The organism is Arthrobacter sp. TJ-240, from assembly GCF_058269195.1.
In genome coordinates, this window is record NZ_JBZCNG010000002.1 from 55,544 (window position 1) to 113,214 (window position 57,671).

A 57,671-nucleotide genomic window follows, 5' to 3' on the forward strand; every position below is an offset into this window, starting at 1 on the left:
TCTCGATCATCATCCCGGTGGTCAAGGGCGGGTTCAACCTCGGCATCGACTTCCGGGGCGGATCCGAGTTCACCGTCTCCGCGACCGAGAACACCGATGCGGCCGTCGGCGAGAGGGCCGTCACCGACGTGGTGCCCGACGCCGTCCCGCGCGTCACCAACATCGCGGCCGACACAATGCGCATCCAGACCGAGCGGCTGTCGGACGACCAGACGCTCAGCGTCCGCGACAACCTCGTCAGCGGGTACGGTGTGGGCGAGGACCAGGTGACCTCGAGCTTCGTCGGTCCGACCTGGGGCGAGGACGTCAGCCGCCAGGCGCTGATCGGGTTCGGCGTGTTCGTCCTCCTCGCCGCGATCCTCATGGCGATCTACTTCCGCACCTGGAAGATGGCCCTCGCCGCGATGGCGGCCCTCGTGGTGGTCATGGTCGTCACCGCGGGCCTGTACTCGCTGAGCGACTTCGAGGTCACGCCGTCGGCGATCATCGGCTTCCTGACCATCCTCAGCTACGCCCTGTACGACACAGTGGTGGTCTTCGACAAGATCCGGGAGAACACCGCCGACATCACCATCTCGACGAAGCGCACATTCGCCGAGCAGGTGAACCTCGCCGTGAACCAGACCCTCGTGCGCTCGATCAACACCTCCGTGGTGGCGATCCTGCCGGTGGCGTCGATCCTCTTCATCGGCTCGTTCATACTCGGAGCGGGCACGCTCCAGGACCTCTCGCTGGCCCTGTTCATCGGCATCATCCTCGGCACCCTGGGCACCATCTTCATCGCGGCACCCCTGTACGCCGCGCTGCGGCTCAATGAGCCGGAGCTGAAGAAGCAGGAGAAGAAGGTCCTGAACCGCCGCTCGCTGGAGGCGGCCGCCGTCTGATCGCGAGCGGTGCCTCTGGCGGACGGGACGCCCCCCGACGCCCGGCACGCTCCTCAGCCGCAGCGGCCCCCACGGGTCCGCTGCGGCTGAGTCGGTTCGACCCCGGCTAGACTTGAAGGTGCCGCAGAACCGGCGGCACGATGGATCCTTGCCGGATTCCGGATGGAGATTGAGGAACTGGATATGGCTGAAGCGGTGAATCCCGGAGAGAACCAGGGTGCTCCGACGCCCGGGGTCCACGGACCGGTCGCCACCGATGCCTCGCGCCCCGGCCCCGCCCGCGGGCTCGTGCAGCCCGCGTCGCCGACGTCCGCGCCGTCCGCCACGAGCGCCGACCAGGTCGCTCCCGGACGCCGCGGCCGAACGCGAGCGCGCATCGCCCGCCTCGCCGGGCGCGGCTCCTCGGGGTACTCGCCCGTGCTCGAGCCCCTGCTCCGCACCGTCCGGGCCAACAACCCGCGCGAGGACCTCGACCTGATCCAGCGCGCCTACCTCGTGGCTGAACGGAGCCACGAGGGCCAGACACGCAAGAGCGGTGACCCGTACATCACCCACCCGGTCGCCGTCGCCACCATCCTGGCCGAACTCGGCATGACCGGCACCACCCTCGCCGCCGCCCTCCTGCACGACACCGTGGAGGACACCTCCTATACCCTGCAGGAGCTCAAGCGGGATTTCGGTCCCGAGGTGGCCATGCTCGTGGACGGCGTCACCAAGCTCGACAAGGTGTCCTTCGGCGACGCCGCGCAGGCGGAGACGGTGCGCAAGATGGTCGTGGCCATGGCGAAGGACATCCGTGTCCTCGTCATCAAGCTCGCCGACCGGCTGCACAACGCCCGCACCTGGCGCTTCGTCTCGCCCGCGTCCTCGGCGAAGAAGGCGAGGGAGACGCTCGAGATCTTCGCGCCCCTCGCGCACCGCCTCGGCATGAACACCATCAAGTGGGAGCTCGAGGACCTGTCGTTCGCCGCGCTGCATCCGAAGGTGTACGAGGAGATCGTCCGGATGGTGGGCGACAGGACGCCCGAGCGGGAGAAGCACCTGAGCCTCGTCCGCAACCAGATCGAGGAAGACCTCCGGGCCGTGAAGATCAAGGCGACGATCACGGGCCGTCCCAAGCACTACTACTCGATCTACCAGAAGATGATCGTCCGGGGTAAGGACTTCGACGACATCCACGACCTGATGGGCGTGCGTGTCCTGGTCGACAGTGTGCGGGACTGCTATGCCACCCTCGGATCGCTGCACTCACGATGGAACCCCCTGCCCGGGCGGTTCAAGGACTACATCGCGATGCCGAAGTTCAACATGTACCAGTCGCTGCACACCACGGTGATCGGCCCGGGCGGCAAGCCCGTCGAGGTGCAGATCCGCACGCACGACATGCACCGCCGGGCCGAGTACGGTGTGGCAGCGCACTGGAAGTACAAGAACGGCGGCAAGCAGCCCGAGGCGGCCGACAACGGTGACCTGGGCTGGCTGCGGAGCCTCGTGGACTGGCAGCAGGAGACGTCGGACCCCGACGAGTTCCTCGACTCCCTGCGCTTCGAGATCAACGCGCGCGAGGTCTTCGTCTTCACACCCAAGGGCGAGGTCATGGCGCTGCCCGCCGGCTCCACGCCCGTCGACTTCGCCTACGCCGTCCACACCGAGGTGGGCCACCGGACCATCGGTGCGCGCGTCAACGGCAAGCTCGTGCCCCTCAACAGCGAACTGAACCACGGCGACTGGGTGGAGATCTTCACTTCCAAGGCCGAGGGTGCCGGGCCCAGCCAGGACTGGCAGGGTTTCGTCAAGAGCCCGCGCGCCCGCAACAAGATCCGGCAGTGGTTCACGAAGGAACGCCGCGAGGAGGCGATCGACAAGGGCAAGGAGCTGCTGACCCGCGCCATGCGGAAGCAGAACCTCCCGCTGCAGCGCATGATGACGCACAGCGCCCTGCTGACGGTCGCCCAGGAGCTCCGGCACCAGGACATCTCGGCCCTCTACGCGGCGGTCGGGGACGGGCACACGTCGGCCCAGAACGTGATCGAGCACCTCGTGGCGCTCATGGGCGGCCACGAGGACGCCGAGGACAAGATCGCGGAGACGGCGGTCGCCACCCAGCCCCGCCGGCCCAAGTTCTCCGACTCGGGCGTCACCGTACGCGGGGTCGGCGACGTGTGGGTCAAGCTCGCTCGCTGCTGCACGCCCGTGCCGCCGGATCCGATCATCGGGTTCGTCACGCGCGGATCCGGGGTGTCCGTGCACCGCAGCGACTGCCGCAACGTGCAGGAACTGCGTGACCAGCCGGACCGGATCGTGCCGGTGGAGTGGGCGCCGACGCAGTCGAGTGTGTTCCTCGTCGAGATCCAGGTCGAGGCCCTCGACCGCAAGAGCCTCCTCTCCGACGTGACGAGCGTGCTTGCCGAGAACCACGTGAACATCCTCGCGGCGAACGTCAACACGTCATCCGACCGGGTGGCGATGTCCCGGTTCGCGTTCGAGATGGGTGACCCGAAGTACCTGAGCCACATCCTCAGCGCGGTGCGCCGGATCGACGGGGTCTTCGACGTGTACAGGACCACGGGCTCCCAGCGACGCCCCTGACGACCGACCGTCATGCCCGCACGTCCCGCGGGCGCCGGGCCGCGCGCAGCCGGGCGAGCGCCCGCGACTTGCCCGGCACCCGCGGAGCATTGACGAGCGCCGCCTCGACGAGCCGCAGGGGACAGTCGAGGACCGCGGCCCTGCCGATCGCCCGGAGGACGGGCACGGCGTCCCGATCCTCACCGTGGACGGCGATGTCCAGCGCCGTGCGGAGCGGCGTGGTGACGGACACCCCGCCGATCAGGTTGACGTCGAACGGGCCGAGCGCCACCTGATGCATGACGGCGGGAGTGAAGGGCGGCAGCGCCGTGGTGCGGCGCCGGTGGTCCGTCACCAGGCTGATCAGGGCGGGCGGCGGAGCGCACCCGTAGACCCAGGCCGCGGTGGAGCGGCCCAGGGCCACCCGTGGCCGCATCGGGGCGGGGACGCTGCGGACGGCCGACCGTGACCTCGTGGCCGGGTCCTCCCTGAAGTCGCTGCGGAGGTACGAGTCACCGATGACGAGGCGCACCAGGCCATCGAGCCGCATGGCCTGCAGCTCGGCCGACGTGAAGATCTCCCCGGCATGGAACAGCGCCCCGCCGGTGGACGTGACGGGCTGCCCCGGCCCCAGGACGCGCTCCGGAGGTGCGCCGGATGCGGTGCTGTCCAGGGGAGGCATTGCTCCAGCATCCCCACCGCGGGGAGCACGGAGAAGCCCTCCGGCACCGATGTGGACAACGGTGCCGGAGGGCCTGTTCGACGCCGGTAGCCTCCCGCTGGGAGGCCTGGGTCAGGAGAAGTCCTGGGCCGACCTCTGCAGCATCTCGAGCCACTGCTCGCGGGCTGCCAGCGCCTCCCGGGCGGACGCGATCTTCTTGGCGTTCCCTGCGCTCTCGGCGTCGGCGAGGTCGTCCCTGAGCTGCGCGATGGTGGCCTCGAGCTGGCTCAGCGCACTGTTGGTGCGGGCCTTCGTCTCGGGGTTCGTCTTCGTCCAGTTCTCGTCGTCGGCCGCCTTGACGGCGTCCTCGACCTTCCGGAGCCCGGCGTCGATGCGTCCCATGTCGGCGCGCGGGACCTTCCCCGCCTCGTCCCACCGGTCCCGCACGGACTGCAGCGCCTTCTTCGCGGCCGCAAGGTCCCGGATGGGCAGGATCTGCTGGGCCTCCCTGAGGAGCGCCTCCTTGACCGTGAGGTTGCCCGCGTACTCCTCGTCGACGGCTTCGTTCGCGGCCTTGCGGGCCTCGAAGAAGCGGTCCTGGGCGGCGCGGAAGCGGGCCCACAGGGCGTCGTCGTCCTTGCGGCTCGCGCGCTTGGACGACTTCCACTCGTCCATCAGGTGACGGTACTCGGCGGCGGTCTGGCCCCAGTCCGTGGAGTCCGAGAGCTGCTCGGCGCGCCGGATGAGCGCCTCCTTGGCCTGCTTCGCCTCCGCGTTGTCGCTGTCCAGCTGGGAGAAGTACGCGCGGCGGTGACGGTCGAACACGGTGCGTGCGGACCGGAAGCGCTTCCAGAGGGCGTCCTCCGTGCCCCGGCCGAGCCTCGGCCCGTTCTTCTGTGCGGCCTTCCACAGCTCGAAGAGCTCGTTCATGCGCGTGCTGCTGGCTTTCCACTGCACGGTGGAGGGGTCACGCTCCGCGAGCTCCTCGGCTTCGGCGACGATGGCCTCGCGCGCGGCGAGCTCCTTCGCCTTCAGCGCGTCCTGCGCCGCCCGCTCGGCCTTCTCGAGGCCGCCGATCTCGCCGAGCAGCGCGTCGATCCGCGCCTCCAGCGCGAGGACGTCGCCGACCATCTTGCGTTCGCCGACCTGCGCGCGCAGGTGCTTGGCGGTCTTGGCCATGTCCGACGACGGCGCCTTCGCCTGGACACGCTGCTCCAGCAGTGCGACCTGGGCCACGACGTCGTCGTACTTGCGCACGAAGTAGCCGAGCGCCTCCTCGCGCGTCGCATCGGGGTACTGGCCCACCGGGTGCTCGGCGCCGTCCACGAGGAGGAAGACGTGACCGTCATCCTCGACGCGGGCGAACCGGCCGGCCTCCTCGAGGGACGTGCTGTGGGCGGGAGGGGCCGCCAGGGGCTGCGCGGCCTTCTTCAGTGGGCGGGGCGCCATCGCTGTGGGCAGAGGCGCGCGCGGCGGGGCGACGCTGGGCGACGGCGTACTCAGCGGGGCGGGCTCGGGAGCGAGCGGGACCGACGGCTCGGTGGCGGCGTGTGCGGTCTCCACCGGCGCCACGGCGTCCGTGCCGCCGGCCGCGTCGGGCTCGGCCACAACGGGCTGGGCCTCGGGCTCGGCCGCCACGGGCTCGGGCTCGGCCACAACGGGCTCGGGCTCGGCCGCCACGGGCTCCACTGCCGCCGATGCTTCGGCTTCCGGCGTGCCTACGGCGTCTGCCACAGTGGCGTCGACGCCCTGCACGGGGTCGGCGGGAGCAGCGTCCTGCGTCTGGTCCGAGTCCCCGCCCGTGTCAGGGGCGGAGGGAGAGGCTGCGGGCATGGGGGCACCGTCGGCCCCCGCAGCGTCCTGCTGCGAGTGCTGGCCGATGGTCGTTTCGTCGGATTGCTGACTGTCTGTCACCGCTAGAAGTCTTTCGCTCGTCGGATGGCCGTGAGCAACGCCGGGGCCATTTCATGCAGGGTCTAGGAGTCTATCGGCCCGGCCGGTCGGGTAGCGGCGGAAGAGCCCGCCGAACGAGTCTCCTCAGCGCCCACCGATTGCCCGAGCAGCGCGCAACCTGCCCTGAGGTTACTTTACCCACTGGCCCCTGATCCGCGTCACGGCGGGGAGCGGGCATTGCCTTCGGCCGCTGTCGTCGCTCCTTTTTTCGCAGGCCACCGCCGGGACCTAGGATTGAGGCCGCAGAACCGGTCCGCTGCCCCGTGCGCGAGGGCCGGTCCCCATCGCAGGAGGAGAACCACCCCATGGCCCGCAAGGCATCACTGTCAGGCTTCCCCGAATGGCTTCCGGAGGAGCGCCTGATCGAGCTCCACGTCCTCGGGGTGCTGCAGCGGACGTTCGAGCTGCACGGCTTCTCGAGTATCGAGACACGCGCGGTCGAGACCGTCGAGCATCTCCTGCGCAAGGGCGAGATCGACAAGGAGGTCTACGCGGTCTCGCGACTGCAGGCCGACGAGGCGTCCGCCTCGGAGAGCGGACTCGCCCTCCACTACGACCTCACCGTCCCGTTCGCGCGCTACGTCGTGGAGAACGCCGGGCACTTGGCGTTCCCGTTCCGCCGGTACCAGATCCAGAAGTGCTGGCGCGGCGAACGGCCCCAGGAGGGCCGCGCGCGCGAGTTCACGCAGGCGGACATCGACGTCGTGGGCGACGGCGTCCTGCCGTTCCGGTACGACGTCGAACTCGCCCTCGCCGTGGTGGAGGCCCTCGGCGCCCTGCCGATCCCGGACTTCACGCTGCGCGTGAACAACCGCAAGCTCGCGGAGGGGTTCTACCGGGCCATCGGTCTCGACGACACGGCCGCCGTGCTGCGGAGCATCGACAAGCTGGAGAAGATCGGCCCCGAGAAGGTGGGCACTCTGCTCCGCGACGAGGTGGGCGCGGACGACGAACAGGTGCGCCTCGCCCTCGACCTCGCCTCGATCCGCACCGCCGACACCTCCTTCGTGGAGCAGGTCCGCGCCCTGGGCGTCACGAACGAGCTCCTCGAGGAAGGACTCGAGGAGCTGCGCCAGGTGGTCGGCGAGGCATCGCGCCGCGCGCCGGGCCGCGTGGTCGCCGACCTCAGCATCGCCCGCGGGCTCGACTACTACACGGGCACCGTCTACGAGACGGTCCTCGACGGGCACGAGGCGCTCGGCTCCATCTGTTCCGGCGGCCGCTACGACGCCCTGGCGCGCAAGGGCAACCGCACCTTCCCCGGCGTCGGGCTGTCCATCGGCGTCACCCGGATCGTCTCGCGCATCCTCAGCCAGGGCTTCGCCACGGTCTCCCGCTCGGTGCCGACGGCGGTGCTCGTGACGCTGGCCGACGACGACTCCTGGTCCGAGGCCCAGGACGTCGCCGCGGCGCTGCGCGGTCGCGGCATCCCGGCCGAGGTGGCGGCGAGCGCGGAGAAGTTCGGCAAGCAGATCAGGTTCGCCGATCGCCGCGGCATCCCCTTCGTCTGGTTCACGTCCTCCGACGGCGTCCACGAGGTCAAGGACATCCGGTCGGGAGAGCAGACCCCGGCGGACCCGGCGTCCTGGGCGCCGCCGGCGGAGGACCTCCGGCCGGTGGTCACCACGGCCTGACGGTCCGCCCCGCGCGGCGGTCAGTACGAGGCGCGGCGGTCCGCGAAGAAGCCGCCACGGTCAGGCCCGTCGGCGGCGTCGGGCGAGCACCACGGCCCGGACAGTGGCCCCCGCTGCCAGTACGCCGAGCATCGTGACGACCGACACCGCGGGAAGGGTGAAGGCGAGCAGGAGGCACCCTGCCGCGCCGAGCGCGTTCAGCCAGCGCGGGGCGTACCACTGCCGTTCGGTGAGCGTGAAGGCCGCGATGTTGGCGACCGCGTAGTACACCAGGACGCCGAAGCTGGAGAACCCGACCACCGTCAGCACGTCGGTGACGAGCAGGAGGCCGACGACGACGGCGGCCGTCGCGACGTCGGCGACCCAGGGCACGGAGTGGCGCGCGGAGATGCGCGAGAGCGCGCGCGGCAGGTCGCCCTGGCGCGCCATGGCGAGGCTCGTGCGGCCCACTCCCGCGACGAGCGCGAGCAGGGCCCCGAGACTGGCGAGCGCTGCAGCGATGGTGACCACGGCTCCACCCCGACCCATGGATCCCTCCCCGGGGACGGCGACGTCGATCACGTCCCGGAGCGGTGCCGTGGCGCCCGCGAGCGCCTCCGGTCCGAGCGCGTGCAGGAGCGAGAGCGCCAGGAGCAGGTACAGCAGCAGTGTGAAGCCGAGGGCGCCGAGGATGGCTGCGGGGATGTTCCGGCGTGGGTTCCGGACCTCTTCGCCCATCGTCGCGATCCGGGCGTAGCCGGCGAACGCGAAGAACATCAGCGCGGAGCCCTGCAGCACGCCCCCGATCCCGGCGGCCCCGCCCCCGGTCGTGGACGGGGCGGCGGGGGACGAGAAGCCGACGACGATCACGAAGGCCAGGACCGGGACCACGAGCGAGACGATCACGCGCGTGGCGAGGGCCGTGCGGGTCACGCCGAGGAGGTTGACGGCCGTGAGGCCCACGACGGCGGCCACCGCGACGGCCTTCCCGGCGCCCGGGGCCGCGTACAGGCCGAAGGCGAGGGCCATCGCGGCGCACGACGCCGCCTTGCCGGTGACGAAGCCCCAGCCGGCGAGGAAGCCCGGCCAGTGCCCGAGGCGTTCGCGTCCATAGACATAGGTGCCCCCGCTCGCGGGGTACTGCACGGCGAGGGAGGCCGTCGCCGAGGCGTTGCAGTAGGCGACGAACCCGGCGATCACGACGGCGAGGGGCAGGAGTGTCCCCGCGGCCGCGACGGCCGGCGCGAAGACGACGAAGGCGCCGGCGCCGATCATCGCGCCGACCCCGACCGTGGTGGCGTCGAAGCCGCCCAGAACGCGCCGCAGCGCCGGTTGCTCGGACATGGTCCTCCTCAGGGATCGGTGACAGCCGCCCGCACAGGAACCCCGGAGGACAGGACGACACCGCCCTCCGGGTTCCTGTCCGGGCAGCCAGAGCGGGACCGGTAAAGTTGGTCGGGCTTGAAGCAACTCTAGGCAGGTGCTTACGACGCCTGCGACTCATCTGACACATCTGTGGGAAGGAATGCTGTGCTCCGCACGCATGAACTCGGCTCCCTCCGGCCTGAGCACGTAGGACAAACCGTCACCCTGGCAGGATGGGTCGCGCGACGCCGCGACCACGGCGGTGTGGCGTTCCTCGATCTGCGCGACGCGTCCGGCGTCGCCCAGGTGGTGGTGCGCGAGGAGGACGTGTTCTCCAGCCTGCGCAACGAGTACGTCCTGCAGATCGTCGGCACGGTGCACCAGCGCCCCGAGGGCAACGAGAACCCCGCCCTCGCCACGGGCGCGATCGAGGTCATCGCGGACACCGTCACGATCCTCAACACCGCGGACCCGCTGCCCTTCCAGATCGACGAGCACGTCGAGGTGGGCGAGGAGGCGCGCCTGCGCCACCGCTACCTCGACCTCCGCCGGCCCGGCCCCCAGGCCAACCTGCGCCTGCGCTCCGAGGCGAGCCGGGTCGCCCGGGAGCTGCTCCACGCGGACGGCTTCGTGGAGATCGAGACGCCCACCCTGACCCGGTCGACGCCGGAGGGTGCGCGCGACTTCCTCGTGCCGGCCCGCCTGGCCCCGGGCTCCTGGTACGCCCTGCCGCAGTCGCCTCAGCTGTTCAAGCAGTTGCTGCAGGTCGGCGGGTTCGAGAAGTACTACCAGATCGCCCGCTGCTACCGTGACGAGGACTTCCGCGCCGACCGCCAGCCTGAATTCACGCAGCTCGACATCGAGGCGAGCTTCGTCGAGGAGGACGACATCATCGCCCTCGGCGAGCAGCTGGTCACGCGCCTGTGGAACCTGATCGACGTCGAGATCCCCACCCCGATCCGCCGGATGACCTACGCCGACGCCATGGCGAAGTACGGCTCCGACAAGCCGGACCTGCGCTTCGGACTCGAGCTCACCGAGCTCACCGAGTTCTTCAAGGACACCGGCTTCGGCGTCTTCAAGGCCCCCTACGTGGGCGCCGTCGTCATGCCCGGCGGAGCCTCCCAGCCCCGCCGCACGCTCGATGCCTGGCAGGAATTCGCCAAGCAGCGCGGGCATAAGGGCCTCGCCTACGTGCTCATCGACGACGACGGAAGCCTGCGTGGCCCCGTGGCGAAGAACCTCAACGACACCGAGCGTGAGGGCCTCGCCACCGCCGTCGGCGCGAACCCGGGCGACTGCATCTTCTTCGCCGCCGGCGAGAAGACCTCCTCCCGTGCCCTGCTGGGTGCGGCCCGCGTCGAGATCGGCCACCGCACCGGACTCATCAGGGAGGGCGACTGGGCCTTCGTGTGGGTGGTCGACGCCCCGATGTTCGAGCCCGCATCGGCCGCCGTCGCCGCCGGTGACGTCGCCGTCGGTGGCGGTGCCTGGACCGCCGTCCACCACGCCTTCACGTCCCCGAAGCCCGAGTTCCTCGACACCTTCGACACGGATCCCGAGAACGCACTGGCTTACGCCTACGACATCGTCTGCAACGGCAACGAGCTCGGTGGCGGATCCATCCGTATCCACCGGCGCGACGTGCAGGAGCGCGTGTTCGCCGTCATGGGCCTCGGCGCCGAGGAAGCCCAGGAGAAGTTCGGGTTCCTGCTCGAGGGCTTCAAGTACGGCGCGCCTCCCCACGGCGGGATCGCGCTCGGCTGGGACCGCGTGGTCTCCCTGCTCGCGGGCACCGACTCCATCCGCGACGTCATCGCCTTCCCGAAGTCCGGCGGCGGGTACGACCCGCTGACGGCCGCACCCGCGCCGATCACGGCGCAGCAGCGCAAGGAGGCCGGCGTCGACGCGAAGCCGAAGGCCGACGCGCAGCCGACGTCGGCCGGCTGACCTGCAGGTCTGCCGCCGACAGGAACGGGGTACTCCGGACGGGGTGCCCCGTTCCTGTCGTCGAACCCCGTCCTGATCGCTGTCGGACGAATTGTGACGGATCCTCCGCCCCGGCCCGCGCGCTGTGAAATAATCAGCCCTGTATGTGCTCCGGGGTCGGTGTAAGTCCGAACCGGCGGTTATAGTCCGCGACCCGTCCACCATCCGCGCACCCGCGCGGGCAGTGGACGGTTGAGCCGGTGGAATTCCGGGACCGACAGTCACAGTCTGGATGGGAGAAGCACGCACAGCAGGGGTTTGCCGCTGCCCGCATCCGGGCTGCGGTCCTGTCGTGGTACAGCCACGGCGGTGCGCCCCTTCTTCTGCCATTCCCGGAGCCGTTCTATCGGCGAAGGATCGGCATGGATTTTCTGCAGTGGCTCTTCGAAGCCCGCATCCCCGTAGGCAACGGTTCCCTCCTGCTGCGCGAAGTGGTGGGTAACATCTTCGGCCTGCTCAGCGCCCTCGGCGGCATGCGCCGCCGCGTGTGGGCGTGGCCGGTCGGCATCGTCGGCAACCTCCTGCTGCTCACGGTGTTCCTCGGCTCCCTCTTCGGCGCAGCGAGCGCGGCCAATCTCCTCGGCCAGGCCGGGCGGCAGGTGATGTTCATCGCCGTATCCGTCTACGGCTGGCGGCAGTGGCAGGCGAGCCGGCACCGCGGCGGCCAGGCCGTCGTCCCGCAGTGGGCCGGCACCAGGGCACGTCTCGGCATGGTCGCGTTCCTGCTCATCGGCACGCTCGCGCTGACTCCGCTCTTCCGTGTCCTCGGCTCCTACGAGCCGGTCTGGGCCGACGCCTGGACCTTCGTCGGATCCCTGCTCGCCACCTACGGCATGGCCAAGGGCTGGGTGGAGTTCTGGCTCGTCTGGGTCGCCGTGGACATCGTCGGCGTGCCGCTGCTCTTCAGCGCCGGCTACTACGCGAGCGCCTTCATGTACATGTTCTACGGCGCCTTCACGCTCGTCGGCTTCTTCGTCTGGGCGCGCGCCCAGCGCACCGCGAAGCCCGGCATCGAGATCCTCCTCCCGGATCCGACGCTGCGCTGATGGCCACGCCCGGCACACCCGGTACCACGCCGACCGAAGCGGCGGCCATGCTGCGCGCCCTCGACCTGGCCGCGCGCGGCGTGCGGGGCGCCAACCCCCTCGTGGGCGCCGTCCTGCTCGCGCCCGACGGCGCCGTCCTCGGCGAAGGCCACCACCGGGGTGCGGGCACGCCGCACGCCGAGCCCGCCGCCCTCGCCGACGCCCGTGACCGCGGCAACGACCCGCGGGGCGCCACCATGGTGGTGACCCTGGAACCATGCAGCCACACCGGCCGCACCGGTCCGTGCAGCGCGGCGCTGATCGACGCCGGCGTCGCCCGCGTCGTGTATGCGGCCGACGACATCAACGCGGCCGCGGCCGGCGGCGCTCAGCAGCTGCGCGCCGCGGGCATCGACTGCATCGGCGGGCTCGAGGCCGGCCGCGCGCAGGCCCTGAACGAGCGGTGGACCGACAGCCTCACCGAGCGGCGCCCGTTCGTCACCCTGAAATCCGCGCAGTCCCTCGACGGTCGCGTGGCCGCCCCGGACGGCACCAGCCAGTGGATCACCGGCGCCGAGGCTCGCGCTGACGGCCACAGGATCCGCGCCCTCGCCGACGCCGTCCTGGTGGGCACCGGCACCGTCCTCGCCGACGATCCGCGGCTCACCGCACGGCGCGACGTCCCGCTACCCGTCCCGGTACCTGCCGGGAGTGCCGGACTGCGGGTGGTCATGGGCGAGAGCCCCGTCCCCGACGGCGCCGCCGTCCGCGGTGAGGGATTCCTCCATCTGCCCACCCGGGACGTGCGCGAGGTGCTCGACACGCTGTACGGCAGGGGAGTCCGCCACCTCCTCGTCGAGGGAGGCCCCCGCATCGCCTCCGCCTTCCTCCGGGCGGGCGTGGTGGACGAACTGTTCAGCTACGTGGCCCCGCTGCTCCTCGGCGACGGGTCCCCGGCGTTCCCCGCACTCGGCGTCACGACCCTCGATGCCGCCTCCCGCTGGCAACTGGACGCCGCCGGGGGGCCCGCGGTCGGCCGGTTCGGCCCGGACGTGAGGCTGCACCTGCGGCCACCGTCCCGGACACCCGACCGACCCGCCTGACCTCCGCCCGCCACGACACCTCACACCCGCCCGCAACCCGAAGGAAGCACCAGTGTTCACAGGAATCGTCTCCGAGCAGGGGAGCGTCGTCTCCCTCGAGCTCACACCCGACGGCGAGAGCGGCCTCCTCGTCGTCGAGGCGCCCGAGACCGGCCAGGACCTCGCCCCCGGCGCCTCGATCGCCGTCAACGGCGTCTGCCTCACCGCCGTCACCCTCGACGGGGCACGCGTGGGCGTCGACGTGATGGGCGAGACCCTCCGCCGCACCACCACGGGGCGCCTCCAGCCGGGGGCCCCGGTGAACCTCGAGCGGTGCGTGACCGCGGGCGGACGCCTCGACGGGCACGTCGTCCAGGGACACGTGGACGGCATCGGGGTGCTGCTCGAGCGCGAGGACCTCGGCGCCTGGCACCGGCTCCGCTTCGGGCTCCCCGCGACGCTGGGCCGCTACGCCGCGGAGAAGGGGTCCGTGGCGATCGACGGCGTCTCCCTGACGGTCACGGCCGTCAGCCCGCCGCAGGACCCGGAGCAGTGGTTCGAGGTCGGGCTCATCCCGACCACGCTCCGCGCGACCGGCCTCGGCACCAAGGCGCTCGGCGACCCGGTGAACCTCGAGATGGACGTGCTCGCCAAGTACGCCGAGAGGCTCCTCGGCTTCGCCGCCGTCGACGCACAGCGGCAGGACGACCAGGACGACACGGGCCGGACCCTCCGGTGACGGGCGCCATCCGCTTCGACACCGTCGAGGACGCCATCCGGGCCCTCGCCGCGGGCCGCGCGGCCGTCGTCGTCGACGACGAGGACCGCGAGAACGAGGGGGACATCGTCTTCGCCGCCGAGGACGCGACGCCGGAACTGGTCGGCTGGACGGTGCGCTGGACCTCCGGCGTGCTGTGCGTGCCGCTGCGGGCCGACGACGCCGACCGCCTCCTCCTGCCGCCCATGACGGCGGTCAACGAGGATGCCAAGGGCACGGCCTACACCGTCTCGTGTGACGCGGCGGCGGGCGTCAGCACCGGCATCAGCGCCGCGGACCGCGCACGGACCGCCCGCGTCCTCGCCGACCCCGCCAGCGGCCCAAAGGACCTCACCCGCCCCGGTCACGTCTTCCCGCTGCGCGCGGCATCGGGCGGCGTCCGCGAACGCGCCGGACACACGGAGGCCGGCGTCGAGCTGAGCGTCCTCGCGGGCAAGCGGCCCGCCGCCGTCATCGCCGAACTCGTGCACGACCACGGCGGCATGATGCGCCTGCCCGCCCTGCGGGAGTTCGCCGACGAGCACGCCATCCCGCTCGTCTCCATCGAGGACCTCGTCGCCTACGTGGCGCGAACCGCCTCCGCACACCACGCCTGACCAACCCCACCGAAGGAGAACCATGAGCGGCCACGGAGCCCCGAGCATCGACATCAGCGCACTCACACCGGAGGGCGCACCCCTCCGCCTCGCGATCATCGCCGCGAGCTGGCACACCCAGATCATGGACGGCCTCCTCGACGGCGCGCGGCGCGCCGCAGCCGACGCCGGCGCGATCGTGACCGAGATCCGCGTCCCCGGCAGCTTCGAGCTGCCGGTCGCCGCCGCCCGCCTCGCACCGGGGTTCGACGCCGTCGCAGCCCTCGGCGTCGTCATCCGCGGCGGAACGCCGCACTTCGATTACGTGTGCCAGGCGGCGACGTCGGGACTCACGGACGTGAGTGTGCGCACCGGCGTGCCGGTCGGTTTCGGCGTGCTCACCTGCGACACCGAGCAGCAGGGACTCGACCGCGCGGGCCTGCCGGGCTCCTCCGAGGACAAGGGCTACGAGGCGGTGTCCGCCGCCCTCGCCACGGCCGCCGTCCTCCGCCCCTGGACCGAGTAGCGCGGTGCGCACGGAGCCGGCGCCGGAGGCGTCCGTCACACGACGGCGGCCGCGGGACGGAGGAGCCCGGCGAGCCGATAGCCTAGGGGATGTGAAAACCTTTGAATCCCTGTTCGAGGAACTCAGCGCGAAGGCCGCCGACCGTCCCGCCGGCTCCCGGACCGTCGCCGAGCTCGACTCCGGCGTGCACGGCATCGGCAAGAAGGTCGTCGAGGAGGCCGCCGAGGTCTGGATGGCCGCCGAGTACGAGTCCCTGGAGGACGCCGCCGAGGAGATCTCCCAGCTGCTCTACCACCTGCAGGTCCTTATGCTCGCGAAGGGGCTCACCCTGGAGGACGTCTACAAGCATCTGTAGCCGCGTCGGCAACCCGCCCGCGGCCCTGCTTGCCCCCGTCCCTCCTCCACCCAAGGATCCCCATGCTCCGTGTAGCAGTCCCCAACAAGGGCGCCCTCTCCGAGGCCGCCTCCGCCATGCTCGTCGAAGCCGGCTACCGCCAGCGCCGTGACCCGCGCGAGCTCGTGCTCGTCGATCCCGAGAACGAGATCGAGTTCTTCTTCCTCCGCCCCCGCGACATCGCGGTGTACGTCGGCTCGGGCACGCTCGACGTCGGCATCACCGGGCGCGATCTCTTCCTCGACGCCCAGGTGAAGGCCGAGGAGCTCATGCAGCTCGGTTTCGGCGCCTCCACCTTCCGGTTCGCCGGGCCCGTCGGCGACTTCTCCTCCGTGGACGAGCTCGAGGGCCGCAGGCTCGCCACGAGCTATGAGGGACTGCTCAACGACTACCTCGCCGCACGCGGCATCACCGCCTCCGTGGTCCGGCTCGACGGCGCCGTGGAGTCCTCCGTGCGCCTCGGCGTCGCGGACGCGATCGCGGACGTCGTGGAGACCGGCAGCACGCTGCGTGCGGCGGGCATGGAGATCTTCGGCGAGCCCATCCTGCAGAGTGAGGCAGTGCTCATCGGCCGGTCCGCCGCCCAGGCGCCCGCCGGGCTCGACGTGCTGCTGCGGCGCCTGCAGGGCGTCCTAGTGGCACGCCAGTACGTGATGATGGACTACGACATCCGCACGGACCTCGTGGACCGGGCCGCGGCCCTGACTCCGGGGCTCGAGTCGCCGACCATCTCCCCGCTGCGCGACTCCGACTGGGTGGCCGTCCGCGCGATGGTCAAGCGCAACCGGACCAACCGCATCATGGACGAGCTGTACGAGCTCGGCGCGCGCGCCATCCTCGTCAGCACCATTCACGCCTGCCGGATCTAGGACCGGCCATGACCGTCGCCATCCGCGTCATCCCCTGCCTCGACGTCGACGCCGGGCGCGTCGTCAAGGGCGTCAACTTCGCCGACCTCCGCGACGCCGGCGACCCGGTGGAGCTCGCGCACCGCTACGACCGCGCCGGCGCCGACGAACTGACGTTCCTCGACGTCACCGCCTCCTCCGGCAACCGGGAGACGACCTTCGACGTCGTCGCCCGCACCGCCGAGGAGGTCTTCATCCCCCTGACCGTGGGCGGGGGGGTCCGCGAGATCTCCGACGTCGACCGTCTCCTGCGCCACGGCGCCGACAAGGCGTCGATCAACACGGCCGCCGTCGCGCGCCCGTCGGTCATCGACGAGATCACCGCGCACTTCGGGGCCCAGGTCCTCGTGCTCTCCCTCGACGCGCGCCGCACGCGGGACGCCAGCACGCCGTCGGGCTTCGAGGTCACCACGTACGGGGGGCGCAAGGGCACCGGGATCGACGCCGTCGCGTGGGCGAAAGAGGCCGCGGACCGGGGCGTGGGCGAGATCCTGCTGAACTCGATCGATGCCGACGGCACGAAGGAGGGCTTCGACCTCGAGCTCATCCGGGCCGTCCGCGCCGCGGTGGGCGTGCCGCTGATCGCCTCGGGTGGTGCGGGCAGGCCGGAGCACTTCCCGCCGGCGGTGCAGGCCGGGGCCGACGCCGTCCTCGCGGCATCCGTCTTCCACTTCGGTCCGGTCGACGCGATCGCCCAGGTCAAGACGGCCATCCGCGAGGCGGGCTTCCCCGTCCGCTAGTCTCCGGCCGGCCGGGTGGACGGGGTCGACCCGGAACGGCTGCCCACAGGGGGAAGCAGGCTACAGGCCGACGTCGGCGCTCTCCAGCAGCGCGACGGCGTCCGGCTGGCCCTCGAACGTGACCAGCGCCTGTCGGCGCCGCCCGTGGGCATGCAGCAGCAGCTCGCCCGGATCGCCGACGATCGCCACCGAGACGGGGGCGCGCTTGGCCACGTGCCGCGGGCCGTCCGGCCTCACCAGCACCACGCCGAGGTCCACGCCGCGGTACAGGATGGCCGCCCGCTTGACGAGCTCCTCCCACAGGGCGTTCGCATAGTCCTCGTCGAGCGCCCGCGGCGCCCAGCGCGTGGTGGCCCGGCGGACGTCCTCCGTGTGGACGAAGTACTCGATGAGATTGGCGCTCTTGTCGATCGCATTGATGCGCATCGGCGACAGCGCCGGCGGGCCTGCCAGGAAGCGGTTGACCAGGGCCTCGTACCCGGCGGGCGAGGCCGCGCGCTCCGCGGTCTCGCTGATGGCGCGTTCGGTGACGGACGCCAGCCTCCGCACCACCATCCCGAGACCGAGCGCGGGCTTGTGCTCCCGCAGGTACAGGTGCGCGGCGAGGTCGCGCGTCTGCCACCCCTCGCACAGCGTGGGGGCGTCAGGACCGGCTGCCAGGAGCGTCTCGGCCAGGACCTCGCGGGACGGGGTTACGTAGTGCATCACTGCTGAAAATAGCATGCCGTGCGCAGGCCGGGGCAGGTGCGGGGGCGCGTGCCCGCGGCCGCACTAGAATCAGGGGTGATGTCACCCTCCACTCCGGCCCCGCCCGTGTCCGAAACGCCCTCCGCCCGGCCACCCCACGGGGAGCACGCCGCGCTCGATCCGGCCGTCGCCGCCGCGCTCAAGAAGGACGACGCCGGCCTCGTCGCCGCCGTCGTGCAGCAGTACGACACCCTCGAGGTGCTCATGCTCGGCTGGATGGACGAGGAGGCCCTCCGGCGCACCCTGACCACTGGCCGCGTGACGTTCTACTCGCGGTCCCGTGCCGAGTACTGGCGCAAGGGTGACACCTCCGGTCACCGCCAGTGGGTCAAGGGCGTCGCCCTCGACTGCGACGGCGACGCCCTGCTGGTCACGGTCGACCAGGAAGGCGCCGCATGCCACACCGGCACCAGGACCTGCTTCGACGGACGCGCGCTCGCCGCCGTGACCGCCGACCGCCCCGACCCCGAAGGATCCTGACCCCTATGCAGCAGCTGGGCACCATCAGCCCCACCCTCGAGGAGTTCCGCGCCCTGGCCGAGGCCCGCCGCGTGGTGCCCGTGCACCTGAAGGTCCTCGCGGACGCGCACACGCCCATCGGCGTCTACCGCAAGCTCGCGGCCGGGCAGCCCGGCACGTTCCTCATGGAGTCCGCGGCCGTGGGCGGCGTGTGGTCGCGCTACTCCTTCATCGGCTCCCACTCCCGCGCCACCCTCACCACGCGCGACGGCGAGGCGCACTGGCTGGGTGAACCGCCCGCCGGCGTCCCCGTGGGCGGCAACCCCGTGGAGGCCCTGCGCCGCACGGTCGAGGCGCTGCGCACCGAACGGTTCGAGGACCTCCCCCCGTTCACCTCCGGCATGGTCGGGTTCGTCGGTTGGGAGGCCGTGCGGCACTGGGAGAGACTGACGAGCCCGCCCGAGGACGATCTGCTGCTGCCCGAGCTCGCGATGTGCCTCGTCTCGGACCTCGCCATCCACGACAACTCGGAAGGCTCCCTCACCCTGGTCGCCAACGCGATCAACTTCGACGGCACGGACGAGCGCGTGGACGAGGCGTGGCACGACGCCGTCGCCCGCATCCGTGCGATGCTCGCGAAGCTCGTGGCCCCCACGGAACTCGCCGTGTCCGTGATGGCCGTCGGCGCGCCGACGGCCGAGCGGTCCATGGACCGGGTCCGCGAGTCCTGGTTCGAGCCCGAGTACCTGCAGGCCATCGAGCGCGGCAAGCGGGCCATCGTCGACGGCGACGTCTTCCAGGTGGTGATCAGCCGCCGCTTCGAGATCGAGTGCGACGCCTCGGCGCTCGACGTGTACAGGATCCTCCGTACCACCAACCCGAGCCCCTACATGTACCTCTTCAGCCTCGAGGACGCCGACGGACGCGGCTACTCGATCGTGGGCAGCTCGCCCGAGGCCCTGGTCACCGTCACGGGTGACGAGGTCATCACCCATCCGATCGCGGGATCGCGGCCGCGGGGGAGGACCACCGAGGAGGACCGCGACCTCGCCGTCGAACTCCGCGCGGACACGAAGGAGAAGGCAGAGCACCTCATGCTCGTGGACCTGGCCCGCAACGACCTCTCGAAGGTCTGCCTGCCGGGCAGCGTGGACGTCACGCAGTTCATGGAGGTGGAGAAGTTCAGCCACATCATGCACCTGGTGTCCACGGTGGTCGGCCGGCTCTCGCCCTCGAAGACCGCCTACGACGTCCTCGCCGCGACCTTCCCCGCCGGGACCCTGTCCGGTGCCCCCAAGCCCCGCGCCCTGCGCCTGATCGACGAGGTGGAGCCGCATCGCCGGGGCATCTACGGCGGGGTGGTCGGCTACCTCGACTTCGCGGGCGACATGGACATGGCGATCGCGATCCGGTCGGCCCTGCTGCGCGAGGGCAAGGCCTACGTGCAGGCCGGCGGCGGCATCGTCGCGGACTCCGTCCTCGAGGCGGAGGCCCTGGAGACGGTCAACAAGGCCGCGGCGCCCCTCCGCGCCGCCCTGACCGCGGCCGGGCTCCGGACCGCGACGGCGGACCTGCCGTGAGCGCCGAACGTCCCGCCGCCGAACGTCCCGCCGCCGGCCGTCCCGCCGCCGGCCGTCCCGCCGCCGGCCGTCTCACGCGGCGCGGCACCGTCGTGATGGCGATCGTGGTCCTGGCGCTGCTCGCGTTCGGGTCCACGACGCAGACCTGGCTCAGCGTGCGCCTGCCACAGGAGGCCGTGCAGACGCCCGACCTCAGCATCCCTGGGAGCGATGCGGCCACGCCCGTGACGGCGTTCGCGCTCGTGGCCCTCGCCGCGGCGCTCGCGGTCTCCATCGCGGGTCGGGTGGCCCGGTGGGTCATCGCGGTGATCCTGGTGCTGTCCGGTGTCGGCATCGCGTTCTCCAGCGCCGCTGTCGCCCTCGATCCGGCCACGGCGGCCGAACCCGCCATCGGGACGGCGATCGGGGTCAGCGGCTCCGCGGGCGCGGTCGTGACCGCGAGCGCGATGCCCTGGCTGGCAGCGGGAGCCGGTGTCCTGCTGGTCCTCGCGGCGGTCTGGGTGGTCCTGGCCGGCAAAACGTGGGGAGTGAACCGGCGGTACGACGCCGGTGCCGCCCGCGGCGTCCATCCCGCGGCGGGCAGCCTGCAGCCCGGCGCACCCGTGCCGTCGACCGGGGACGTCGCCCCCGGCGTCGTCCCCGAGGCCGCGGGCACGGGTGGGGAGGCCGGTGCCGACGAGGACGGCGGCGCGCCGGGCGCCCGTGCGATCACGCGCGAGCACGCCGACCCCGACCGCAGTGGCGCAGTCCCCGCGACCTCCGACGCCTCCGACGCCTCCGACGCCACCGACGCCACCGACGCCACCGACGCCACCGGCGCCACCGGTACCGCGGTCTCCGACGCCGGGCACGCCAAGGGGCGGGCCCCTCGACCCCGCGGCACGAGCGCCCATGCCGACGAGATCGACAGCTGGGANCCGACGCCACCGACGCCACCGACGCCACCGACGCCACCGGTACCGCGGTCTCCGACGCCGGGCACGCCAAGGGGCGGGCCCCTCGACCCCGCGGCACGAGCGCCCATGCCGACGAGATCGACAGCTGGGACGAGCTCTCCCGGGGGAACGACCCGACGGGCTGACCCACGGGCTGACCCACGGGCTGACCCACGGCCGCAGCGCATCCGGTCCCAGCACGCCAGGCGCCACGCCGCGACGGCCGCACGCGTGACCGCCTCCGTACCGCCGCGCCGACCCATCGATGGCAGAATGGGACCAGACCCGTTCGAAGGAGATTTCCCATGGCATCCGAGACCCGCGCCTCCGCTAACCGCAACACCCCCGCGAACCACGCCCAGATGGGCGACGAGACGATCGGTCACGGCAACAGCCCCGCCGCGTGGACCTGCGTCCTCATCATGCTGGCCGGCGCGGCCGTGGCTTCCTTCGCCTACATCCTGGCCAGCACCGAGGGCAACAAGGACTTCGGCACCCTGCTGTTCTGGGCCGGCATCGGTGTCATGTTCATCGGCCTGATCGTCGGCTTCATCCTGCGCAGGATCGGCTACGGCGTCGGCGGGTCGAAGCTCAAGAACAACGGCCACTAGATGACCGTCCTCGACGACATCATCGAGGGCGTCCGTGAGGACCTCGCGGACCGCCGCAGCGTGCGGCCCCTCGAGGACGTGCGCGCAGCAGCCCACGCGGCGGCCGCCCCCCGCGACGCCTTCGAGGCGCTCGGCGCCGGGCACGGCGGGAGCATCGCCGTCATCGCGGAGGTCAAGCGCAGCAGCCCCTCCAAGGGCGCCCTGGCGGACATCGCCGACCCCGCAGCCCTCGCCGCGTCCTACGAGCGCGGCGGTGCGGCGGTCATCTCGGTGCTCACGGAGGAACGACGCTTCGGCGGCTCGCTCGCCGACCTCGACTCCGTCCGCGCCGCGGTGGGCCTGCCCGTGCTCCGCAAGGACTTCACCGTTGACGAGTACCAGATCTGGGAGGCCCGCGCGCACGGCGCCGACGTCGTCCTGCTCATCGTCGCGGCCCTCACCGACGAGGAGCTCACCTCCTTCCTCGCCCTGACGCACCGGCTCGGCATGAACGCGATCGTCGAGACGCACACGGAGGAGGAGGTCCGCCGTGCCGTCGCCGCCGGGGCCTCCATCATCGGCGTCAACGTCCGCAACCTGAAGACCCTCGAGATCGACCGGGACGTCTTCGGCCGGCTGGCGCACCTCATTCCGGGCGGCACCGTAATCATCGCCGAATCGGGCGTGCGGGACGCCGACGACGTCGCCGGGTATGCCGCGAGTGGTGCGCACGCCGTCCTCGTGGGGGAGGCGCTCGTGCGCCACGAGGACCCCGCCACCACGATCGGCGCCTTCCGGCGGGCCGGCAGCGCCGCCTGGGATGCCGGCATGACAGCCCGCGGCTGACAGCCGCAGCCTCCGCGGCCCCGGCAAGGGTGCGCGGCGCACAGCAGGACAGGCCGGCAGCCACCGGCCCACGAGGGACACGGACGGCACCGCCGCCCGGACCAGGACCAACAGGACAGGAACGCTGAAGCCATGACCGAGATGCACCAGGACACGGGCCTGACCGGCGCGGACGCCGGAGCAGCGGACGCCATCGACGCCGGGACGGCCGAGGCGTTCCTCAGCCACGACGAGAGCCTCCGCCACGCCCCCGGACCGTACTTCGGCGCGTACGGCGGACGCTGGATGCCCGAATCGCTGATCGCCGCCCTCGACGAACTGCAGGACACGTTCGACAAGGCGAAGGCCGATCCAGCGTTCACCGCGCAGGTGGCCGAGCTGAACCGGAACTACGCCGGCAGGCCGTCCCTGCTCACCGAGGCGCAGCGCTTCGCCGAGCACTGCGGCGGGGTCCGGGTGTTCCTCAAGCGCGAGGACCTCAACCACACCGGTTCCCACAAGATCAACAACGTCCTCGGCCAGGCCCTCATCGCCAAGCGGATGGGCAAGACCCGCGTCATCGCCGAGACCGGCGCCGGCCAGCACGGCGTCGCCAGCGCGACGGCGGCGGCCCTCCTCGGGCTGGAATGCGTCGTGTACATGGGGGCGGAGGACACCCGCCGCCAGGCCCTGAACGTCGCGCGCATGCAGCTGCTCGGCGCCACCGTCATCCCCGTCACCAACGGCTCGCAGACCCTCAAGGACGCCATCAACGACGCCCTGCGCGACTGGGTGGCGAACGTCGACACCACGCACTACCTCCTCGGCACCGCCGCCGGCGCGCACCCCTTCCCGGCGATGGTGCGGTACTTCCACGAGGTCATCGGCGAGGAGGCACGCGAGCAGATCCTCGAGCAGGCCGGCAGGCTGCCCGACGCCGTCTGCGCCTGCGTGGGCGGCGGCTCCAACGCCATCGGCATGTTCCACGGCTTCCTCGACGACCGCGACGTGGCCCTCTACGGCTTCGAGGCCGGCGGTGACGGCGTCGAGTCCGGGCGGCACGCGGCCACCATCACCCTGGGCCGCCCCGGAGTGCTGCACGGCGCCCGGTCCTACCTCATGCAGGACGAGGACGGCCAGACGATGGAGTCGCACTCCATCTCCGCCGGACTCGACTACCCGGGCGTGGGCCCCGAGCACGCCTACCTCGCCGACATCGGGCGCGCCCACTACGAGCCCATCACCGACGCGGAGGCCATGGAGGCGTTCCAGCTCCTCAGCCGGACCGAGGGCATCATCCCCGCCATCGAGACGGCGCACGCCCTCGCAGGCGCCATGAAGGTGGGACAGCGCCTCGCCGCGGATCTCGCACCGGGGGAGAACCCCTCGGACCGGATCGTCGTCGTGAATCTCTCGGGCCGCGGCGACAAGGACGTGGCGACCGCCGCGGGCTACTTCGACCTGCTGCCGGATGACAGTGCCGAGCAGGAGATCGCGGAGGAGGGTGAGCAGCTGTGACCACGCAGTCCACGAACGGTCCTGCCGGAGGCCCCGCCACCGCCGGGCAGTCCAAGGCCGCCGCCGCCATCGAGAAGGCCCGGAGCGAGGGGCGCGCGGCGCTCATCGGCTACCTGCCCGCGGGCTTCCCCGACGTGCAGACCAGCATCGACGCCGGCATCGCCCTGGCGCGGAACGGCGTCGACCTCATCGAGATCGGCATCCCCTACTCGGACCCCGTGATGGACGGGCAGGTGATCCAGGAGGCGACCGTCGAGGCGCTGGCCAACGGCTTCACCGTGCCCCGCATCTTCGACGTCGTCGAGGGCATCACGCGTGAGACGGACGCCGCCGTCATGGTGATGACCTACTGGAACCCGGTGATGCGCATGGGCGTCCGCGCGTTCGCCGAGCGCCTCGCGGCCGCCGGCGGAGCGGGGCTCATCACGCCCGACCTCATCCCCGACGAGGCGGCCGAGTGGCTCGAGGCGTCGGACGAGTTCGGCCTGGACCGCGTGTTCCTCGTGGCGCCCTCGACGTCGCCGCAGCGCATGCAGGCCACCGTGGAGGCCAGCCGGGGCTTCGTCTACGCCGTCTCGGTCATGGGCGTCACGGGTGCCCGGACCTCCGTGGGGGCCGCGGCACGCGCCGTGGTCGACGCCGCCCACGCGGCGGGCGCGGACCGCGTCTGCGTGGGGCTCGGGGTCTCCTCCTCGGCCCAGGTGCGGGAGATCGGCGCCTACGCCGACGGCGTCATCGTCGGGACGGCCCTCGTGGCCGCCCTGCGCGACGGCGGCGTGGACGCGGTCGCCGACCTCACCCGCGAGCTGAGCACCGGGACGCCGAAGGCGCCGACGGGAGGGGCGGCATGAGCGCGGGCACGACCCTGACCATCGCGGCCTCGATCCCGAGCCCTCCGTCCGAGTGGGCGAGCTTCGACCTCGGCCCCCTGACCATCCACGCCTATGCACTGTGCATCCTGGCCGGGATCATCCTGGCCCTGATCCTGACGCAGAAGCGCTTCGTCTCCTTCGGCGGCCACGCGGACGCCGTCTGGGACATCGCCATCTGGGCCATCCCGTTCGGCATCATCGGCGGGCGGCTCTACCACGTGGTCTCCTCGCCCGACGCCTACTTCGGGCCCGAGGGAGACCTCGCGCGGATCCCGCAGATCTGGCAGGGCGGGCTCGGCATCTGGGGCGCCATCGCCCTGGGCGCCGTCGGTGCGTGGATCGGTGCCCGGCGCGCGGGCGTGAAGCTCTCCGCGTTCGCCGACGCCGCCGCGCCCGGTGTCCTCCTCGCGCAGGCCGTCGGCCGGCTCGGCAACTGGTTCAACCAGGAGCTCTTCGGCGCACCGACCACGCTGCCGTGGGGCCTCGAGATCGACGCCGACAACGCGAACTTCCCGCCCGACCAAGCGCCCGGCACGCTGTTCCACCCGACCTTCCTCTACGAACTCCTGTGGAACCTCGCCGGCGTGGCGCTCCTGCTGCTGCTCGCCCGGAGGTTCCGGCTCCGTGGCGGCCGCATGTTCTGGCTGTACGCCGCCTACTACACCCTCGGGCGCGTCTGGATCGAGGCGCTGCGCATCGACGACGCCGAGATGGTCACCCTCTTCGGCATCACGCAGCGCCTCAACGTGTGGACCAGCATCGCCGTCTTCCTCGTGTCGCTCGCCGTGCTCGTCTACCTGTCGGTCCGGCGCGGACCCGTCGACGACTCCTCCGTGTACCTGCCCGGGCGGGAGCCGAAGGGCGCCGTCGAGGGTGACGCGGACCGGAAGGACGCCGCGGACCTCCCGGCTTCCGGGGACGACGGGAAGGGCGCAAGCACCACCGGCATCACGACGGGCGCCGGCCGTGGCGTGGACAGCGACACGGACGCCCCTGCGAACGGTCGTGTGGACGGCGATGCGGACAACGAGCTGAACGGTGATGCAGAGGGCGACAGGATCGGCGGGGACGACGTTCCGGCGCGCTCCTCGGACACGGCCGGCGATGCCCCGCGGGCCGCCTCCGGTAACGCTTCGGCCACAGGAAGCCACGTGGCGGACACCGCGCAGAGGGCGCGGAACGACCGTGGTAACCTTTCCGAAACAACGGCTCCCGAGTAGCGCTCCATGTTCCTCAGGGCCCCGCGAAAGCGGAGCCGCGGGATTCGGTCCCCGCAAGCAGTCCCCGGGCCACCGCCCTCCAAGGACGCAACACCACACAGTTGTGGACCATCGGTGCGACGGCCGGATCACCTCCGCCCGCACCTGAATCGCCCCACCCGGCGCAGCACGAACACTGCGACTGCCCGCCAAAAGCGCCGGGCCGACCCGGCGCAGGCGGACAGATGAACCAACACACGGTGCCCGCTCGAAGCGGACCCCGCGGGGCCAAGGCTGTCCCCTCCCGACGCTCCATCAAGGGGGAAGGATCCTTATCCGATGACTGCTGAAACACCAGAGACCTCAACCGGGACGCGGCCCACGCCGTCGACCACGGCGCCCGTCGAGTCTCCCTTCACGCGCTTTGCCGCCATCCCGGAGGCCACGGGCCTCTACGACCCCGAGAACGAGAAGGACGCGTGCGGCCTGGCCGTCATCGCGACCCTGCGCGGGGAGCCCGGCCACGACATCGTCGACGCCGCCCTGACCGCTCTGCGCAACCTCGAGCACCGCGGCGCCGTGGGCGCCGACGAGGGCACCGGCGACGGCGCGGGCCTGCTGACGCAGATCCCGGACGAGTTCTTCCGCGCCGTCGTCGACTTCCCGCTGCCCGCCGCCGGCTCCTACGTGGTCGGCACGGCGTTCCTGCCGACCGAGGCGAAGGAGGAGGAGACGGCCCGTGCGGGCCTCGAGTCGATCGCCGAGGCCGAAGGCCTGGACGTGCTGGGCTGGCGTGTGGTCCCCGTCGTGGCGGACCTCGTGGGCGCCATGGCCCGGGCGTGCATGCCGCACTTCGTGCAGCTCTTCCTGGCGCCGGCCGACGGTGCCGTGTTCGACCTCGACGCACGCGCGTTCCGGGTCCGCAAGCGCGCGCAGAACAAGTTCGGCGTCTACTTCCCGTCCCTGTCCTCGAAGACGATCGTCTACAAGGGCATGCTGACCACGGCGCAGCTCGAGCCGTTCTACCCCGACCTCTCCGACGAGCGCTTCAAGACGCGCCTCGGGATCGTGCACTCCCGCTTCTCCACGAACACGTTTCCCTCGTGGCCCCTGGCCCAGCCGTTCCGCACCATCGCCCACAACGGCGAGATCAACACCGTCAAGGGCAACCGCAACTGGATGCGCGCCCGCCAGTCGCAGCTGTCCAACCGGCTGCTCGGTGACTCCCCGGAGGAGCTGTACCCCATCTGCACGCCGGGTGCCTCCGACTCCGCTTCCTTCGACGAGGTTGCCGAACTGCTGACCCTCTCGGGGCGGCCCATCACGCACTCGATCATGATGATGATCCCCGAGGCGTGGGAGAACCACGCCACCATGGACCCGGCCCGCCGCGCCTTCTACCAGTACCACTCGATGCTCATGGAGCCCTGGGACGGCCCGGCCGCGGTGTCCTTCACCGACGGGCGACTCGTCGGCGCCGTCCTCGACCGCAACGGCCTGCGCCCCGCCCGCTACTGGGTTACCGAGGACGGGCTCGTGATCCTCGCGTCCGAGGTGGGCGTGCTCGACATCGAGCCCTCCCGCGTGGTCCGCAAGGGCCGCGTCTCGCCCGGCAAGATGTTCCTCGTCGACACCGAGGACGGCCGGCTCATCGAGGACCAGGAGATCAAGGCCGAGGTGGCCGCCGCGAACCCGTGGAGCGAGTGGGTCAGGGAGAACCTGATCCAGCTCGAGGACCTGCCGGAACGCGAGCACGTCATCCACACGAAGGCGTCCATCAACCGCCGCCAGCGCACCTTCGGGTACACGCAGGAGGAACTGCGCATCCTCCTCGGCCCCATGGCGAAGAACGGCGCCGAGCCGCTCGGCGCGATGGGCTCCGACACGCCCATCGCCGTGCTCTCCAAGCGCCCGCGCCTGCTGTTCGACTACTTCGTGCAGTCCTTCGCGCAGGTCACGAACCCGCCGCTCGACTCCATCCGCGAGGAACTGGTGACCTCGATGGGCGTCACGATCGGCCCGGACGGCAACCTGTTGTCCACCGGGCAGGTGCGCTCCAAGCAGATCGCGCTGAAGTTCCCCGTCATCAACAACGACGAACTCGCGAAGATCGCCAACCTCGAGACCGACGACGGAGACCGCCTCACGGTCCGCGTGCGCGGCCTGTACCGGCACGACGGCGGCGAAGCGGCCCTCCGTGCCCGCCTCGCGGAGATCTGCGAGCAGGTCTCCAGTGCGCTGAACCGCGGGGTGGAGTACGTGGTGCTCTCCGACCGCGACTCGAATGCCCAGTGGGCGCCCATCCCGTCCCTGCTGCTCACCAGCGCCGTGCACCACCACCTGCTGCGCAGCGCGAACCGCACCAAGACCTCCCTCGTGGTCGAGGCCGGCGACGTACGCGAGGTCCACCACGTCGCCGTCCTGATCGGCTACGGTGCCTCGGCGGTCAACCCCTACCTGGCCATGGAGAGCTGCGAGGAGCTCGTCCGGAACGGCGACATCACCGGCGTCACCGCCGAGAAGGCCGTCGCGCACCTCATCAAGGGCCTCGGCAAGGGCGTCCTGAAGATCATGTCCAAGATGGGCATCTCCACGGTCAGCTCCTACTGCGGCGCCCAGACCTTCGAGGCGCTCGGACTCGCGCAGGAACTCGTCGACGAGTACTTCCACGGCACGCAGACCCAGCTGGGCGGCGTCGGGCTCGACGTCGTCGCGGCGGAGACCGCGGCCCGACACGAGAGCGCGTACCCGCAGGACGGCATCGAGGACCCCCACCGCGGCCTCGACAACGGCGGCGAGTACCAGTGGCGCCGTGAGGGTCCGCCCCACCTGTTCAACCCCGAGACGGTGTTCCGGCTGCAGCACGCCACGCGCGAGCGCCGCTACGACATCTTCAAGGCCTACACGCGCGGCGTGGACGACCAGTCCAAGGACCTCATGACCCTCCGGGGGCTCCTGAAGCTGCGCGGCGATGCCCGCCCGCCCCTCGGCATCGACGAGGTGGAGCCCGTCTCCGCCATCGTGAAGCGGTTCTCCACGGGCGCCATGAGCTACGGCTCGATCTCGCAGGAGGCGCACGAGACCCTGGCGATCGCGATGAACCGCCTCGGCGCCAAGTCCAACACGGGGGAGGGCGGCGAGGACGTCGAGCGCCTGCTGGACCCCGAGCGCCGCTCCGCCATCAAGCAGGTGGCCTCCGGCCGGTTCGGCGTGACGAGCCTGTACCTCACGAACGCCGACGACATCCAGATCAAGATGGCGCAGGGGGCCAAGCCCGGCGAGGGCGGCCAGCTGATGAGCCAGAAGGTCTACCCGTGGATCGCCCGGACGCGGCACTCCACGCCCGGCGTCGCGCTCATCTCGCCGCCGCCGCACCACGACATCTACTCCATCGAGGACCTCGCCCAGCTCATCTACGACCTGAAGCGGTCCAACCCGAGCGCGCGCGTCCACGTCAAGCTCGTCTCCGAGGTGGGCATCGGCACGGTCGCCGCGGGCGTCACGAAGGCCAAGGCCGACGTCGTCCTGGTGTCCGGGCACGACGGCGGCACCGGCGCGAGCCCGCTCAACTCGCTGAAGCACGCCGGCATCCCGTGGGAGCTCGGCCTGGCCGAGACGCAGCAGACCCTGATGCTCAACGGCCTGCGCGACCGCGTGGTGGTGCAGGTGGACGGACAGCTCAAGACCGGGCGCGACGTCGTCATCGCCGCCCTGCTCGGCGGCGAGGAGTTCGGCTTCGCGACCGCCCCGCTCGTGGTGTCCGGCTGCATCATGATGCGCGTCTGCCACCTCGACACCTGCCCCGTGGGCGTCGCGACGCAGAACCCGGAGCTGCGCAGCCGCTTCACGGGCAAGCCGGAATTCGTGGTTAACTTCTTCGAGTTCATCGCCGAGGAGGTCCGGGAGATCCTCGCGGAGCTCGGTTTCCGCACGCTCGAGGAGGCCATCGGTCACAGCGAGCTGCTCGACGCCCGCGAGGCGATCGAGCACTGGAAGGCCGACGGCCTCGACCTCGACCCGATCCTGCGCGGCAACGAGTTCGACTCGGGTGAGCCGATGCGCAACATGCTCCCGCAGAACCACGAGCTCGACCAGCACTTCGACAACAAGCTCATCGAGATGAGCGCCGACGCGCTGCACCACCGCTCACCGGTCCGCATCTCGGTGGACGTCGTCAACACGGACCGCTCCGTCGGCACGATGCTCGGCCACGAGGTGACCCGCACGTTCGGGCTGGACACCCTGGGCACGAACACCATCGACGTGACCCTCACGGGCCAGGCCGGGCAGTCGCTCGGCGCCTTCCTGCCGGCCGGTATCACACTGCGGCTGCTCGGGGACTCCAACGACTACGTGGGCAAGGGGCTGTCCGGCGGGCGGATCATCGTCCGTCCGGACCGCGCCAACGTCTTCCGCGCGGAGGACAACGTCATTGCGGGCAATGTCATCGGCTATGGCGCCACGAGTGGAGAGATGTTCCTCCGAGGGCAGGTGGGGGAGCGGTTCCTCGTCCGCAACTCCGGGGCGACGGCTGTGGCCGAGGGTATCGGCGACCACGGCTGCGAGTACATGACCGGCGGGCAGGCCCTGATCCTCGGCCGCACGGGCCGCAACTTCGGCGCGGGCATGTCGGGCGGCACGGCCTTCGTGCTCGACCTCGACCGTGCCCGCGTCAACAAGCAGAGCCTCGAGAACGGCGAGCTCCTGCTCGTCGACCTCGACGCCGAGGACATCGAGATCGTCCGGCGCCTGCTGATCCAGCACGTCGAGGAGACCGAGTCCACGCTGGCCGAGAGTCTGCTCGAGTCCTTCGAGGACACCATCGCCCGATTCACGAAGGTCCTGCCGCGCGACTACGCCGCGGTACTGGACGCCCGCGCCACCGCCGTCGAGCAGGGACTCGATCCCGACGGTGCGGAGGCATGGACCAAGATCCTGGAGGTTACCGGTGGCTGACCCACGCGGATTTCTGAAGGTGCGCGAGCGCCAGACCCAGCCGCGGCGGCCCGTGCCGGTGCGCATCATGGACTGGCAGGAGGTGTACGAGGCGCAGGAGAAGGGCGTCCTGAAGTCTCAGGCCGGCCGCTGCATGGACTGCGGCATCCCGTTCTGCCACCAGGGCTGCCCGCTGGGCAACCTCATCCCGGAGTGGAACGACCTCACCTTCCGCGACAAGGGCCGCGAGGCGATCGAGCGGCTGCACGCCACGAACAACTTCCCGGAGTTCACGGGCCGCCTCTGCCCGGCGCCGTGCGAGTCCTCCTGTGTGCTCGGCATCAACCAGCCGCCCGTGACCATCAAGCAGGTCGAGGTCTCCATCGCCGACCAGGCGTTCGAGGAGGGATGGGTGGAACCCCACCCGCCGGAGCGCCTGACCGACCGCACCATCGCCGTCGTCGGCTCCGGCCCGGCCGGACTGGCCGCGGCCCAGCAACTGACGCGCGCGGGCCACACGGTCGCCGTCTACGAGCGCGACGACCGGATCGGCGGGCTGCTGCGCTACGGCATCCCGGACTTCAAGATGGAGAAGATCCACCTCGAGCGCCGCCTCGACCAGATGAAGGCCGAGGGCACGCGCTTCCGCACCGGCGTCGAGGTCGGCAAGGACATCAGCTGGGGGCAACTCAAGCGGCGCTACGACGCCGTCGTCGTCGCCACCGGGGCCACGGTGCCGCGGGACCTCGCCATCCCCGGCCGCGAACTCCAGGGTGTGCACTTCGCCATGGACTACCTCGTTCAGGCGAACCGTGTGGTGGCCGGCGAGGCCATCGAGGACCAGATCCACGCCGAGGGCAAGCACGTGGTCATCCTCGGAGGCGGCGACACCGGCGCCGACTGCCTCGGCACCGCGCACCGGCAGAAGGCGGCGAGCGTCACGACGCTCGCGATCGGCCAGCAGCCGTCGTCCGAACGGCGCCCGGACCAGCCCTGGCCAACGTTCCCGACACTCTTCGACATCGCCAGCGCCCACGAGGAGGGCGGCGAGCGACGCTACCTGGCATCCACCGTGGAGTTCGTCGGCGACCACGGCGTGCTGCGCGGCATCAAGGTCGCGGAGACCGAGTTCGTGGACGGCCGCCGCGTGCCGAAGGCCGGCACCGAGCGCGAGATCCCCGCGGACCTCGTGTTCCTCTCGCTCGGTTTCACGGGAGCGGAACCGGCGGGCATCACCGAGCAGGTCCACGCCGAGTTCGACGAGCGCGGCAACGTGGCACGCGACGGCTACTACATGACGAACACCCCGGGCGTCTTCTCGGCGGGCGACGCCGGCCGCGGCCAGTCGCTCATCGTGTGGGCCATCGCCGAAGGCCGCGCGTGCGCCGCCGCGGTGGACCAGTGGCTGATGGGATCCACCAAGCTGCCCGCCCCCGTGGCACCCACCGACCGCTCCATCGCCGTCCTCTGACCGGCACCGGCACCACCCCGCCCCATCTTCTTGCACCATTCCGACGACCCAACACGACTAGGCTAGGTTCATGAGACGCGCAAAAATCGTTGCCACCTTCGGCCCCGCAATCGCCAGCTATGAGAACACGCTCGCTGTGCTCGAGGCGGGCGTCGACGTGGCCCGGATGAACATGAGCCACGGTGACTACACCGTGCACAGCAGCACCTACGAGAACGTCCGCCGTGCCTCGGAGGAGCTCGGCAAGCCCGTCGGCATCTTCGCCGACCTCCAGGGACCGAAGATCCGCCTCGGACGCTTCGCCGACGGCCCGCACGCCCTCGCCGCCGGCGATGTCTTCACCATCACCGTCGAGGACATCGAGGGCACGCAGGAGATCTCCTCCACCACGTTCAAGGGGCTGCCGCAGGACGTCAACGTCGGCGACATGCTGCTCATCGACGACGGCAAGGTCTCTCTGCGCGCCACGGCGGTCGACGACGTGAAGGTCACCACCGAGGTCGTCGTCGGCGGCATGGTGTCCAACAACAAGGGCATCAATCTGCCGGGCGTCGCCGTGAACGTCCCCGCCCTCAGTGACAAGGACGAGGAGGACCTCCGCTGGGCCATCCGGATCGGCGTCGACATGGTCGCCCTCTCCTTCGTGCGTGACGCCGGCGACGTGAAGCGCGTCCACGAGATCATGGACGAGGAAGGCCGTCGCGTCCCGGTCATCGCGAAGATCGAGAAGCCGCAGGCGGTCGACGCCCTCGAGTCGATCATCGACGCGTTCGACGCCATCATGGTGGCCCGTGGCGACCTCGGCGTGGAGCTGCCGCTGCAGGACGTGCCGATCGTGCAGAAGCGCGCCGTCGAGCTCGCCCGCCGTTGGGCCAAGCCCGTCATCGTCGCCACGCAGGTCCTCGAGTCCATGATCGACAACCCGCGTCCCACGCGTGCCGAGGCCTCCGACTGCGCCAACGCCGTGCTCGACGGCGCGGACGCGGTCATGCTGTCCGGCGAGACGAGCGTGGGCAAGTACCCGATCGAGACGGTCCGCACCATGGCCGACATCATCGAGTCCACCGAGCGCCACGGCCTCGAGCGCGTGCCGCCGCTCGGCAGCAAGCCGAAGACCCGCGGCGGAGCCATCACGCGCGCCGCCGTCGAGATCTCGGACCAGCTCGACGCGAAGTACATCTGCACCTTCACCCAGTCGGGTGACTCCGCACGCCGCCTGTCCCGCCTGCGCCCGAGGAAGCCGGTCTTCGCCTTCACACCGGTGCAGTCGACCCTGAACGCCATGTCCCTCATCTGGGGCATCCAGCCCAAGCTCGTCGAGTTCGTCGCGCACACCGACGAGATGACGGCCCAGGTGGACAAGGTGCTCTTCGAGCAGGGCCTGGTCGAGGTGGACGACCTCGTGGTGATCGCAGCCGGGTCCCCTCCAGGACAGGCCGGTTCGACGAACTCCATCAAGGTCCACCGCGTCGGCGACATCACCGACGCCGGACAGCTGCCCGACGACCACACGTCCTACGTGAAGGAGGGCGTCGGCCCCTGGCCCGTCAAGAAGAAGTAGCGGGTCCCTGACGCAGAAGACCCCCACCCTCGCCGGGTGGGGGTCTTTTCGTCGTCTCTTCGATCGGGTCGGTCGACCCTGCTCTCAGTTGACCTGGTTGATGATCGTCTCGGCGACCTCGCGCATGCTGAGGCGGCGGTCCATGGACGTCTTCTGGATCCAGCGGAAGGCCTCGGGCTCGGTGAGGCCCATCTTGGTGGTCAGGAGGCTCTTGGCGCGCTCCACGAGCTTGCGGGTGGCGAACTGCTCCTGCAGGTCGGACACCTCGGCCTCGAGGGCCTTGATCTCCTCGTGACGCGACATCGCGATCTCGATGGCGGGGATCAGGTCGGCCGGAGTGAAGGGCTTGACGACGTACGCCATCGCCCCGGCGTCGCGCGCCCGTTCGATGAGTTCCTTCTGACTGAAGGCGGTGAGCAGGACCACGGGGGCGATCCTGGCCTTGACGATCTGCTCGGCGGCGGTGATGCCGTCCATGACGGGCATCTTCACGTCCATGAGGACGAGGTCGGGCTTGTGCTCCTCGGCGAGTGCCACGGCCTTCTCGCCGTTGTCGGCCTCGGCCACGACCTCGTAGCCTTCCCCACGCAGGATCTCGATGATGTCGAGCCGGATGAGCGTCTCGTCCTCGGCCACGATGACCCGGCGTGCGGGTCCGGCGGGCGTGGATTCGGTGGGTTCAGACACTGTTGCTCCTTGATGATGGTGGCGTTCCGGTGGGTCCGCGGAGACGTGCTCGCGTACCCGGAAACAGACTATCGGCATGTAGAGTGGATTCGCGCACCGGCGGATGCGGAAGCAGGGCTTCCCTCCCGTGGCCGGGGCGCTGATGGCCCGAATGGCGGAATTGGCAGACGCGCTGCACTCAAAATGCAGTATCGAGAGGTGTGTGGGTTCGAGTCCCACTTCGGGCACCCTGCATCCCCTCAGCGGCGGCTGTCCCTCTCCCGGAGCGGGCGGACCGGCGCACGGTCAGTTCTCCGACACGCCGACTCTCCGACACACCGACGCCGGACCCGCGACGGCGGGCCGTGCCCCTTCTCTCATCGGTGGCGGACGTCTATGCTTGGGGTCCACCGCGCGACGGTGTTGGGACGGCCTCGCTGGGGAAGCACAGTCCGAAAGTGAACATCGCAACTGCAGGCAGCGTAGACGAGGAATCCGAGCGAGGACGCCCCATTCCGGTACGTGTCAGCGCGAATCTGCTCCGGGTATGAACGGGCGGCCTCGCCGGACAGCGGCCCGCGGCGTGCTGTACACGGCACGCACCCATCCCCTCTATCTGGCCGGCATGCGTGGAAGAAAACCATCATGAAAAAATCTCTTAGCTGGCGTCTGTTCGTCCTCGTCGCAGGAACCCTGTTCGCCCTCATAGCAGGTATGGGCATGTCCGCACCGGCTGTTGCATCACCCGCCCAGGTCGCCACCGCCGGCAACCACTACGACTACGAGGATTTGAACCTCAAGGTGAACCGGGACGGCAAACACATCAATTTGAAGGTTATCGGCGACGATTACGATGCGAAGTGGGTTGTCGTGAAAGTCGTCCAGACCAATCACCACGGCAAGGAGCGGGTGATCGACCATCGGAAGGTGTGGACGGAGAAGGGGGACTTCAAGTACCAGATCAAGAATGTGAAGTGCGGCAACACCTACCAGGCCTTCAGTGAGAGCAAGAAGGACGGCTGGGACAAGAGCGACAGGATCTGGATCAAGTGCGATAGGCACGGTCACTGACACCACGACCAGCGCACTCCACCGGATCGGCCCGGGAAGACCGGGCGGAGACGGCCTGATAGGCATTCTCGACTGATATGAATCCTCGACCCGGCAGCGGACCGGCCCTCTATGGGCCCGTCCGCTGCCGGGTCTCCTCATCAGGCGGCCGGTCTCGCTGCAGCACTTCGGCGGGAACATATGCCGAAGCCCCTCTCGCGGAGACCGCAAAAAGTAGTGCGTATCTACGCCGAGGATCGGCTGAGGGCCCCGCATGCAGGGTTGCTGGTTCTGGCGGCATCAGTGCCCCCGCGTCATCCCCGTCCGGCGCTTGCCGGATTATCATCGCGCCGCAGAGCTCCCGGCTCCGGAATAAGCGGATTGAGATGTCAAGCGATGACGCATCAGGATCTCGATTCCATCCTTAGTTGGGTGGGCACCGAGATCGAGACCGAGACCGTCAAGTGGGCCGGGAACCCCTCTCTCCAAGCTGCGGATTGACGCCAGCTCGCGGTCTACCAAGTCGACGAGCAATGGCTGTTGTGGGGCGGCGCTCATCCGCGCTCCACAAAGAGGGTCAACCACGCGCGGCGCGGCCTAAGTGTGGGTCGGGCATTGACGGAACACATCGCGCAGGACGGCTTCAGAGCCAAGAGCCTATGGACCGTACCATCGGTGACGGGACGATCCGAACATCATGCTCTCTCACCAGGGACGAATCCTCTCCAGGTGCTACTGCGATGCATCCCCATCGCTCTCCGTCGGCGGCTCGTCAGGGGAGGGGCCGGGCATGCTGCGCCGCCATAAAAGGATGGCAATGAGTCCGAGGAGGAAGGGTCCTGCCACGGTGAACGTCCGCCATATCAGTGCTGCAGCAAGGGCGGGTTCAAGTATGTCAGCGCCGGCAGTCTCGGTCAGCGAGGCGAGCATGGCGGAGTCCATGACTCCGAGTCCTTGGGCGGGGAACATGGTCAAGGGAAAAGCGAAGAGGTACGCCGCGGCAATGTCGATCAAGGGCAAGGTCGAGTGACTTACCCCCAGGAATCGCAGGGCGAGAACGAAGATCATCAGATCGGTCAACATCATGGCGTAGCTGACCAGGATTGCGCGCGGAAAACGGTGGGAGAACCCTGACGCCAGATTCTGCTGGAAGTCGTACAAGGAACGTGCCCATGCCTCAGGATCCGTGCTGCGCCGCACAGTTCGCACAATCAGTCCTAGTCGCCGGCCGATCCTCCCGGCTCGTTCCTGGTCTCGGGCCACGAGGACCGATGAGATCACCAGCATCGCCGCCAGCACCACGCTGAGAGCATCCAGGAGCCTTAGTCCCGGTGGCACGTTGAGGAAGGGGAGCAGGGCGAAACCGATCAGAGGCGCTGAGAAGCGGACGATGAAGAAAGTGACGGCGTTGATCGCTGTGGCAGCCAAGGCCTGATGCACGTCAACTCGCCATGATCGGAACATCGCCACGCGCAGCACCATGTCGCTCGGCGGCGGGGCGAAGGCCGACGCGGTGCTGGCGGCTAAGTCGTTGACCGTGCACCGGTACAGGCCTGCACCGGGTATGAAGATCGCCAGCGGCGCGGCATTTAGCAACTGCCGGGCGAGAAGCAGGGCGAAGAGGATTCCGGGACTCCACCAGGGCAGTTGTCGCAGCGCATCCCACACGGCGTCGACATCGATCCGCCCATACATCCGCGCAAGGCCCACGACGACGGCCACTGCAACAGCGATCAGGATCAGCCGGGAAATCCAGGAAGCGCGGCGGGTTTCCTGCAGGTTCTGCTCTACTTCTGAATCGGCCATGCCATATGCCTCCTAGCACGTCCCAGCCCTGCTGAAGGCGCGACCGGCACTCTTGGAGCGCCAATGATCTGCTCAATCAAGGATGCCGAGACCCCCTCCGGGAAGATCCATCCCGAGAAGCACGAGCACTGCGAGGTGAACGCCGTCATGTTCGCGCTCAACCACGTGCGAGCTCTGAAAGAGTAGCCTGACGATGGCCGGCGATGATGGTCACCAGTAGGGGAACGATGTCCCCGGGAGTTGAAATCACGGCGAACAGCACAACGGCTACCACGGACTCTGCTGGTCGCGAGAGGTCTCGTCAAGTCGTGCTCCTGCCCCCACCGTCAGCGCGATGTTCCTTGCTACCAGCAGACCTTTCGCCAATCCCGTTCCGAGGGCACCAAGTGAGCTGAGCCCGTCAAGACGGTCCAGAACACCGGGCCACTTCTCCTGGACCTCAGGAGGGCGCTTCAGCCAAGCCACATGCGCTAACCCCAAAAATAGGGCAGCGAACAACAGTTGGACATCGTTGATTGCATCGGCGGCTGCGTCCAGGGGGGCATCTGCGGCGGCGTCGACCAACAGCATTGCGGCACTCGCCAGGGCGAAAAGAGCATTGAACCAACCGATGCCGAACAGAGCGGTTTTCGTCGACCCCCAGCGACCCCGCAACAGAACGATCACCGTTGCGATCGCCATCGGGCTCAGAGCAAGACCGGCGGCCATTGGCGGGGTGTCGCCGACGGCGGTCCACATGAGTCCTCCCCGATTCAAACGACGGCTTGACCCGAACCAGCACTGGGCTGTCCGAGGAACAAGCCTAGATATGCGACGAGCCGTGCATACACTCCACCGGTCCGCGTTTCGTTGTGGGAACCATACCGCGCACTACAACGGTTCGGGAACATTCAAGGGAAGCGCCAATCGTGCATCCAACTGTGCTTGGTGTGGACGAACCCACTTGAAAGACCAAGTCCGGCCCATGACTACCCCATCTGCACTCACCAATACCGCAGTCGTGACAGGCGACAAGATCGAGGAGTAGTCAGTTCCACCTCCACGCGGTGCGGCTACTGCCCGCAGTAGAGGCTTGATCGGCCGCGTGGCACCGGCCGGGCCATGGCACGGCGGGTCGATCAACGGGGCCTGCCGAGCCCGGGCGGTCAGGCCCGGTGCCTGGTTCTGTCAGTGGTTGATGTCAGAGGTCAGGTCGAGGTGACCCGCGCTCCCGGCGGCCTTTTGGTTGCCCTGCAATCCCAACGGCTCTTCTCAGTGAACCTGCACTCATGGCACAATCTACCTATAACGCATTTTGCAGAGACGTCCTGCTCGGTTGTCACCCCGGGTGTAGGGGATCGCCTTAGTTCAGCTTGGACGGGCCGCCTTGAATGTGAAGCCAAAGGGCCGCTCCAGCACGTATGCAACCCCGGGAGAGTGAAAATGAAATTTTGGGATTCTTTCTGGCTGATTGCCTCTTTCGTGTTTTATGCTTCCTACCTTATCGTTCTTTTCATGGTAGTACGGGACATCATCTTCGAATCGACGAGTCCCGGGTGGTCTAAGGCACTATGGATCTTTCTTCTAATTTTTGTCCCAGTTTTCGCATCGCTCGTCTACATCGTCATAAATGGCAGGCGCATGAGCCTTCAAACGCAAGATCTGTACAAGGCTGCCTCGAAAGGCACGCCCGGTCCGTTCGAGGGGGCGCCGGCCAAAAGCCCCCTCGATGAAGTGGAGCGTGCTAAACAGCTCTACGACCAAGGGGTTCTCTCAAAGAACGAGTTCGATGCTTACAAAGTAAAAGCTCTTGGCGGGTGACCGCTTCTCTTTCAGAACCTGCATGCACCTTCCAATAAATTGCGTGGGAGCTCGCACGCATACTAGATGCAGGTCGGGGCTCTCCGAGTGGTCCGTCAGCTTTCCAACGCGCTCGGCTTTTTGGCGTGAACCCACCCTACTTCGCGGTTACGGGTAGTTGAGTGCGGCCGCTGTTCTTCACGCCGCAAGGTCCGTCGATGCCGGCATACTTGGCCTTGGCACCATCGCCGGTTCAACCGAAACAGGGAACGCTGCCGGCCCGGTGGTGCTTGAGGGCGAGCCCCTCGGGTCGTTCCGCAACCTTGCAGCGCCATGGGCCGTTGTGATTCGCGGTGGGCGAATTGATCAACCCCAGATCACAAAGATCCCCGAGATCGATACGCAACTCCACGACTTTCAGCACTGCAGAGGAGCAACACACCGAGCGGGCTATTGCGCCTTTCCCCCGGCCCGGCAGGTAGTTGGAAATTAGGTGTTGGCGAGCGCCAGTGGCGCTGTCCGATTCGACGCGCTGTACTTGCAGAGGACGGAATGGGAGTGTGCTTGGCAGATGGGTGAGCAGTGGCTTCCTGATCATCTCGGTCGTGACTTCCAACAGATGACTCTGCCGCTCGGTGACGGCGGACCTGCGACACTGGTGCGCTACAAACCCCTCGATGAGCCGGTTCTCTACGACACAGTGGTTGGCGCAGCCGTCCTATACATTCACGGGTGGTCCGACTATTTTTTCCAGGCGAAGCTCGCCCGCTTCTGGCATCGGCACGGCGCAAATTTCTACGCACTCGACCTGCATTGTTATGGGCGCAGCCTACGACCTGGACAAACGCCGGGATTTGTCACCGATCTCGCGGAGTACGACGCTGACATACGAGCAGCTCTTAATGTGATCGGTATCGATCCGGTCCGCCCGCTGTTCCTCTTCGGGCATTCTACCGGCGGACTTACAGCAAGCTGGTGGGTGCATCGATACCCGGGCATTGCCTCGGGCCTCATTCTCAACAGCCCTTGGCTCGAGTTCCAGGGAACCCGATTGGGACGCCGGGTCATCGCTCCTCTTATACAGTTCGGTGCACGGAACCAACCTCTTGCCCCCCTGCCGACCATGAACCCTGGCATCTATGCCCGTGCAGTATCAGAGAAGTTCGAGGGTGCATGGAGCTACAACTCCACTTGGCGGCCGGAACAGGGGTTCGTAGTCACACCTGCCTTCCTCCACGCGGTGTTCCAAGTGCAGGCGGCAGTCGCCGCTGGGCTGACTATTGACTGTCCAGTACTTGTCATGCTCTCAAGCGACAACTACCTGCACCCACGGTGGTCCGAATCAGCGACGACGGCGGATGTTGCTCTGAACGTAGGGGTCGTCGCTCGCCGTGCCCTTTCGCTGGGAAACGTCGTCGCGGTAGTCCGTATCAGACACGCGATGCATGACATTTTTCTCTCGTCCGATTCAGTGCGAGCTACAGCGTATGCCCAGATTGAACGGTGGCTTCGAGGCTACGGCAAGGAACCCGCTTCGCAAGCGGGTTCCTTGCCGTAGCCTCGCGAGCACGTTCAAGGGCTGCAAGGGTAGGTTTCTTTGGCCTACCCAACTGTTGCGGTTGCAATAGGAACATCCACTGAACCTCGGCCAGAACCGAAGCCCTACTGGAGCGACGAGGTCAATCTAGCGAGGTTGTCCACTGCCTTGAGCCGAGCCGAACGCTGCAACCAGTCCTCGAGTATCAGCTGGTCGCTTTGGCGGCGGTAGCCATCCTCGACTTCATCGAGGCGGGCGACCAGGTTGGGATCCTGCACGAGCACGGAGATCTCCATGTTGAGCGTGAAGGAACGGATGTCCATGTTGCTCGACCCGATCACGGCGACATCGTCGTCGACGCTGAAGTGCTTGCTGTGCAGGACGGCAGGCGCACGGTGAAGCCAGATGCGCACCCCTGCTCTAAGCAGCGCCTCGTAATACGAGCGTTGGGCGTGGTGTACGAGCACCTGATCTCCGATCGCGGAAACGAACAGATCAACGGAAACCCCGCGCACCGCGGCGGTCACGATGGCGAGCAGCAGTGATTCCTCGGGCACGAAGTACGGGCTCGTGATCCGGAGACGGTGACGGGCATTCTGAATAAGGTACACGTACAGCTTCAGGTTGTTCAGGTTCTCGAAGGAGGGCCCGCTGGGCACGACCTGTGCGTCCGTGGTCCAGCCGGGTGAGTCCCGCGGGACGCCATTCTCAGTAGCATCCGTTCCCGATGAAGGATGGTCGGCGGCGTCGCATATTACATCCAAATGCGGCAGGACCTCACCGGTCTCGCTATACCAGTCACTGGCAAAGACTGCGTCGACCTCGGCCACCACCGGCCCTTCGAGCACGATCATCAGTTCCTTCCAGCGGAGGCCGCGAGCTACGTTCTTCTTCTTCAGGTAGGTCGCGGAGATCAGATTCTGTGATCCGGTCATGGCCACGCGCCCGTCGACGACAACAATCTTTCGGTGGTTGCGCATGTCGGGCCTCTGCCACTGATGCTTGAGGGGCTTTAGGGGAAGCATTGCATGCCATTGCGCTCCCATCGACTCCAGCGCCATGCGGGTGGCTCGACGACGGGGCGACAGGAACCCGGACACATGATCGGATAGGACACGCACTAAGATTCCGCGCTCTGTGGCCCGAGCGAGGGCATCGAATACCGGCTGGGTGGAGTCGTCGAGAACGAGAATGTAGAACTGAACATGTACCCGCGTGCGGGCACCGTCGATGAGGGTCACCATTTCCTGAATGGTCCGGTCATAGTCGCCGACCAGACGCGCCCGGTTGCCCGAAGTCATCGGCAGTGCTCCGAGACGCCCGTTGAGCGCCACCGCGGATGCGAGCCAGGGTGGCCATTCATCGCGGTCACCGACAGCGGCAAGGGTCCGTGGACGTTCCATCACCCGCCTATTGAATCGCTCCTGGGCTTCCCTGCGCTCTCGGGGAAGGCGCCCGACTCCTACAAGGAGGAATGCCAGCGCACCGAGGAATGGGATGAAGACGATGGTGAGAACCCAGGCGATTGCTGCAGCGGGTTGGCGGTTCGCCGACACGTATACGGTCGCGACAAAACCCAGGACGACATGAGCGGCCACGACAAACCAGGCGACCACCTCGGATTCCATCACGGCCGGCGTCCTATGGACACGCCCAAAAACACGACCATTGTCACCTGGCTCCCGGTCGACGACGTGGATGCCTCTTCGTGAGCAGTTCCAGCAGCGGCCGCGCGTGGAAGCCTGTGGCCCTGCACGATTTGCGTGCTAGTGGGAGCTGCCACAGGCGCTCGTCGGTCCGTCGTGTAGTTTGGCCGACTATGCCCGCCAGGGCGTCATTTTTCCCGAAGAGCACAGCCGTTCGGATGCCAGGGCTCATCAGTGCGTCACTCATGAGGATCGCGAGCTCGGCAATGGCGTCCGGTCCCTCCTCAGCCAAGATGTGGCTCGCTCCTGTTCGACCGAGAATTCGGGGCCAGTTTCTGTAATCACGGGCCAAACCTCCATGGCGGAGCCTCAAACTGCTGGTCCGGTGCCTCAATGCTACGAGTACTGGTCCGGTGCCGACTGTCGTGTGGATTTGGAAAAAGCCTGGTGCCAACAGCGCCGATCGTCAGCTTCATGCCGTGGGCCTGTTGGGATGGATTGTACGTTCGATAACGTAGCCGTGCACCCTGCCCGTCGGCTCGCGGCTGGGCCTATGATTCGTTGTGCAACGGTCCTGTAACGGCAGTGGCAGCCCCGGGGGCATCATGGCACAGGCAATCGAAAACTCGTCGGACAACGGTACAAAACTCTCGCTACTCACCCTCACTTCTGTGGTCGTGGGGTCGATGATCGGCGCGGGGGTCTTCTCTCTCCCTCGGCGATCCGCGCAAGAGACAGGCGTTGCCGGCGCCCTCATTGCTTGGGCCATCGCAGGCCTCGGCATGCTGACCCTAGCCTTCGTCTTCCAGCGCTTGGCACTTCGGAGACCGCGCCTTGACGCGGGTGTGTTTGCCTACGTAAAGGCTGGGGCCGGGAAGTACGTCGGGTTTCTCTCCGCGGCAGGCTATTGGGCAAGCGCCTGCGTTGGTCTGGCTAAAGGGAGGTGAGCTGTCGCTACTCCTTGTCACGCTAATCGCGGCCCTAACCGGCGTTGCAGGTCTCGTGTCTGGCGCGTTCGTCTTGTAATCAATCATTCGGGTATAACAACCAAGAGGGCAGGAGTCATGCCACCAACTCCCACAACCCCATCAGCTCCGCTTGGCGTGCACTCCGAAGTCGGAAGACTGCGTAAAGTGCTGGTGTGTGCACCAGGGCTGGCACATGAACGCCTCACCCCCACGAACAATGACGAGATGCTCTTCGATGATGTGCTTTGGGTCGAAGCTGCCCAGCGGGACCACCTTGATTTCGTCAATAAGCTCTCGAACAGGGGAGTGGAAGTTGTAGAACTGCATGACCTTCTCGCGCAAACAATGGACATTCCCGAAGCCCGCGCATGGTTACTTGATCGAAAAATTGTTCCGAATAGAGTCGGACTCGGCTTGGTCGCCGGCACTCGGGCTTACCTCGATTCGCTGCCCGGCCGTGTGCTCGCACGCCACCTTATCGGAGGGTTATCGACCCTCGAGTTGCCGGCGGATTATCGTACGGATTATCTTGCTCTAGCGCGCGAGTCTCTCGGTACTCCTGAGTACCTGTTGCCTCCGCTGCCGAACACCCTTTACACCCGCGACACCACCTGCTGGATCTACGGCGGCCTCACGTTGAATCCCCTTTTCTGGCCCGCAAGGCACGACGAAACCCTGCTCATGCAAGTGATCTACACCTTCCACCCCGATTACATGCAAGCCACTATCTGGTGGGGGGATGCCGAACTCGATTGGGGGCAATCCTTCCTTGAAGGCGGCGACGTCATGCCGGTCGGAAACAACACCGTGCTAGTGGGGATGAGTGAGCGCACGTCACGGCAAGCCATCACGCAGCTCGCACAGAATTTGTTCGCCGCCGGAGCAGCGGAACGCGTCGTCGTGGCCGGCATGCCCAAGCTGCGAGCTGCGATGCACTTGGATACCGTGTTCACTTTCGCTGACCGCGACCTCGCTACCATTCACCCGGCGATAGTCGACGGCATCCACGGGTTCACCTTGCGCCCTTCGGACACTGAGCCGGGAGTGGAAATCAGCGACGAGAAGGACCGGCGTTTCGTGGACGTTGTGGCGGATTCGCTGAACCTGAGGGAGCTGCGCATCGTCGAGACGGCCGGCGACGCCTACGCTTCCGAGCGACAACAGTGGGACAGCGGAAACAACGCCGTTGCTCTTGAACCCGGGGTTGTCTTTACCTACGACCGCAACACCCAAACCAACGCCTCGTTGCGCAAGGCAGGTATAGAGGTCATCACTATCGTCGGGTCTGAGCTAGGCAGGGGCCGCGGTGGCGGGCACTGCATGACCTGTCCCATCATTAGAGACTCCGCCGATCGGTGACATGCGATGGATCCCGACACCACTGAACTCGTTGAGGGTATCTGAGAGCGCTACCGTGACTTCACGAATTCTGTGGTCATGACAGGAACCCCTTGTGGGAGGCCATCGCTCTGGCTGTTGCGGACATCAACCTCCTGTCGAAGCCAGCCAGAGCAATGATCAATAAGGCATGGAAGAGTGAGGGGGCAGAGCCAGTTCTACATCGGCCCGACAACACAGGTGCCGGCAAGCGGACGATCGGCCTGAACCCCGCTTTGGTTGATCTTCTAATTTCCTTGGTGGCTCGACGAATAAGCAATGAGCTGCTTATTACGACGCACAAGGGGGGAGGATCGTCGACAAGCTGTACTGTCACCATCACTGGATGCCCGGTGAAGGCCGACCGGGCTCGGCTTACGGAAGATCCCGCGCATTCATGCCCTCCGCCATACGCATACCTCCTGGTTGATTCAGGACGGCCTGCCGATCTTCACTATTTCCCCAGCCCCGGCCACGCGTCCACCCGGACGACTGAGCAGGTCTATGGGCACCTCATGCCCGAAGCGCTGCAGGCTGGGGCGGATGCTACAGCGCCTTCGGGGTCGGCGTTCATGCGCGAAGCCGTAGGGAAATGGCCTCCTCAGGAAAGGAGGCAATTGCGGGCTCCTGGTCCAATCAGCCGGGTGCTCGTTGGTCTGCCGACGGGGGCCGTGGAAGAAGGATGGGAGTTCCGCAAGATCTCACTCAGCGTGGCTCGCAGGGGTCGAAGCTGTCACCACCGCATCGGTTATGCGACTCTAGAAGGCGTGGAGCTCACGGCCAAACAGCTTATGTCGGCTGGGGTGCTGGTCCTGACCGGGATGATTCCGGTCGCTCTCGCGCTTTGGCTTAGCGGACCGGTGCTCGCTCAGGCGGTGTACGTCGGACTAGTTCTGATGAGTTCCGGCGTGCGGGCGCACACTGTGCGCGACCAGGTCCTGGACGGACTGTGGATCGCGCTCTTCTCGGTGATGGGCGCGGTGGTGGGACCGAACCCGCCCCTGCTCGTGAGCGCGATCCTGATCGCCGCTGCTGGACAGGCGTATTTCACCTGTCGCAGCAGCGCGACCGCCGCCGTGGCGCCGGCAATCGTTCTGTACTATGCGCTATTCATTCCGGCTGGTAGCGGCCTTCCCGTCGCTGCGGGAAGCCTGATAGGGGTCGCGTTCATGATCATCACCGCGTACCTGGCCGGCGTCCGACCCGATCCGACCCCGCTGCCGACAACCCAGGCGGTCCTGCACGCAGGCGTGCTGGCTGTTGGATGTGCGGCGTTGTTCCTGCTCGGAGAAGCCGTGGGATTCGGCCGCACGAACTGGGCGCTGCTGGTCTTCTGCCTGGTCCTTCTTCCCGCCGGGACGACCTTGCGCGGCTCGCTGGAGTACCTGACCGGGGCGCTGCTCGGTGCCGCTGTCGCAATAGCTGTTGGGATAACCGCACCGGTGTGGCTCAAGATAGTGGGGCTCGTGTGCCTCGCGGTGCTTACCGTCGCTTACCAGCTCGCAGGCAATCAGCTTTGGGGTGTCACGGCGCTGACCGCCACCGTGATACTGCTCTCGTCGTTTGGAGACGCACGGACGACGCTTGAAGTGGGCCTACAGCGCGGGTCGATGGCACTCGTCGGCGTCGCCGCGGCCGTGCTCGCCAATTTCGGCCTCCAATGGTGGGAGAAACAAGTTGCGAAGGAACAAGCATGAGCCCTATAGCGGTCACCTTTGTCGTTCTGATTGCGGCTGTCGTCCTATTCGTGAGCAATCGTGTACCGCCAGGCATCGTCGCGATCGGCGTGACTGTCGCGCTCTTCCTGGCCGGAGTCGTCGGCCTGGATGAGGCGCTGGCCGGATTCGGCGATCCGATCGTGGTGTATCTTGCCGCGCTGTTCGTCGTCAGCGAGGCGCTCGACGCCACCGGGGTGACGGCATGGGCCGGCCAGCAACTGACCAAGCGTGTCGGCGAGAAGCGGTCTGCCGTCCTCATCGCGATGATGCTGCTCAGCGCGGGTCTGACGGCGCTGATCTCGGTGAACGGAGCCGTCGCGGCTCTGCTTCCCGTGGCCGTGATGCTCGCGACCCGTATCAAGCAACCACCGTCGCAGATGCTGATCCCGCTCGCGTTTGCCGCGCATGCCGGATCGATGCTGACCCTGCTGGGCACGCCCATCAATGTCCTCATCTCTGACCTTTCCGTGGAGGCCGGCGGCCGCGCGTTCGGCTTCTTCGAGTTCGCGCTCGTCGGTATCCCGCTGTTGACGGGGACAATTCTCATCTGTCTCTTACTCGGTCCGTCGCTGCTACCCAAGCGCACGCCCGAAAATGCGCCGCGCGATTTCAGCAGATACGCCGAGACCTTGGCAAGAGAGTACGCTTTGGCACCGGACACCGCGGCTATCGGCTACGAGCGGGGTTTGACAGAGGTCGTGGTACCGCCGCGGTCGTCATTCATCGGCGATCCGGTGTATCCGGGCATGCTCACGGAGTCTGGCGACCTCGTTGTCGTCTCGGTGACACGGTCGGGTGAGGCGCTGGAGCACGCCGACCTGCAGGCTGGCGACATCGTTCTGCTGCGCGGAGAGTGGGATGCGCTCAGCCGGCGCGTCGCGCATCCCGACCTCATGTCTGTGGACGCCCCGGAACGTGTAAGGCGGCAGGCGGTCGAACTCGGCGCGCGCTCCTACGCGGCGATCGCCGTGCTTGTCGCAATGTGCGTGCTTCTGGCGGTGAACGTCGTTCCGGCGGCCATTGTCGTCATGATAGCGGCGGGGATCCTCGTGGCGACCGGGGTAATCTCGGTGCGGCAGGCGCAGCGCTCGATCTCGCTGACCACGCTCATCGTAGTGGCGGGGATGATCCCGCTGTCGACGGCGATCCAGACCAGCGGTGCTGCGGCGCTGATCTCAACGACTCTGGTCTCCTGGCTCGGGGGTTCTTCGCCCTTGCTCCTGCAGTTGGGCATCGTCGTCGTCGTTCTGGTGCTCGGTCAGTTCATCAGCAATCTCGCGACAGTGCTCATCGTCGCGCCGATCGCGATGTCCGTCGCCGAGACTGCTCAGTTATCTCCCATGCCGATGCTTATGGGTCTGACGATCGCCGGGGCCGCTTCGTTCCTCACTCCGGTCGCGACTCCGGCCAACCTCATGGTGCAGGAGCCCGGCGGTTATCGATTTGGCGATTATTGGAAGCTCGGCCTGCTGCTGCTCGTGATGTTCGGTGCTGTCGCGACCTTGCTAGTGCCCCTGATTTGGCCGTTTTAAGTCGCCGAACGATTCGTCGGATGATGGCCTGGCTGTCGTTCGGTTGTCCTGTGGTTGACGGAACCGTTCTATCCGTTTCTTCCAGCGATGGAACCGCGCGACAGTCAACCTAGGGATACGGCTAACACGCCCGGACTTGATCGCACCGGCGCAGCGTCGTATCAACGGGAGTCGAGCATCGACTGGAGTGCGGTGACGCGGTTCGCGGGTCCTCGATGTGCACGATGACCAACGCACCGCCCGTGTTGGCCTTGATTCCTATCCGTCGTCCCCGTCAGTCGAGGATGCCGAGTCCTTGTCCAAGGAAGAGTGCGCCGAGAATTACCAGAATCGTGATAGTAATCCCCGTCATGTTCCGTTCGATCCATATCCGTGACTGTTCCAAAGCCGGCGTGAGCCGGACCCCGGCGAACACTACTGCGAGCAAGGGGATCAAGACTCCGAGCGAGGAGATCAGCGCGAAAGCGATCACTGCCGTCACCGCGCCGGCGCTGGTGAGGTCGGCCTCACCGAGGCTTGCGCCGGCGGCGAGGGCAAGGGGGATGTTTTTGATGACGATGATCCCCTGTGCAAGGCCGATACCCAGTGCGCCGAGGATGCTCAGTGAGTCGAGCCGGTCGAGCAGCTTGGGCTTTTGCGGTCCGCCACCACGGGGGCGCTTTCTCCAGGCCACGATCGCGAGGACAAAGAAGAGTGCACCGAACGCCAGTTGAAGGATATCGACACCTGCCTCGGTCCCTTCCTCGTCGACATGTTCGGCGGTGTCCACGAGCCAATACGCGATGGCAGTGAGGACGGCGATCCCGATGAACCATCCCAGCCCGAAAAGCGCAGTCTTGGCCTTGCCTTGCCTGCCGAGCAGGAGGACGATCCCTGTCACGATCGCGAACGGGCTCAACGTCAGCCCCATGGCGAGGGGCAGCGTGTCTCCGATGGCACTCCACATACGATCCTCCTTGCACTGCGGGTCCCAAGGAGATCCGCCGGTGCGCCCATCATGGCGGATTCACCGCCGGCGAAGACCCAACTTCCAGTAGTTCTCTTCCTTTACGCATCGTCTCACCATGGCCGTCTTCGTTCGAGGCGTCTTTCGTCTCCCTGTCCTGAAGTCCTGATCGGTTCGTGGTGACCCGGATACCTTGTCCGTGTAATGTGCTCGGCCTAGATGCCCGCGGCGTTAAGGTGCGCATTTGGCGGGCGGGTCCTCCTTCGTCGTCGAGACCCTCGCCTACCCGATTTTCACGACTGAACCGTACCAAAATCTTCCTCCGTAGGAGGAATTTGTTGCAGGAGTTGTGGGACTACATACGGGACGGTCATGTGTCGAGGTTTTTCGCGAATCAGGATGAATAAGGGAATGCCCCATCCCTGGTGTCCCACTTCTGAGGAAGTAGGTCACTCTCTCCGTGATCCCCCGCCCCTACTTCCCGTACGTCCAGGGCAAGCGCTGTCGAAACCTGAGTGGCCTGCTCGCCGGAGGAAAAGAAGAACATGCGCTTCTGCAGAGACCCGGGTAGGTATACCCGAACCTCGTGTGTAGGTGTTCTGGCCATAGATACCTACTCTTTGGCTTTAGGATTAGATGGAATCAAGGTGTGCGTCGATGTCCTCGTACCGCTCTATATTCAGGCCCTCTACCATTGCTCCCGCTGCAATCACTGCCCGCGGGCGCGATAGGGACCGGATGTCCTCCATAGGGTTTCCATCGACCAGGAGCAGATCAGCGGCCTTGCCCTCTTCGATGCTCCCGATAGTGGAATCCAATCCAAGTAGGCGCGCATTGGACTGGGTGGCTGCGTGCAGAGCATGGGCAGGCGTCAGGCCGCCATGGCGGATGACGTAGTCAATCTCGCGCCAGGTGTTGTAGTGAGTGACGAAGGTCAGGGCAGAATCAGTTCCCATTCCAAGAGTGATTTCATTCTCCACTGCAGACTGGATGCCCTGCAGCATTTCGTCCAGAACCATTCGGGCGTTGATCTGGTTCACTTCACTGACGCCTGTGACTGAGGGATCAAGTTTGACGATTGGCAGACACGCTTGCAGGGTGGGGATCAGAGCTGAGCTGCCGTGCAGTGACCGGGGGTTGTCCTTGAAGAGTTCTATGATTTCCGCTGTCATGCTCGCACCGTGTTCGATGGTGTCGACGCCTGCACGCAATGCAGCCCTTATACCTTCGGGACTCTGTGCGTGTGCGGCCACGAGCACCCCAGCGTTGTGGGCCTCGTCGCAGATGGCTAGCATCTCTTCCTCCGTCATTTGAGGGCGCCCTGCTTCGCCTACGACTTTCGCGTCGGTCACGCCGCCTGTTGCTGAGATTTTGATGGCTTTTACACCGTTGCGTAGATTGATCCGCACGTTCTTCCTGGCTTCCCAAGGGTTGTCGCTGATCAGGGCGATGCCTGGTGCCCCGTGGCCGCCGCTTACTGCCATGAGTGGACCGGATGCGAGAATTCGGGGGCCCAGGTATTTGCCGCGTTCGATCTCGTCGCCAACAGAAACAGCTTCATACCCGGGATCGCCGAGGCTGCGGATGGTGGTTACACCGCTTGCCAGCTGAGTGAGCACGTTGGTCTTGGTGCGGCGCTTGAGCCACCGCTTGCCTACGAAGCTGTGCATGAAGATGGCAACCATCTTTTCCGCCGACTCGCTCAGCAGAATTGGTGGCAGAGGCTTCCCGTCAGAGAATAGGTGGGCGTGGGCGTTGATGAGGCCCGGGAGGAGGAACTTATCCCGTCCTTCGAGGACCTTGTACCCGTCGGGCACGGTTATTTCCTGGGAAGGGCCCACTCGTCCGATCTTGCCGGTGCTCTCGACCAGCACAGTCTGGTCGTGCATCAGAGTTCCGGAACGGTCGCCGGTGATCACAGTAACGTTCGTCAGGGCAAGCGGACTATTCATTGCATCTCCTTGTTGGTGTAAGGGTGTAGTAGTAGTGAAGCTTTCGAATGGCTCCCAGTCCGAATGGCGACCGTCGTTGGGTGTCGGGGAGTGAAGGCACGCTGAGGCAGTCAGCATCACTTGGCAACTGTGGGGTCGGGGATTTCGTGTGGCCGATACCGGGGCAGCTTGCTGGCCGGAAGGATGGCGACGGCGCTCGCGGCCGCCAAGATCAGCAAGCCGGTTTTGAGCGCCCTCAGCCTGGCGTCGGTGTTGATGGCGACGGCGGTCTGCACCTGCGCTTCGGTGGCGCCGGTGTTGTTGAGGACCTCCCTGAGGTCGTCGTTGCTGACGAAGTTGACGTTGTCCAGATTGACCTGTTGCGTGAGCGACCCAGGCAGTTCCACGTTGTTCAGAACTGCCTGGCCAACGTTGAGGCTCAGGATGGTCACGAGCAGCGCGCCTGCCAACGCCGTACCAACAGCCGAGGCAAGGTTCTGGGTGGTGCCGCGGATCGAGCCGACGTCGCCCGCAAGTTCTTTGGGCGCCGCGGTCACGAGGACGTTGAAGACCAAGGTCACCAGGGCTCCCTGTCCAACGCCGAAGACGAACAGTCCCAGAATGGTTGGCAGAGTCTCCCAGTTGTTGGTGACCACCAAGGCCAGCCACGCCAAGGCGGCCGTGGTAAGGACGAACGAGAAAACGGCGATGGTCCGCGGGCTGTACCGCTTGTAGAACCGGACAACGAGGGTGGCTGTGATGAAGACTGTCAGATTGAAAGGCATCATGGCCAGGGAAGTGTCGAACGGGGTGCGGCCCTGGACGATCTGGATATACAGGGGCACGGTGAAGTTCAGAGCAGCCTCGAGGGAGACCACGACGAACATGGCATAGACCGCGGCCCGTTCACGGGATGACCCCAGCACTGCCAGGCTCACCAGCGGCACTTTCCCGTCCTTGGTCCGGCGTTGGGTCCACACGAAGAATGCCTGGCCCAGGATGACGCCGACCAGGATCAGCAGAGGTGCCGGCGATACTCCGAGGAAATCGAAAGGCGCGCCTTCCGCTGCCGCGAGCGGCCCCCACGCGTTGAGGTTGTTGAAGCCGAGGGTGAGCAGGACGATACCGCCACCTATGAGGGCAGCAGCGACGACGTCGATCTTCACATCAGGGCTGCCGCGGTCAGAGCGAAGCTTGAAACTGAATCCGAACACCGCCACAGCAAGCGCCAGCACAATACCGAACACGGGCCGCCAGCCCACCAGAGTTCCCAGCGTGCCACCGATGAGGAAGGCGCTGACACCCGAGATGGCCCGGGCTGAACCGAGTGAACCGATGGCAGTGGCCTGCTGGGAACCGTGGTAGTTCTCGGCGATCAGGGCCACCAACGACGGAACGATAATGGCCGCGGAAGCGCCGGCAAAGGCTTGGGCGGCGATCGCCCAACCAACGGTGGGCGCGAATATCATCATCAATGCCGAAGCGGCGAAAAGCGCAACCGCGGCCCGGAAGATGACCACCCACCCGATGCGTTGCCCGAGCTTGGCGCCCACCATGACCAAGGCTGCCACCACCAGGCCGTATGTGACGATGACGGTACTGACAGTGGTTGGCGGAACACTGAAGTCCTGGACCATGCCGCCCAGCGAGACCGGTAGCGCGGCCACATTGAAGGACATGAGGACCTGGGCGAGGAACAGCCCGATCATGGGTACCCAGGACGCCTTTTGATCCGTGCTGGAGGAGGGCTCCGTACTAGTGGACATCCGTGGGCCTTCCGCTCGGTGCATACGCCTGGGAGGCGAAAATGTTCAGGCCCAGGACCCGGGATAGATAGGCCGTGGCTTGCTGGCCGCGGACGCTGTTGCCCGCAGGATCAAGCCGGGGTGAGAAGGCACCGATTCCAGCCTTGCCGGGTGACACCGTGAGCAATCCGCCGGACACTCCGGACTTACCCGGGAGCCCGATCTCGAACAGCCACTCGCCCGACCTCTCGTACAGCCCGTTGGCCGCAAGAATCGCAAGGGTGTCTCGGCATACTTCCGCTGAGACCACCCGCTTCCCAGTCACCGTATTGACCCCGCCATCGGCAAGAGTTGCGGCCATGATGGCGAGGTCTCGGGTGCTGACCCTCAGTGAGCATTGCTTGGTGTAGACGTCTACGACTTCGAGCGGATCGCGATCAATTCTGCCGTAGCTTTCCAGGAGCCGGGCAATGGCACGGTTGCGGGTATTGGTAGCAGCCTCGGACCGGTAGACCTCCTCATCCAGCGCCAATTCGCGGCCCGCGAAGGCGGACAGTCCCGAGTGGATGGCGGCCCACTGCTCATCAGGCGTCGTGCCGGGCATGAGGGCAGTAGTGGCCAGCGCTCCGGCGTTGACCATGGGGTTCATGGGGTGGCCGTCGTTGAGTTCGATCGCAATCACCGAGTTGAAGGCCAAGCCGGTGTTGTTCACCCCCACAAGATCAGCCACGGCAGCATGCCCGAGTTCCTCGCAGACGAAAGCATAGACGAAGGCCTTGGAGATGGACTGGATGGAGAATTCCACGTCGACATCGCCGGCCGCATGCACTCCGCCGTCCACTTCCGCCACGCAGACGCCGAAGAGTTCCGGTTCAGCGTGCGCAAGAACCGGAATGTAATCTGCCACGACGCCGTCCTTGCACGTACGGTTCCGCTCATGGGACTCAACTACCAGCGAATCAACCTGCTCCCAGCCGGGCAATGTCCCCGTAGAAACGGACTGTTCGACACCCTCAACGTTCGAATCCAACACGACCTCCCCTTAGCTGGTTCGATTGCCCCGGCGGAACTTCGGCTAGCGGCTTCCTTGCAGCTTCCCGCTCTGCCTTCCGTCCTGGATGTATACGGCCAGCTGGCCGTCCTCCTGAATTTTCGCGGTGCGGGATCCCGAGAGCCAGGTGGCCATGCCCTGACGAGCTGTCCGTATGGAGGCAAGACCAGTGAAGTGCACGGTTCGACCCTGTTCAGCAACCGATCCCGAGGACCAGTTACAAGCGTATGTGCTCACCGCGCTGCCATCAGGTTTCGGTTCGGGGGACGGTTCTACGGTGTCCTTGGTTTCGCGCCAGTTGCCCACGAACGACGCTGTGTCATCTTCTTCGCAGCCCGCCAGACGGACGGAAGTCGCACGTGACAGGGAACCGGTGGGGACCATGCTGGTCCGAAACTGAACCATGCGGACATTGTAGACGGTAGTATGGGCCAGTTTCCTAGGTTCCTCGCCGTCCCCCCACGGCCGCTCCGCCGAGATGCCAGCAGGAACTCGAGGCTCGAATTGGAGAGGTGCCATGCATCAGAGCCATAGACAAGAGTTCGTGAGACGGTCACTGTGTCGTCGGTCGCGGAGGACGAGAATCGCAACCCTTCAAGCGTTCAGGCGGAGGAACAATGTCCCCTGAAACCTCCCCGACCTCCGCACCCTCCGATGAGAGCCGGCTCGTCGATCTCGGGGTGCTGCTCGTGAATGCTGGACTTTCCGTGACGGATGTGCGTACGGCTCTAATGTCGGTGCGGGCCACGAACAGCGCTTTTGCCCCGATGTCGTTCGCCGTGCTGCCGTCCGCCGTTTTCGTCAGTCGAGCTGATCGTGGAGGGTCAGTGGTCATGGGCAATGTTGCGCCCGACCAACTCTCTGTCCGTCAGTCCGCGCAAGCGAGCCGGCTTGTGCAGGATTTGGTCGTTCGAAACATTCCCCTCGAATCGACTGATGCCCATATCCGCTCGATCCGGAAGCTGCAATTCCCCCATCGCGAAATCGCGTGGGCCATGGGGAGTGCTCTGGTATCGACCGGGCTTGCCGTGCTCTTTCGCTGCCCTTGGTGGGCGATCGTTGTCGCGGCTGTGGTCGGTTGTGTGGTGGGTGCTCTCACGACCGTGTGGAACCGGCTCGGCCCGGCCTCCGCCATCGTGCCGTTCCTTTCGACCTTCGTGTCTACCCTGCTTGTGGGCACGATCGGCGGGTGGCTGGACACAGGGCCTGTCCCATTGTTCGCTGTATGCGCTCCGATCGCGATCCTCGTGCCCGGTGCCCTCATCACGAACGCCCTGCTCGAGCTCACTGCGGCTGATATCGTGACCGGTTCAGCGCGTCTGGCCTACGGGTTGATCATGCTCGGGTTCATGAGCGTCGGCATCCTCGCCGGCGGCTCGCTGACCGGGCTTCGTGTCGACTCCGGGTCGGCTGCGCTCGTCGGGGAAGCGACCGCGCTGAGGGGCGTCAATGAGGGTTGGGATGCGCTGCCGCCCCTCTGGTTGTCATGGCTGGGAGTGGTCGCGTTGGCTCTCGGGGTCGGTATCGCTTTCGGTGCCGGTTGGCGTCTCACCGCGGGCAATGTCGCGGTGATGCTCGCCACCTATACCGTCCTAGCGCTGCTGACTCCCGTCGTTGGGTCCCCGGTTGCTACAGGAATCACCGCAGCCGCCCTGTTCGTTGCGGCGCGGCTGCTCGAGCGGATGACGTTCGCAGTGCCCGCCACGATCACTTTCCAGCCTGCGTTCCTGCTCCTCGTGCCTGGCACCATCGGATTGGTCGCTCTTGCGACCTTCGACGCGGAGTCACTTACCTCAGCATCGATCGTCTTCGTCAGTCTCTGCATCGGCACGAAACTCGGCTCGGTCTTGGCCGACACATCATGGCCGGTTCTGTTCCGCCGCACCGTCGCAGACCCCGGCCACGGCGATGGGGACCACCTCGCCTGAGCGTCCCTCGACAGCGAGGTGTCGTGACTACATCTGCTCCCGATGTTCGAAGGCGATTGCGGGAACCTGGCAGACCACAGGTCGGGGGAGCGCGGCGATCTGAAACGTGATCATGATCCTAGGGAGACAGGGCAGGAATCTTCACGCCGGCGGCTGCATGCCGTATCCAGCAAAGTTCGGTGCTGGGCGTCCGGACTGCTCCTCCCGACGGAATTTTGGTCTGCACCGTGCCAGGGATTCCTGAATCAGCTCCCGGCCGGTAAACGCCGCCGTGTCCTCCGAGCCGATCCCGCCGGGTTCGAAGCAGTGTGCGTCGGCGGCTTCCTAGGCGGTCCGGAGATTGGTGATGAGGCACCGCATCTCCTCAGAAGGCATAAGGCCCGTGTCCTTCCTGAGCCTTGATTCGTATTCCCCGAACGCACGGAGAGCGGCAGCATTGTTGCCCTGCCGGCGCTCGGTCTGGATGAGGAGCCTCACGGCCGTTTCGTACAGAGGATCCAGTTCCACGGCGGCTTCGGAAGCCTGTAGGGCACTCCGGAGATCGTCCCGCGCCAACGACTCGCGGGCGATCAGGTGAAATGCCTGCAGCCGGTCCCTGCGCAACCTGGCCTGTTCGAACAGCACCCAGTCGTCGTACCAGCCTGGGAGCAGGTCGGCGTCCCGCAAGTCCTGCAAGGGCGAGGAGCCCTTTTCGCCGGTTGTTGCTCGGCCGAGATCGCGGATCCGGGCTCTGACCCTATGAAGGTCGACGTCCACGAGTTCGCTGAGCGAGAGAACGGGGCCGCCATTGACCAACAGGCCGGGGGCCTGCCGCGAGAGGATGTGCACGCTGACGCGAAGGCTTTCGAGGGCCTTGGACTCACGGCATTCGGGCCATAACAAACCGACCAGATAACCCCGTGGGCAGGGACCGTTGAGGGCCAGTGCTGCCACGAGTCTTTGTTGGCGGCCCGCGACGGGCACGACATCGGAACCCCGACGTAGCTGCCACGACTTCAGAAGGGTCAGTTCGAAGTAGCCACGGTCATCCTTGCCCATGGGTACCCCCCAATCCAGCATGTGCCTGAAGAGTTGGGACAGATCTTGCAACGACTCTCCGCACCTACCGGTGCGCTGTCAAGGCTCCGATCGTGTAATTGGTCCGGACAGTCGTCCTACAGGGTTGCTGGACCCTGCTTGCTTCCACTCCCGCCGAGGGGCATGCATTGTGGGGAAGGACGGTAGGTGCGCGCGCCCGATGTCAGCGATCGCGAGGAGGGCCGGATCGTTCTCCATGGCAGCCGTCGCTCAAGGCCGAGGCACCGCCCGGTCACTGCCGCCTGGCTTTCGATGGAAGGGGTAACGGTGCTGTAACGGTCCTTCGTTATCGTGCGAAGTGGCGAGGCGTCACGAGTGGGCATCACTACGCATGGCGATGGAGGTCTTCACGATGAACGGATGGGGCCCGAATGGGTGGCGGCGGTGGACCCCTGCCGACTTCGAGTGGGCCCTCGACCCCACGGATCAGGCGCTTACCGCCAGCAAGGATCGCGTCGACAACGGGGACGGATTGCCGGAGCCTTTTTGTGGCGAACTCGGCCGGCGACTGCTCCTGGCCGAACTGCAGTTCAGCCGGTGGGTGGTCCGGCGCGTGGAGAAGGTCAGCTTCGATCAAGATCGTAATGTGACACGGAAACTCACCGTGGATTTCAACGTGCCGGAGTACGCACCGCTCGTCGTCGACAAGATGGGCGACCGGTTCTGGCTCGTTCCCCTATCGCTCATGCGCAGGCGCACACTGGTCAACATGCGGATCACGGACGAGGACGGCCGCGTCCTTCCGACGCCGGGGATCCGCCTGACGCAGCAACTCGATGAGTCGATCCTCCTGGCCGCCACGGCAACCGTCGCCGCCGAGCTTCCGGAGCGGGAGGAGGTCCGCGCCTTCATCCGCAACCTCGTAGCAGGCTCGCGCCAGCAGACGAAGGATGCCATGGCGCTGTTCGAGGGTAAGAAAGACGCTGCGAAGGTTGAAGTCCCTCTCGACCTGAAGCGCCTGGCTGACAGTTTTCTCGTCCGGGCTGTCGTCCACCTCATCCGGCGGAACTTTTCCCTGTATGTCTTCCTTCCCGCGGAAAAACGGCACCGGCTGATAAACCTCGAGTTCAGCGAACCCACGGGTTGGACGCGGATGACGCCCAGCTTGGAAGCCGACGACGAGGACCACTCGGTGACGCTGTATGCGCACGACGACCGACC

At 67.3% G+C, this 57,671-nt stretch carries 44 protein-coding genes, 1 tRNA gene, 2 pseudogenes and 1 riboswitch (2 of these 48 running past the window's edge); of the genes and pseudogenes, 34 read left to right on the top strand and 13 right to left on the bottom strand.

What is annotated here, in order from left to right; all coding sequences use genetic code 11:
- Positions 1-884, top strand: partial view of a protein translocase subunit SecF gene (gene secF, locus AC4D2C_RS04970; protein WP_490913136.1) — the 3' portion only. It extends 115 nt beyond the left edge of the window; 884 of the gene's 999 nt are visible here — the last part of the coding sequence; its start codon lies off the left edge, out of view; it ends in the stop codon at positions 882-884.
- 183 nt (positions 885-1,067) lie between these two features.
- Complete coding sequence (locus AC4D2C_RS04975; protein WP_490906140.1) at positions 1,068-3,473, top strand: RelA/SpoT family protein; 2,406 nt, start codon at positions 1,068-1,070, stop codon at positions 3,471-3,473.
- Positions 3,474-3,483: 10 nt separating this feature from the next.
- Here AC4D2C_RS04975 and AC4D2C_RS04980 read toward each other — a convergent pair whose 3' ends face one another.
- Positions 3,484-4,134 (bottom strand): hypothetical protein, encoded by a 651-nt coding sequence (locus AC4D2C_RS04980; protein WP_490913138.1) that lies wholly within the window; start codon positions 4,132-4,134, stop codon positions 3,484-3,486.
- 111 nt (positions 4,135-4,245) lie between these two features.
- Entirely contained in the window at positions 4,246-6,027 is a 1,782-nt protein-coding gene (locus tag AC4D2C_RS04985; RefSeq protein WP_490913140.1) for a DUF349 domain-containing protein, read from the bottom strand.
- 344 nt (positions 6,028-6,371) lie between these two features.
- On the opposite strand from AC4D2C_RS04985, the gene hisS reads away from it, so the two are divergent.
- On the top strand, positions 6,372-7,700 hold the full coding sequence (hisS, locus tag AC4D2C_RS04990; RefSeq protein WP_490913141.1) for a histidine--tRNA ligase: 1,329 nt from the start codon (positions 6,372-6,374) through the stop codon (positions 7,698-7,700).
- A 60-nt stretch (positions 7,701-7,760) separates the two neighbouring features.
- Here the strand turns inward: hisS and AC4D2C_RS04995 are convergent, their stop codons facing one another.
- Positions 7,761-9,023: an APC family permease gene (locus tag AC4D2C_RS04995; RefSeq protein WP_490913143.1), complete on the bottom strand. Its 1,263-nt coding sequence runs from the start codon at positions 9,021-9,023 to the stop codon at positions 7,761-7,763.
- A 186-nt stretch (positions 9,024-9,209) separates the two neighbouring features.
- Here AC4D2C_RS04995 and aspS point away from each other — a divergent pair, with 186 nt between their 5' ends.
- From aspS to hisF, 9 genes are all read left to right on the top strand, one after another.
- Positions 9,210-10,994, top strand: a complete 1,785-nt coding sequence (aspS, locus tag AC4D2C_RS05000) for an aspartate--tRNA ligase (RefSeq protein WP_490913145.1) — start codon at positions 9,210-9,212, stop codon at positions 10,992-10,994.
- Positions 10,995-11,136: 142 nt separating this feature from the next.
- Positions 11,137-11,281: riboswitch (FMN riboswitch) on the top strand.
- Positions 11,282-11,395: 114 nt separating this feature from the next.
- Entirely contained in the window at positions 11,396-12,079 is a 684-nt protein-coding gene (pnuC, locus tag AC4D2C_RS05005; protein ID WP_490913147.1) for a nicotinamide riboside transporter PnuC, read from the top strand.
- Positions 12,079-13,161 carry a bifunctional diaminohydroxyphosphoribosylaminopyrimidine deaminase/5-amino-6-(5-phosphoribosylamino)uracil reductase RibD gene (ribD, locus tag AC4D2C_RS05010; protein ID WP_490913148.1) on the top strand — a complete coding sequence of 361 codons (1,083 nt, stop codon included), beginning with the start codon at positions 12,079-12,081 and terminating at the stop codon, positions 13,159-13,161. The genes pnuC and ribD overlap by 1 nt, the downstream gene beginning before the upstream one ends.
- A gap of 52 nt (positions 13,162-13,213) precedes the next feature.
- Positions 13,214-13,879 carry a riboflavin synthase gene (locus AC4D2C_RS05015; protein ID WP_490913150.1) on the top strand — a complete coding sequence of 222 codons (666 nt, stop codon included), beginning with the start codon at positions 13,214-13,216 and terminating at the stop codon, positions 13,877-13,879.
- The gene (gene ribB, locus AC4D2C_RS05020; protein WP_490913152.1) at positions 13,876-14,514 is read left to right on the top strand and encodes a 3,4-dihydroxy-2-butanone-4-phosphate synthase; all 639 of its coding nucleotides are present in this window, start codon (positions 13,876-13,878) and stop codon (positions 14,512-14,514) included. The genes AC4D2C_RS05015 and ribB overlap by 4 nt, the downstream gene beginning before the upstream one ends.
- A gap of 22 nt (positions 14,515-14,536) precedes the next feature.
- Positions 14,537-15,019, top strand: a complete 483-nt coding sequence (gene ribH / locus AC4D2C_RS05025) for a 6,7-dimethyl-8-ribityllumazine synthase (RefSeq protein ID WP_490906130.1) — start codon at positions 14,537-14,539, stop codon at positions 15,017-15,019.
- A gap of 91 nt (positions 15,020-15,110) precedes the next feature.
- Positions 15,111-15,374: a phosphoribosyl-ATP diphosphatase gene (locus AC4D2C_RS05030; RefSeq protein WP_334209689.1), complete on the top strand. Its 264-nt coding sequence runs from the start codon at positions 15,111-15,113 to the stop codon at positions 15,372-15,374.
- Positions 15,375-15,436: 62 nt separating this feature from the next.
- The gene (gene hisG / locus AC4D2C_RS05035) at positions 15,437-16,282 is read left to right on the top strand and encodes an ATP phosphoribosyltransferase (protein ID WP_490913153.1); all 846 of its coding nucleotides are present in this window, start codon (positions 15,437-15,439) and stop codon (positions 16,280-16,282) included.
- A gap of 8 nt (positions 16,283-16,290) precedes the next feature.
- Positions 16,291-17,061: an imidazole glycerol phosphate synthase subunit HisF gene (gene hisF / locus AC4D2C_RS05040; RefSeq protein WP_490906128.1), complete on the top strand. Its 771-nt coding sequence runs from the start codon at positions 16,291-16,293 to the stop codon at positions 17,059-17,061.
- A 60-nt stretch (positions 17,062-17,121) separates the two neighbouring features.
- On the opposite strand, the gene AC4D2C_RS05045 is transcribed toward hisF, so the two are convergent.
- On the bottom strand, positions 17,122-17,766 hold the full coding sequence (locus AC4D2C_RS05045; protein WP_490913155.1) for a TIGR03085 family metal-binding protein: 645 nt from the start codon (positions 17,764-17,766) through the stop codon (positions 17,122-17,124).
- An 81-nt stretch (positions 17,767-17,847) separates the two neighbouring features.
- On the opposite strand from AC4D2C_RS05045, the gene hisI reads away from it, so the two are divergent.
- The 11 genes and pseudogenes from hisI (at position 17,848) to pyk (ending at position 33,753) form a co-directional block, all read left to right on the top strand.
- Positions 17,848-18,288 carry a phosphoribosyl-AMP cyclohydrolase gene (gene hisI / locus AC4D2C_RS05050; protein ID WP_490913157.1) on the top strand — a complete coding sequence of 147 codons (441 nt, stop codon included), beginning with the start codon at positions 17,848-17,850 and terminating at the stop codon, positions 18,286-18,288.
- A 5-nt stretch (positions 18,289-18,293) separates the two neighbouring features.
- Positions 18,294-19,847 (top strand): anthranilate synthase component I, encoded by a 1,554-nt coding sequence (locus AC4D2C_RS05055; RefSeq protein ID WP_490913159.1) that lies wholly within the window; start codon positions 18,294-18,296, stop codon positions 19,845-19,847.
- 95 nt (positions 19,848-19,942) lie between these two features.
- Positions 19,943-20,350 (top strand): annotated as a pseudogene (locus tag AC4D2C_RS05060) (Trp biosynthesis-associated membrane protein); the annotation flags it as partial.
- Positions 20,351-21,144: 794 nt separating this feature from the next.
- The gene (locus AC4D2C_RS05065) at positions 21,145-21,393 is read left to right on the top strand and encodes an HGxxPAAW family protein (RefSeq protein ID WP_442884872.1); all 249 of its coding nucleotides are present in this window, start codon (positions 21,145-21,147) and stop codon (positions 21,391-21,393) included.
- Entirely contained in the window at positions 21,394-22,218 is an 825-nt protein-coding gene (gene trpC, locus AC4D2C_RS05070; protein WP_490913160.1) for an indole-3-glycerol phosphate synthase TrpC, read from the top strand.
- Positions 22,219-22,359: 141 nt separating this feature from the next.
- A complete protein-coding gene (gene trpB, locus AC4D2C_RS05075; RefSeq protein ID WP_490914005.1) occupies positions 22,360-23,715 on the top strand; it encodes a tryptophan synthase subunit beta in 1,356 nt (451 codons plus the stop codon).
- A complete protein-coding gene (gene trpA / locus AC4D2C_RS05080) occupies positions 23,712-24,566 on the top strand; it encodes a tryptophan synthase subunit alpha (RefSeq protein WP_490913162.1) in 855 nt (284 codons plus the stop codon). The genes trpB and trpA overlap by 4 nt, the downstream gene beginning before the upstream one ends.
- Complete coding sequence (gene lgt, locus AC4D2C_RS05085; RefSeq protein ID WP_490913163.1) at positions 24,563-25,807, top strand: prolipoprotein diacylglyceryl transferase; 1,245 nt, start codon at positions 24,563-24,565, stop codon at positions 25,805-25,807. The genes trpA and lgt overlap by 4 nt, the downstream gene beginning before the upstream one ends.
- A gap of 318 nt (positions 25,808-26,125) precedes the next feature.
- Complete coding sequence (gltB, locus tag AC4D2C_RS05090; protein ID WP_490913165.1) at positions 26,126-30,742, top strand: glutamate synthase large subunit; 4,617 nt, start codon at positions 26,126-26,128, stop codon at positions 30,740-30,742.
- Entirely contained in the window at positions 30,735-32,192 is a 1,458-nt protein-coding gene (locus AC4D2C_RS05095) for a glutamate synthase subunit beta (RefSeq protein WP_490913166.1), read from the top strand. The genes gltB and AC4D2C_RS05095 overlap by 8 nt, the downstream gene beginning before the upstream one ends.
- Before the next feature lie 70 nt (positions 32,193-32,262).
- Positions 32,263-33,753 carry a pyruvate kinase gene (pyk, locus tag AC4D2C_RS05100; RefSeq protein WP_490913168.1) on the top strand — a complete coding sequence of 497 codons (1,491 nt, stop codon included), beginning with the start codon at positions 32,263-32,265 and terminating at the stop codon, positions 33,751-33,753.
- Between the two features lie 84 nt (positions 33,754-33,837).
- Here the strand turns inward: pyk and AC4D2C_RS05105 are convergent, their stop codons facing one another.
- Positions 33,838-34,440, bottom strand: a complete 603-nt coding sequence (locus AC4D2C_RS05105; RefSeq protein WP_208741031.1) for an ANTAR domain-containing response regulator — start codon at positions 34,438-34,440, stop codon at positions 33,838-33,840.
- A 145-nt stretch (positions 34,441-34,585) separates the two neighbouring features.
- Between AC4D2C_RS05105 and AC4D2C_RS05110 the strand changes: the two genes are divergently transcribed.
- Together AC4D2C_RS05110 and AC4D2C_RS05115 are read left to right on the top strand one after the other, a co-directional pair.
- A tRNA-Leu gene (locus AC4D2C_RS05110) sits at positions 34,586-34,667 on the top strand.
- Positions 34,668-35,064: 397 nt separating this feature from the next.
- Positions 35,065-35,490, top strand: coding sequence for a hypothetical protein (locus AC4D2C_RS05115; RefSeq protein WP_490913169.1), 426 nt, complete (start codon positions 35,065-35,067; stop codon positions 35,488-35,490).
- Between the two features lie 711 nt (positions 35,491-36,201).
- Here AC4D2C_RS05115 and AC4D2C_RS05120 read toward each other — a convergent pair.
- On the bottom strand, positions 36,202-37,275 hold the full coding sequence (locus AC4D2C_RS05120) for a lysylphosphatidylglycerol synthase transmembrane domain-containing protein (RefSeq protein ID WP_490913171.1): 1,074 nt from the start codon (positions 37,273-37,275) through the stop codon (positions 36,202-36,204).
- Positions 37,276-37,338: 63 nt separating this feature from the next.
- Here AC4D2C_RS05120 and AC4D2C_RS05125 point away from each other — a divergent pair, with 63 nt between their 5' ends.
- Positions 37,339-37,461 (top strand): hypothetical protein, encoded by a 123-nt coding sequence (locus AC4D2C_RS05125; protein WP_490913173.1) that lies wholly within the window; start codon positions 37,339-37,341, stop codon positions 37,459-37,461.
- A gap of 81 nt (positions 37,462-37,542) precedes the next feature.
- Here AC4D2C_RS05125 and AC4D2C_RS05130 read toward each other — a convergent pair whose 3' ends face one another.
- Positions 37,543-38,013 (bottom strand): GAP family protein, encoded by a 471-nt coding sequence (locus AC4D2C_RS05130; protein WP_490913175.1) that lies wholly within the window; start codon positions 38,011-38,013, stop codon positions 37,543-37,545.
- A 684-nt stretch (positions 38,014-38,697) separates the two neighbouring features.
- Between AC4D2C_RS05130 and AC4D2C_RS05135 the strand changes: the two genes are divergently transcribed.
- Entirely contained in the window at positions 38,698-39,075 is a 378-nt protein-coding gene (locus AC4D2C_RS05135; protein ID WP_490913176.1) for an SHOCT domain-containing protein, read from the top strand.
- 550 nt (positions 39,076-39,625) lie between these two features.
- Positions 39,626-40,612, top strand: coding sequence for an alpha/beta hydrolase (locus AC4D2C_RS05140; RefSeq protein ID WP_490913177.1), 987 nt, complete (start codon positions 39,626-39,628; stop codon positions 40,610-40,612).
- Positions 40,613-40,716: 104 nt separating this feature from the next.
- On the opposite strand, the gene AC4D2C_RS05145 is transcribed toward AC4D2C_RS05140, so the two are convergent.
- Positions 40,717-42,219, bottom strand: a complete 1,503-nt coding sequence (locus AC4D2C_RS05145; RefSeq protein ID WP_490913178.1) for a phospholipase D-like domain-containing protein — start codon at positions 42,217-42,219, stop codon at positions 40,717-40,719.
- Between the two features lie 623 nt (positions 42,220-42,842).
- Here AC4D2C_RS05145 and AC4D2C_RS05150 point away from each other — a divergent pair.
- The 4 genes and pseudogenes from AC4D2C_RS05150 to AC4D2C_RS05165 form a co-directional block, all read left to right on the top strand.
- Positions 42,843-43,166, top strand: a pseudogene (locus tag AC4D2C_RS05150) (amino acid permease); the annotation flags it as partial.
- Between the two features lie 135 nt (positions 43,167-43,301).
- Positions 43,302-44,564: an arginine deiminase gene (locus AC4D2C_RS05155; protein ID WP_490913180.1), complete on the top strand. Its 1,263-nt coding sequence runs from the start codon at positions 43,302-43,304 to the stop codon at positions 44,562-44,564.
- Positions 44,565-45,349: 785 nt separating this feature from the next.
- Positions 45,350-46,279, top strand: a complete 930-nt coding sequence (locus AC4D2C_RS05160) for an FUSC family protein (protein WP_490913181.1) — start codon at positions 45,350-45,352, stop codon at positions 46,277-46,279.
- The gene (locus tag AC4D2C_RS05165) at positions 46,276-47,832 is read left to right on the top strand and encodes an SLC13 family permease (RefSeq protein WP_490913182.1); all 1,557 of its coding nucleotides are present in this window, start codon (positions 46,276-46,278) and stop codon (positions 47,830-47,832) included. Before AC4D2C_RS05160 ends, AC4D2C_RS05165 begins: the two co-directional genes overlap by 4 nt.
- 274 nt (positions 47,833-48,106) lie before the next feature.
- Here AC4D2C_RS05165 and AC4D2C_RS05170 read toward each other — a convergent pair whose 3' ends face one another.
- The 4 genes from AC4D2C_RS05170 to glsA form a co-directional block, all read right to left on the bottom strand.
- Positions 48,107-48,778, bottom strand: a complete 672-nt coding sequence (locus AC4D2C_RS05170) for a GAP family protein (protein WP_490913184.1) — start codon at positions 48,776-48,778, stop codon at positions 48,107-48,109.
- A gap of 632 nt (positions 48,779-49,410) precedes the next feature.
- Positions 49,411-50,730, bottom strand: coding sequence for an amidohydrolase family protein (locus AC4D2C_RS05175; RefSeq protein ID WP_490913186.1), 1,320 nt, complete (start codon positions 50,728-50,730; stop codon positions 49,411-49,413).
- Positions 50,731-50,846: 116 nt separating this feature from the next.
- Positions 50,847-52,418, bottom strand: a complete 1,572-nt coding sequence (locus tag AC4D2C_RS05180; protein ID WP_490913187.1) for an MFS transporter — start codon at positions 52,416-52,418, stop codon at positions 50,847-50,849.
- Between the two features lie 46 nt (positions 52,419-52,464).
- A complete protein-coding gene (glsA, locus tag AC4D2C_RS05185; protein ID WP_490913188.1) occupies positions 52,465-53,487 on the bottom strand; it encodes a glutaminase A in 1,023 nt (340 codons plus the stop codon).
- Positions 53,488-54,122: 635 nt separating this feature from the next.
- Here glsA and AC4D2C_RS05190 point away from each other — a divergent pair.
- Entirely contained in the window at positions 54,123-55,433 is a 1,311-nt protein-coding gene (locus AC4D2C_RS05190) for a threonine/serine exporter family protein (RefSeq protein ID WP_490913190.1), read from the top strand.
- A 324-nt stretch (positions 55,434-55,757) separates the two neighbouring features.
- On the opposite strand, the gene AC4D2C_RS05195 is transcribed toward AC4D2C_RS05190, so the two are convergent.
- Positions 55,758-56,471, bottom strand: coding sequence for an AfsR/SARP family transcriptional regulator (locus tag AC4D2C_RS05195; protein WP_490913192.1), 714 nt, complete (start codon positions 56,469-56,471; stop codon positions 55,758-55,760).
- A 370-nt stretch (positions 56,472-56,841) separates the two neighbouring features.
- Between AC4D2C_RS05195 and AC4D2C_RS05200 the strand changes: the two genes are divergently transcribed.
- Positions 56,842-57,671: the 5' end (the start) of a hypothetical protein gene (locus tag AC4D2C_RS05200; protein WP_490913194.1), read on the top strand. Its footprint extends 1,072 nt past the window's final position; 830 of the gene's 1,902 nt are visible here — the first part of the coding sequence; it begins with the start codon at positions 56,842-56,844; its stop codon lies beyond the right edge, outside the window.

Excerpts from the sequence above, each read along its gene's own strand:
- AC4D2C_RS04975 (WP_490906140.1), top strand. The coding sequence starts at position 1,068 with ATGGCTGAAGCGGTGAATCCCGGAGAGAACCAGGGTGCTCCGACGCCC.
- AC4D2C_RS04980 (WP_490913138.1), bottom strand. The coding sequence starts at position 4,134 with ATGCCTCCCCTGGACAGCACCGCATCCGGCGCACCTCCGGAGCGCGTC.
- hisS (WP_490913141.1), top strand. The coding sequence starts at position 6,372 with ATGGCCCGCAAGGCATCACTGTCAGGCTTCCCCGAATGGCTTCCGGAG.
- AC4D2C_RS04995 (WP_490913143.1), bottom strand. The coding sequence starts at position 9,023 with ATGTCCGAGCAACCGGCGCTGCGGCGCGTTCTGGGCGGCTTCGACGCC.
- pnuC (WP_490913147.1), top strand. The coding sequence starts at position 11,396 with ATGGATTTTCTGCAGTGGCTCTTCGAAGCCCGCATCCCCGTAGGCAAC.
- ribD (WP_490913148.1), top strand. The coding sequence starts at position 12,079 with ATGGCCACGCCCGGCACACCCGGTACCACGCCGACCGAAGCGGCGGCC.
- ribH (WP_490906130.1), top strand. The coding sequence starts at position 14,537 with ATGAGCGGCCACGGAGCCCCGAGCATCGACATCAGCGCACTCACACCG.
- hisG (WP_490913153.1), top strand. The coding sequence starts at position 15,437 with ATGCTCCGTGTAGCAGTCCCCAACAAGGGCGCCCTCTCCGAGGCCGCC.
- hisF (WP_490906128.1), top strand. The coding sequence starts at position 16,291 with ATGACCGTCGCCATCCGCGTCATCCCCTGCCTCGACGTCGACGCCGGG.
- AC4D2C_RS05045 (WP_490913155.1), bottom strand. The coding sequence starts at position 17,766 with ATGCACTACGTAACCCCGTCCCGCGAGGTCCTGGCCGAGACGCTCCTG.
- hisI (WP_490913157.1), top strand. The coding sequence starts at position 17,848 with ATGTCACCCTCCACTCCGGCCCCGCCCGTGTCCGAAACGCCCTCCGCC.
- AC4D2C_RS05055 (WP_490913159.1), top strand. The coding sequence starts at position 18,294 with ATGCAGCAGCTGGGCACCATCAGCCCCACCCTCGAGGAGTTCCGCGCC.
- AC4D2C_RS05065 (WP_442884872.1), top strand. The coding sequence starts at position 21,145 with ATGGGCGACGAGACGATCGGTCACGGCAACAGCCCCGCCGCGTGGACC.
- trpC (WP_490913160.1), top strand. The coding sequence starts at position 21,394 with ATGACCGTCCTCGACGACATCATCGAGGGCGTCCGTGAGGACCTCGCG.
- trpB (WP_490914005.1), top strand. The coding sequence starts at position 22,360 with ATGCACCAGGACACGGGCCTGACCGGCGCGGACGCCGGAGCAGCGGAC.
- lgt (WP_490913163.1), top strand. The coding sequence starts at position 24,563 with ATGAGCGCGGGCACGACCCTGACCATCGCGGCCTCGATCCCGAGCCCT.
- gltB (WP_490913165.1), top strand. The coding sequence starts at position 26,126 with ATGACTGCTGAAACACCAGAGACCTCAACCGGGACGCGGCCCACGCCG.
- pyk (WP_490913168.1), top strand. The coding sequence starts at position 32,263 with ATGAGACGCGCAAAAATCGTTGCCACCTTCGGCCCCGCAATCGCCAGC.
- AC4D2C_RS05115 (WP_490913169.1), top strand. The coding sequence starts at position 35,065 with ATGAAAAAATCTCTTAGCTGGCGTCTGTTCGTCCTCGTCGCAGGAACC.
- AC4D2C_RS05120 (WP_490913171.1), bottom strand. The coding sequence starts at position 37,275 with ATGGCCGATTCAGAAGTAGAGCAGAACCTGCAGGAAACCCGCCGCGCT.
- AC4D2C_RS05125 (WP_490913173.1), top strand. The coding sequence starts at position 37,339 with ATGATCTGCTCAATCAAGGATGCCGAGACCCCCTCCGGGAAGATCCAT.
- AC4D2C_RS05130 (WP_490913175.1), bottom strand. The coding sequence starts at position 38,013 with ATGTGGACCGCCGTCGGCGACACCCCGCCAATGGCCGCCGGTCTTGCT.
- AC4D2C_RS05135 (WP_490913176.1), top strand. The coding sequence starts at position 38,698 with ATGAAATTTTGGGATTCTTTCTGGCTGATTGCCTCTTTCGTGTTTTAT.
- AC4D2C_RS05140 (WP_490913177.1), top strand. The coding sequence starts at position 39,626 with ATGGGTGAGCAGTGGCTTCCTGATCATCTCGGTCGTGACTTCCAACAG.
- AC4D2C_RS05145 (WP_490913178.1), bottom strand. The coding sequence starts at position 42,219 with ATGGAATCCGAGGTGGTCGCCTGGTTTGTCGTGGCCGCTCATGTCGTC.
- AC4D2C_RS05155 (WP_490913180.1), top strand. The coding sequence starts at position 43,302 with ATGCCACCAACTCCCACAACCCCATCAGCTCCGCTTGGCGTGCACTCC.
- AC4D2C_RS05165 (WP_490913182.1), top strand. The coding sequence starts at position 46,276 with ATGAGCCCTATAGCGGTCACCTTTGTCGTTCTGATTGCGGCTGTCGTC.
- AC4D2C_RS05170 (WP_490913184.1), bottom strand. The coding sequence starts at position 48,778 with ATGTGGAGTGCCATCGGAGACACGCTGCCCCTCGCCATGGGGCTGACG.
- AC4D2C_RS05175 (WP_490913186.1), bottom strand. The coding sequence starts at position 50,730 with ATGAATAGTCCGCTTGCCCTGACGAACGTTACTGTGATCACCGGCGAC.
- AC4D2C_RS05180 (WP_490913187.1), bottom strand. The coding sequence starts at position 52,418 with ATGATCGGGCTGTTCCTCGCCCAGGTCCTCATGTCCTTCAATGTGGCC.
- AC4D2C_RS05190 (WP_490913190.1), top strand. The coding sequence starts at position 54,123 with ATGTCCCCTGAAACCTCCCCGACCTCCGCACCCTCCGATGAGAGCCGG.
- AC4D2C_RS05195 (WP_490913192.1), bottom strand. The coding sequence starts at position 56,471 with ATGGGCAAGGATGACCGTGGCTACTTCGAACTGACCCTTCTGAAGTCG.